We start from the raw sequence: 57,671 nt of genomic DNA, 5'->3' as shown, positions 1-57,671 counted from the left end.
CGTCTCTCATTCACCTTTGCAAACAATGTTTTTGTATCAACACTTACACCAAGCTCTAAAGGTAGCATGGCTATATCACCCTCAAACGAAATTCGTTTTTTTAAAGTGTAATCCACTGGATAATTACTTATTGGTAAAGTGCCCTGCTCTGTCATGGTGGTTGCAGTAGAGAATTCTTCAGACCATGTTTTAGTTTTATTAAATTCAAAACGGAATCGAAGTTGAGGGTTTGGATGATATAAAAATTCACCTTCATTATTCATAAGGTAAATCTGCGTCCCTTGTGGAGATTCAACTGTTAAATCTTCAAGTAATTTATCCGCAAAGTAATTAGTAACTAATATTGCAAATATTTTATTATTTTCATCAAAAACAGGCTTAGCAACACGAAAAGTGCTTATATAAGGTTCTTGTATCTGTCCATTTTCACGGTTGTAGTTAATTGGAGAAATATAGACACTTTTCTTATCAAGCATGCTTGCTTTAATTATGTAATCGCGTTGGCCTTTTTTTTGTAATTGCAGACCTTGCAGTCGATTAATCTCTCCAAGTTGATTTCGGTCAACTCTAACAATCTCTTGCCCACCATCTTCGAGCATAATATAGCGAGCTTGCAAAATACTGTCATCGGTCTGCATAAAACCAGTAAAAATACTTGCTAAGCGCTCTTGCCAAACATCTATTGGCGTACCAAGAACGGGATCAATTAGTTTATTTTCTTTTGCGCGGGTAATGCCTTGTATTGGTGGTGTAGCATCTAAAAAGCGAATGGCGGTAACACTGTCTTTAAGATGTTTTTTTAATGAATAGCTCTTTGTTTCAAGTTCACGCTTTAATTCTATTTGAGCTGAATGGTAAACATCACTTCTTACTTTTTGATCGAACATATATAGAGAAGGCAAAGCTATAAGAACAAATATTATTGTTGCAACGAGCATTAATTTATTATTTTTTGTTACATTCAACAAAATATTTCTTTTTAGCATTTACCTTCACCATAAATTTTTATTGTTATTAGTATAGAGCATTATAGAAATAATTGGACCATCTAACTAATCAGTTATCCTTATTAATTCTAATTTTTTACATATTTAAGTACTAATGTACTACCTAAAAAGCTGTATTTGCAAAAGGTTAATTCAAATTAACAAACGTTGGACCTAAAGGACTATTTAGGAATGCTCTGATTGTTCAGACCTTCTTTCACAACAAATATGACTATAACCATGCAGAAAATAAACCCTCCTCCTATACAGATATAGTTGATTATTGGATTAGACTCAGTATCAAGAGTCATTGCTAAGAGCCCATAACTCAAAAGCATTAAACCAATAAGTGACGCAGCCATTAATCTAATGTGTTTTTTTGTGGTTTTTTTCATTCTATTACTCCTTGTTCCCTAGCAATACTTTCTAAATTCTTCAAAAATTGAATCGATTCATGCGTTATGTCTTTAATCATAAACTTAGGGTCTATTTTAAGTTCACCTTCATCTATTTCACTGTTACTAACAGTCTTTAAAAAAACAGCTTTGCCTTCATCATGCAGTGATATTTCTGTCGGTATTTGATTTGTTTCATATTTAAATTTACGCATAAAGTCTATTAAAGGCACATCTAAAAAACCAACAAACGTTTTTCCAAAATAAGTATCTTCTCGTGCTCGTTTTAAAAGCCAAGTATATTCAGCAGATGATAGAAATTGGCTTGGGAATGAGCTCGTTTTTACTGTTTGGACTTTTTCATCATCAAAATACCCTATAAATAAATTTTCGCCCTCCTTTTCGTAGGCGATATAATTATTAGGGTCGTTTTTAGGATCTAAGCTCATTTCATAAATTTGTTCTTTAGTAAATCCTGGCGCATATTTCATCATATCAGTAAGAGCTTTATCACTATTTTCTTTATTTAAAGCATAATCTAATCTGTATGCGATATTTTTTTGATGATCTAAAATATATTGTCCATCATCTTTAATAGTCATTTCTGTAAAGGTTTTATTTGGCAAAACATAGTCTGTACGAAGGTATTTATCGGTGACTTTTATTTTAATGTATGCAAAATGAGTTAACTCTTTAGTGACTTGATAATTGAGTGAAAGGTTATTTTGTGCGTGTGCATAACCACACAAACTTGCGGTAAGAACGACTATAAATTTAAATATATTTTTCAAAACTTTATCCTTAAAAGTTAGCAACCTAAAAACGGCGTGACCACGCTGCATTGAACTGTAATCAGCGCCTATACAAAAGTACCTATCATTAAGTAGATATAATTTTTGGCAGGCTCATAACAAGTATAATGAGTATAAACAAAAAAACGAATAGCCCTACGTGAAGTTTAAATGGGTAAACCATTTGGCTTGTTCTGTCTAACGATACTGGATATTTATATTTTAATAATGAAAACACAAGTGTTTTACTATCAACACTCCAATGAGACAGTGGGATACTCTGCCCCTTTGTTGTACTAAATACTAGTGAGATTAAATGCGACCTTTTAGTTGTTCTTCCAATTGCTCCTTCAACTGAGTCGTAATCGTAATTCCACTTAGCCTCAATGCTAATAATATCCTGCTTAGTTAATGTACGCGGTTTTTGATCGGTAAATAATAATGCAGGTAAATAAAGCTCATCATCGTTTATGATAATGGAGCTTAAGGGCGCTGTTTTTATAAAATAGTATTTATTACAAACAATAACCCTAGCGAAGTAATAACTTGCATAAGTTATTACTAAAAATGCAAAAGAAGGTTTCCAGTTTTGTGATGAGAACGCAATAAATAGCGAAAGCAAAGCAAAACACACAACAATGAAATGAACTAAGTTTTTCTTACTATCAGGGAGTGGTAGCGCGCATCTAAGTATAGGAATATTATTTTTAGCCTCAGCATTACCTAAAATAGTATTTTGTGGGAATATTTTTGAAAATTTGTTTACTGTTGCTGAGTTTGTTTTTTCAGCCTCGGCCTCTTCACGTTTAGCAGTATAAACGCGCTCAACGGTTGAGAGTTTACTCACTACTAGCTGTGCTTGTTTGTCTTGCTTGAAACACCTAAACGTATAAGTGCTCAATTTGCCTTGTGCTGAGGTGTAATTAATATCTATGATATTTACAGCTTTATCTGCTCTAAACGATATTGTGTTTATACTGTTTGTATCAATGGAGTGGTGACTATACGTGAAGATTTCTTTCTTAAAAAAATAAGCCCCCAACTTTATATCTATTTGATTATTGTGTTCATCAAACTTTAACCGGTGTTGAAACATCAAAAGCACAATAATTAATAAAACGTCAAGCCCATCGCTTGTATCAAAAATAAAGCCTTGACTTAAAACACCTAGCACAAGCCCTGCTACCGTTAGCCAAATGAAAAGCCATTTAATCGTTTCTAATAGTGATTTTAATATAATTGAATTAGCCAAAATTCCCTCTTTAAACAAAAAGAGTATGCTTAGTTACATACTCTAATAACATATAAATACTTAAAGTAGTCAAAAGCTAATTAACTAGACGCAATAATGATTATCCAACCATCTTCTTTGGTAAGTTCAAATACACAGCCGTCAGACACGAATTTTTTTTCACCATACTGGGCTCTTATATCAACCTGTGCATAATTAGATTTCGATTCAGTTGATAATTTTTGAGATAAAACCTCGAATTCAGGGCTTGTTACATACTTTTGAAACTTTTCTGCCTTTTTACTCAAGTATGCGATAGCGCGTTTTTTTTCGTCCTCAGTATCTTTGAAATGCTTTGGTACAAAAGACATCAAGGTATCAATGTCTTTATCAGCTTTTGCTTTTCTAAACTCTTCGCACTTCTTTATAAATAATGGATCTTGATTATCCTTAGCAGGAAAATTCACATTTGATTCATCTGCAAAAGCTGATGTGCTTAAAAACATAATGCTAGAAAAGGCTATTAATTGTGATTTCATTTTAAATCCTTTGTGAACGGAACAAATAAGGGGGACGTTGTGTAAACATTAAGCTTTTCCTCATCTACACTGATTGCTGTGGCATCCATAGTAAAATTAAATCCACCATCAGCCTCTGTCCAAGTAAAACTACTAACGTCAGGTGCTTGAGCAAATAACTTTCGCTTATTATTAAAACAAGAAACTCCCTGTAACATTTTTTGTTGATCTTCTACATGCCAAAAGTCATTATCTGGTTTAGAGAGGTATATATAACAACCACGCTCTAGACCTTCAACACTCACTTTATAATTTAACAGTCCAATATCGGGCTTTAGTTCGACAGAACCTTCAATAACATCATTAACTGAATATGAGTCTACACACCCTTGCAAAACTAATGAACCAAGCAATACACACATGGTTTTTTTTAACATAACGTTCCTTTTATATACTCTTAATTATTATTTTTACGTTCACTTTTTAGTTTTTTATAAAGATCATCGGCTACTGCTGTGGCTTTACCAATAATGCTATAAGAGTCATCTTTTAAAAATGCGTCAATCGACTCTTGCCTTAAATTTTCTTCATACCAGTATTTAAACTCTTTGTATGATACTAAATCACTTATTTTATTTTTTAACTGTTGGACATTCTCAACTTTGTTTTGATATGCAAAAGCACGTAAAACAAAAGATTTAAGCGTACTATCAACACTTAGCTCTATTTGGCTATCATCGGCTATGTAACTTTGGAATAATCGAATGCCGTTTTTGTAATAAAGAGAAATATAATCAGTGGTTGAGCTTATTTGTACCTGTTCGTTATTAAAAGCATTAATGCCATAAAACTCTCCGTCTAAATTATCTACATAAAAAGGTCCCTTAATATGTAAGTAATCAGGCATGACAACCTTTAGGGATATAACGTGTTCTTTTTTGATACTTGAGTAGTTACTTTCACCATATACATTTTGTAAGCTAAACCAGCCTGTACCAACATCACTAGGCACGATAAAATTAGCATTAGTATCGTCTATATAATCCAACTGAATTGTTGGGCCATCTGCAAAAACTAATGCAGTACCACTTTCTAAATTTGCACCAGTTATTGATACTTTATCGCCTTCAACTACATTTTTAATCGGAATGCCTGTAACAACTGGTGTTTTTGGATGCAGTAATGTGGCATCAATACTGTTGGTTTTATAGCCATCTATAGCTAGAAAAAATGTAATGGGTTCTCCGCCCAACGCTACCTTTGGATAATTAGGTATAACAAATTCAATTTTATTCTCTGATGTAATCGTCACTGGTAAATTAACGACTGGCTGTTTGTCATCCCCTTTTAACATTACCAAATGTGCCGCATCACCTTTTAGGTTTTCTGCATTTAAATTAGCAGGGAAAAACGGCCTAACTTTGTTAATAAATACTGCTTCGTCACTATGAGAATATGTTGCAGAGCTAATGACTGGGGTATTTGATGGGTATAAGTTATTTATACCAATTAGTTTTTCTAGTGGCTGCGGATCATTTTCATCAAACAAAAAGTCGCCATCGTCGTCAGTATCTAAAAAATTAGGGATGCCATCACCATCAAAGTCATAACGGATAAATTCAACTAAGTTTAATTCATCTGAATCTAAAACTGCATTATTGTCACTATCTGAGTCAATAAAGGCTGGTTTTTTATCACCATCTAAATCGTAGGTTTGTTCTATAGCATCAGTAATGCCATCATCATCACTGTCTAAATCAAGCCAGTTTGGAGTACCATCATTGTCGACATCATGACTAAAGATAAAGTTAGCTGTATAAATATGGTACTCATTTCCATCGGGTATTTTATCAGCATCTGTATGTTGCCCAAGGTGGTTCATTCCCAAAGCAAGCTCTTTGTTTGTGGGAACTGCGTCTTTATCTATATCAATAAACGCATGTACCGTATATGTAAAGCTATCTGCACCTAAGTTGTTTCTATCAGTAATACTTAAATTATATTCACCCGCTTGCTTAGGCGAGAAGGTAATAACCTGACCGACTTTACCAATGTGTTCAATGTTTGTTGGTATAGAAGAAATAACATCGCCATTATTATTAATAATCGTTAAAGACGGTGTAAAACGTGAATCATCTTTAAAAAGTATAAACGTCACTGATAAGTCTTCAAATAGCATTGAGCTGGGGATATTAAATTTAAAATCATCTATATCTACATTTTTAGCAATAACCCCCGCCGCTTTAAAAGGTATATTCCCAACTGGGTTTGCTTGGCCAACGTTATTATTAAACTCTTGTTCTTGAACAACCGACATTGTAGTTTTAGCAGCATCAAACGGATAGTCATCCTGCTCATCAGGCACACCATCGCCATCTTCATCTTTGTTTTGCCAAGTTCCTAACTGAGAAGTTGGTTGAATGGTTTTTGCTTGTAATGGTGTTGTGTAGGTTAGCGAGCTAAAAGCACAGCTAACACTCAATAGCGAGAGGCAAAATAGTGGTGTTTTCAAGAATCCATCCTTGTTTTATAATCCATAGTTCAGCCAATAAATTTAAACTATTTAATCACCGAATACAAACCACTTTAAAAATTGGCTTCAAAAACAAAAAAGCATCACTAAAGTGATGCTTTTTATTACCAATAAATTCTTACCTAAATAATACATCTTCTCGGTTAAACCACTTAACACAAAATGCCAATAGTCCAGCAGCAATGATTGCAGTGGCTAAAAATATTAAGCCTACAAATGTGTAATCAACAGTCCCTTTTACTATTTCTTTAATTGCTAATGCTACGTTTGTAACAGGAATGAATGCTGTTTTAGCAGTGAGTTCCATATTTGGCATTATTGAAATAATAATCGGGAAAAATACGCCCATACTAAGTGGTGCCATATAATTTTGCGCTTCTTTAAACGTGCGAGCATAGATAGATATAGCCAGAGCTAAGGCCGAAAATATAGCTGCAACAGGTAACAATAGTACAAATATCATTAGTAAATCGGTAACTGCTAATGTACTAAACGCGGCTTTAATAAAATCAAGATCGGCAAATGCGAGCGCCAATGCTATCCAACAGCCCATACTTAAGACGGTTATGGTTGTGGAGGCAATGGATGTAGTTAACAAGGTTATAAATTTACCAAGCACCAGCTCTGTACGCGTAATAGGTGTAAGTAGGAGTGTTTCTAGTGTGCCGCGTTCTTTTTCGCCAGCGCCTAAATCAATAGCGGGATAAGTTGCCCCCATCAATACTAATGGAATAAGTAGGTAAGGTAAAAAACCGCCAATTTTTTCGCCAAGGTTTTCACGTTTATCGGCGGTATCTACTTTTATGACTTCAATTGGATTAAGAATAGATTTTTGAACAGACTCTTCAATACCAAAACTGATTAGCTTTTGAGTTTGCAGCACGTCACTGTATTCTTTTGCGAGCTCTTTAACGCGTTCGAATAAAAAGTTGATAGATTTTGAATCGTTAAAAACAACCTGCCACTGGCTTTGTTTTCCATCGTCCAATGTTTGCACAGCATGACTTGGTAAATAAATACCCATATCAATATCGCCAGCGATTACACCTGCTTTAAGCTCATCTATATTGTTAAAGGTTTTATCCCCTTTATAAAGCTCAAAACTTTTGTGATAAAACACTTTATCTGTAAACTCTTGTGCGTATTCACCGTTGATTATCGCGTAAGTATTTACTTTTTGCTCAGCGTCCATTGCAGCTTGCGAGCTTATAAATGCCATTACGGCAAACAATAACGGAAATATAGCAACAGGAAGCGCGACAACAAATAATAGCGTTTTTTTATCGCGTAATAACTCTCTTAATTCCTTTTTAAATACCTCAAACATCATGTTTCTCCGTTAATATATTCATAAACGCTTGATTAAGCTCATCACTATTACCTGCTTGTTTAAACTCTTCTACTGTCCCGTCAAAACAGCTAATTCCTTCGTTAATTACAGCGACACGGTCACATAAAAGGGCTACTTCATCTAGATGATGGGTTGAGAAAATAACAGGCGTCCCTTGCGCCTTTAAACCTTTGATAAATTTAATAACGGTTTGTGTGGTCATAATATCTAGGCCCGTTGTTGGCTCATCAAGTACCACAACTGCTGGGCGATGAACAACTGCACGCGCTATATTTGCTTTTTGCTTCATCCCCGTTGAAAGGTTTTCTGCCCGTTTATCTACAAATTTGTGCATGTCTAGCAATGTAAATAGCTCATCACAACGCGATGCAATATCGCTTTTGTTCATGCCATGAAGCTTTGCAAAATACTCTATGTTTTCTTTTACAGTTAAGCGGCCATACAACCCCGTAGAGCCTGATAAAAATCCAATAGACTTACGGCCCAGTAGCGGTTTTTTTACAATATCGTTTCCGGCAATCGTTATTGAGCCTTCATCGGGCTTTAACGCGGTTGAAATCATTCTCAGTGTCGTCGTTTTACCCGCACCATTTGGGCCGAGCAATCCAAGTACCTCACCTTTAGCGCAACTAAAACTAACGTCTCGTACTGAGTGAAAGTAGTCTTTATCTTCACGAGGATCGATGTCATCTATTTTATTTTTTTTGTGATCTTTAGTTAGCTTAAATTTCTTTTTAAGCCCAGCAACTTCTATCATGTTCGCATCCTTCGTTTCGCTCTAAAATAATCTGTATTGTTGTAAAAAGAGTCATCTTTGTTTTCGTCATGCCAGCCTGGCACACCTAATAAAGGCAGCGGTGAAAGCTTTTTGTTATCGGCTAAGCAGTTATCTGTATTAATCATCTCATAAAGGGCTTGGTCAAGGTACTGGTATTGAGTTACTAAATCTTTACAAAATATTTCATTCGGTACACAAACAAATAACGCTTTACCCGTTAAACCTATATAAGGCTTTGTTAGCATTTCATAATTAGCATGACCAAACATAAAAGGTTTTATTGTTTTACCCCACTCATGTTTGTGTTCAACGAATGCAGTTTTCCATTGGTGATCGCAAAGCCACTGCTGCCATTTACTCTCACTTATAGCTAATACAACACCACACTCATCAAAAAGCGTTAGTGCATTACGATGCTTAGTACGCTGTTGCAGTCCATGCTCAGCTATATCTTGCACATGTCTATGGTTTATTAACGCTTTGGTTTTTGGAAATAAACACCATATAAACCCACCAAATAAGTCATGCCAATTTTCACTTCGTGTAGGTACAACACCCGTTTCAAAAATTACTTGCTCGTAATACCGCTCGCCAAAGTCTACCTTTGCATCATCTTCAAAAGTAATAGGAATATTATTCTCATTAATAGCAGTTAAAAATGGAGAAAACCACTGCGGCGCCGGCCAATCTGTTAGTTCGTTAACTTTAAATAGCTCACGTAAATGCGCAAATGCACCTGTTTCTAAACTACTGATTTGCCACTGCTCGGGGGGAGTAAAACGCTTCATTTAAACCTTTAACAATTTATGCCTATAATTTACGAGAAGTTTACCGCAAAAACTGGTTCTACTTAATAGAAGTTAATATACTAATCACAACTTAAAACAAAAAAAGAGCTGACATGAAACATTATTTCTCTCTCACACTCCTCGCTACTGCTGTTTTAGCAGGTTGCGCAACAACAAGTATTACACCTACTGATGTAACAAATGGTTATAACAGTATTCAAGCTGATGAATTGGCTAAACATGTAAAAGTACTCGCATCGGATGAGTTTGGTGGCCGTGCTCCTTCATCACCTGGCGAAAAGCTAACGCTTGATTATTTAACTGCGCAGTTTAAAGCCCTAGGTTTAGAGCCAGGTAATGGCGACAGCTACTTACAAGAAGTTCCACTTGTGTCGCTTGAGGCTGATGCAAACATGGTATTAAGTATTGGTGGTAAAGACTATCAATACAAAAAAGACATGGTTATGGGTAGCAGCCGCATAAGCGCACAAGAAGGCATAGAAAATTCTGAACTTGTATTTGTGGGCTACGGCGTTAACGCACCTGAATACAATTGGAATGATTACGAAGGATTAGACATTAAAGGTAAAACGGTTGTAATGCTGGTTAACGATCCGGGCTTTGCAACAAAAGACCCTACTTTATTTACTGGCGACGCGATGACTTATTACGGTCGTTGGACATACAAATATGAAGAAGCAAGTCGACAAGGTGCAGCTGGAGCAATTATTATTCATGAAACAGCACCTGCGTCATACCCATGGTCAGTAGTTGAAAACTCGTGGAGCGGTGAGCAGTTTGGTTTTCAAAAAGAAAACAACAATATGGACCGCGTAGCCGTTGAAGGCTGGATTACAACTGACGTAGCAAAAGAGCTTTTTACTAAAGCAGGTCTAGATTTTGATACCGTTAAAACAAATGCTGCTAAAGGTGCTTACCATGTTGATATGGGCGATTTAACTGCTTCTGTTAATGTTAAAAATACGATTAAAAAATCAGTGTCGTATAACTTTATCGCTACGTTACCAGGAAGCGAGCAACCAGATGAGCATGTTATTTACTCGGCGCATTGGGATCACTTAGGTACAGATAAAACACGTAAAGGCGATCAAATTTATAACGGTGCTCACGACAATGCAACGGGTACCGCTGGGCTAATTGAAGTAGCTGAAGCCTTTACTAAATTACCAAAGCACCCTAGCCGCTCAATGACATTTTTAGCAGTAACTGCTGAAGAGCAAGGCTTACTAGGTTCTAAATACTATGCAGCTAATCCAGTGATTGCAGCTAATAAAACAGTCGCTAACATAAACATGGATAGCTTAAATTTATTAGGCAAAGTAAAAGACATGAATGTGGTCGGTATTGGTAAGTCACAAATGGATGAGTTTTTAGCAACTGCAGCAAAAGAGCAAATCAGAACAATATCTGGCGATCCTAAACCATCATCGGGTGGTTACTACCGCTCTGATCACTTTGCATTTGCAAATATGGGTATTCCGGCAATGTATGCAGGCGGTGGTACTGTGGCTGCTGATGAAGAAACAGCTAATTACCGTAAACGCATGAGTTTAGTACTTCGCGGTTGTTATCATCAACCGTGTGATCGTTACCGTGACGAATGGGATTTATCGGGTGCTGTGCAAGACTTACAATTGTTTTATAAAGTAGGTTTTGATATTTCGGAGCAAGAGCAATGGCCAACGTGGAATGCAAGCTCAGAATTTCAACGTAAGTAGCATTGGTTTAACATCGAAAAACTCAAAGAGAGTAATCGATTTAAATGGATGTAAATGATATTGATTATCATTTAATTAAAATATACAGTGTTACTAAGTTTATTTAATTGGTAACACTGTATGATTTTACTCTCTCAAATAGGATTTATTACGCCCGCTTCTAAACGCTTTGTTAGCCAAAATAAACGTTTATTATTACCACTTTTTTTACTGGTATGCTTAGCTGTGCCATCACTTCGTGAAATTACAATAACAGCACTAAGTGATGCTTTTTTTCAAGTTAGCGTATTTGTTGCTGCTACATTATTAATTTATTACTACGCCATAGAGCATTTACCTCAATTAGAGCTTAGTTATTTAAGTGCTAAATCGCCGGTATTAGAAATATTTTTTGCTGCCGTTTTAGGTGCCCTTCCTGGATGTGGTGGTGCAATAATAGTGGTTACCCAGTTTACAAAAGGCCAAGCAAGTTTTGGGGCTATTGTTGCTGTTTTAACAGCTACAATGGGAGATGCCGCATTTTTACTCCTTGCCACTCGCCCTACTGAAGGTTTAACCATAATGGCCATTGGCTTAGTAGTAGGCACGCTTTGTGGTGTTATAGTAAACGCCCTTCATGCAAAAGACTTTTTACGCCCAACAAAGCAAGAACAAAAACACCAAGTTAAAGTATTGCCAACTAGTATAATTAAAATAAGCAAACCCGTTTGGATGTTCGCTATTATTCCAAGCCTCATTATTGCTTTTTTAATTGCATTTAATGTCAACTTTGATCAATTTGGAAAATACACAGGCACAAGTATTAGTATTTTTGGTGCTGCAATGGCGTTATTTACTGTAACTATATGGGCGTATTCTTCTAAAGGTGAAAGCTATAAAGAAGTAACCTCAGAAGACGATGAATGTAATCCACCTTCTAAAATTATTAAAGTACTTCAAGACACACACTTTGTGACCGCATGGGTAGTGGCATCGTTTATGTTGTTTGAGATTTTAGTAAATATTGCAGGGCTTGATTTAAAAAACTGGTTTGCACATTATGCTTATTTAGCGCCACTTATTGCTGTGGTGATTGGTTTTTTACCCGGTTGTGGTCCGCAAATAATTGTTACTACGTTATATATTCAGGGGATCATTCCATTTAGTGCATTAACTGCTAATGCAATATCTAACGATGGTGATGCGTTATTTCCTGCAATTGCAATGGCACCTAAAGCGGCTGTAATTGCGACTGTGTATACATCTATTCCTGCTTTGGCCGTTGGCTATGGCCTTTACTTTTTAAGTTAAAATTGCCATAAACAAAAAAGCTCAGCTATTGCTGAGCTTTTAGGATGTTAACTTATTTTATTTATACGGCTGCTGGCTCTGCAGCTAGTTCTTTTGGATTTGGGCCATAATCGTTCTCACCTTCATGTGAGTCTTGTGCAAGAAAAACAATTAAAACAATCCAACCAATTACTGGCACTAACCAAAGTAACTGCCACCAGCCTGAACGACCAGTATCATGAAGGCGACGTGCACCAGCACTTAAGCCAGGAATTAATAGCGCTAAGCTATAAATAGAGCCAATGAACATTGTACCTAGTACACCATCAATCGCATTACAAACTACCGAAAAAATGAAGTTAAATAATACAAACATCCAATATGCTTTACGACGATTACGGCCTGAAAAATCCGCGTAGCTGCGAAGCGCGTTCATATAATGTTCCATGAAATTTCCTTAGTGTTATTTTTTTATATTCCCTAACGGGGTTAACTTTATTACTTTTTAGTAACACATGTATCTTAAATAAAAACAGACTCATTTAAAACAAAAAACCAGCAAATTGCTGGTTTTTTTATTAGGGCGTGTTGACCTTTGCGGATTGTAATTTGTTCAATCTAGGGGCGATTTAATCGCGGCGCGAGGTTTGTAACCTAGTCGGCTAAGTAAAAACCGAGCAACAAAGAGTTTCGCCCCTAGGCAGAACCCGAAGGGCAGCGCATGTTTGGCTTTTATGCTGCGTAATCGCCTACTTATGGGGAGTAACCACACTTCATAGGCTCTGCCTTGCCTAAAAACCAAACATACTGCTGCAAATTCAATCATCAAAGAACAACACGCCCTAGGTTTAAACAATTATATTATTAACTCATAGCCATCATCATTGCCGAAGGATTTTCTAAGTACGATTTCCATAGGTTATTAAAGCGTGCAATAGTGCCGCCATCAATAACACGATGATCGCCAGACCAACTTACTTGCATTATCGCTTTACTCACAACCTGCCCACTTTCGTCAAAACGCGGTAGATGCTGTAGTTTACCAAGCGCAACAATAGCTACTTCTGGTTTATTAATTATAGGCGTCGCAATAGTGCCGCCAATCGCACCAATGTTAGAGATACTAATTGTCCCACCTTTTAAATCATCAGGTGCAACACGCCCTTCTCGCGCAGAATGAGTTAAGCGGGTTAAATCATTAGCCACATCAACAATGCTCTTACTCTGGCACGACTTAATATTAGGCACTAACAAGCCAATTTTTGAATCAACTGCTATACCAATATTATGATCGTTATAATAGGAAAGCTCTGAGCAATCATCATTCACTTTTGAATTAAGTACAGGGTACTCTTTCATTGCTAGCGAGAGTGCTTTTACAAAAAATGGCATCATGGTGAGCTTTACGCCTTGTGCTTTGTACTGCTCTTTTAAGGAGCTGCGCAAAGCTATAAGCTGTGTTAAGTCTATTTCATCACTAAACGTAAAGTGCGGAATAGTTGAAACCGATGCCACCATTTGCTTGGCCATGGCCGCTTTAATGCCTTTAATTTGCTCTACTCGTACACCACCGCTTTGATTCTGTGTTTGGTTTTGTACTGCACTTTGAGAAGCATCGCTATTAAGCGGTGAAGTATCAATAGTATTTGGCACTTCGCCTTTTACAAACTCTTCAATATCTTGCTTGTAAATACGTCCATTTTTTCCACTACCTGGTACGCACGTTAAATCAACATCTAGCTCACGTGCTTTACGACGAACTGCAGGCGACGCCACCGCTTTTTGATTGATAACCTTTGCAGTTTGCTGCGTTTTAACAGAGGCAACTTTTTCTGCGACGGCATTAGTTTGAGCCTTTACGACCGCTTGGTTTATATCAACATTTGGCTTTACTGCACTGCCTGCAATTGTCATTTGAAACAACGGGCTATGTACTTTTGCTATTTCACCTTTTTGGTAATATAGTTTTTTTACTGTGCCTGTATATTTTGCCGGAATTTGTACTAATGCTTTGTCGGTCATTACGTCACAAACCGCTTGGTCTTCTTCTATTTCATCGCCTTCTGCGACTAACCAATCAACAATCTCACACTCAACAATACCTTCACCAATATCTGGTAGTATAAAGTCTTCAACTACATCAGATGCATTGTTATTAGTTTGATTTTCAGCTTGAACAGGCTCTTCTACTACTTCATTACTCGTACTATCACCAGTTACATCCATAGCAAATAAAGGAGCATGTACTTTAGCAATTTCACCTTTTTGATAATATAGCTTTGAAATAATGCCATCATGCACTGCTGGAATTTGTACTAATGCTTTGTCTGTCATCACATCACAAATTGGCTGGTCCTCAGATACGGTATCGCCTTCTTGAACTAGCCACTCAACAACTTCGCATTCAACAATGCCTTCACCAATATCGGGTAATATAAAATCTTTCGCCATGGTAACCCCTAAAAATCCATTGATTGTTTAATTGCAGCCAACACTTTTAGTGCGTCCGGTACGTATTCTTTTTCAAGTGCCAACGGGTATGGTGTATCTAGACCACATACACGTAAAATTGGCGACTCTAAATGCAAGAAACACTCTTGTTGTATTGTTGCTGCTATCTCGGCACCAAAGCCATTAGTTATAGGCGCTTCATGGCTCACGATTAAACGGCCGGTTTTAATAACCGATTTAGCAATCGTTTCAACATCCCATGGTAAAATACTACGAAGATCTATTACTTCACAGCTTATACCTTGCTCGCTTGCTTGCTGTGCTGCCTCTTCAATAATCTCCATTTGAGCACCCCACGCTAAAAGCGTAATATCGGTACCCTCTTGTACTACTTCAGCCGTGCCTAATTCAATACTATAATCTTCTTCTGGCACTTCGCCTGTTGATGCACGATATAAACGCTTAGGCTCAAAAAATATGACAGGGTTATCATCTTTAATAGAGGCACGTAATAAACCCTTAGCTTGATAAGGGTTACGCGGTACAACCACTTTTAAGCCCGGTGTATGTGCAAAATAAGCTTCGGGTGATTGCGAGTGATATAAGCCACCAGCAATACCACCGCCATAAGGCGTACGAATAGTTAAGTTACCTACATTAAATTCATTACCACTGCGATAACGAAATTTAGCGGCTTCATTTACTATTTGATCAAACGCTGGGAAAATATAATCAGCAAATTGAATTTCTGCCAATGCAGGCGCACCAAATGCCGCTAAACCATTAGCAAAGCCTAAAATACCTTGTTCGGTTAAAGGCGTATTAAAAACGCGATGCTTACCGTACTTTTCTTGCAAACCTGATGTTGCTCTAAATACACCACCGAAGTAACCAACATCTTCGCCAAAAATACAGGCTTGAGGGTGTTCGTTCATCGTAATATCGAGGGCAGAGTTAATTGCGTGGAGCATGTTCATTTTAGCCATTACTTAATTCTCCCTGCAGTTACTGGGTAAGCATCTGGATGCTGTTTTATATGTTCTTTTAATTGCTCGTACTGACGTTGCAATAATGGAATTGCTGTATCGTAAACGTCAGATACCAATTCTTCTAAAGCGGGCTTGTCAACAACTTCAGCACGCTTAAGCGCTGCTAAAATTTCTTCACGAATCGACTCTTTTGCTTTTATATCGTCTTCTTCGTTTAACCAATCTTGCTTGACCAACCATTTTCTAAATTTATCAATAGGACAGATTTGATTATTTGCCTCTTCATCTTTAGAGCGATAACCACTGGGATCGTCTGATGTAGAATGCGCGCCTAATCGATAAGCAATCGATTCAATAAGCACAGGCTCACCTTGTGTTGAGGCTATTTCGCGTGCTTTTTTGGTCGCTGCATACACAGCAAGTGCATCTGTGCCATCAACACGAATTGTTTTAATACCATAACCTACACCACGCGACGCAATACCATCGCCTTTAAACTGTTCATCAGCAGGGGTAGATATGGCATAGCCGTTATTACGTGCAAAAAATATAACCGGCGCTTTGTGAACAGCCGCCATATTTAAGCCCGCATGAAAGTCACCTTCTGATGCAGCACCTTCACCAAAGTAACAAATAGTCACGTTATCAATTGTGCTTGCAAGCTCACCCGTATTAGCGTCGATATGCTTTATTTTTTGACCATATGCATAACCTGTTGCCTGTGGTATTTGCGTACCCAGTGGCGATGAAATCGTCATGTAGTTTAGCGCTTTAGAGCCATAATGGATTGGCATTTGGCGACCTTTACCTAAATCCAATTCATTTGAGAACATTTGGTTCATAAATTGATCGAGTGTAAAACCACGATAATGTAGTGCAGCTTGTTCACGATATTGAGCCATGATCATATCATCTTGATCAAGTGCAGCAGCAGAGGCTGTAACTGCGGCTTCTTCGCCTAGGCATTGCATATAAAAACTAACACGACCTTGGCGCTGCGCGCCTTGCATACGTTCATCTAACAAACGTATAAAACGCATTGTTTCATATAACTTAATAGCGGTATGTTTTGAAATATCAGGTGCGGTTGCACTAGGATGAATGTCGCCGTCCTCAGTTAAAATACTAAGGGTTGGAATATTAAGTGCTTGGCCATCAATAAATTCAAGCTCGTGGTTAATATTCAGCGATACGTTATTTGGATTACTCATAACCTACCTTCTTTTGTTGTCGGTAAAACAGTGCCCCTTTAAATTATTATTGTGGGTGATTGTTGCTGGTTAAACTTTGCAACATCTGCACTATCTTTAATTAAAGCTGCCAACACTTTACGTTAACGTAAAGTGTTATTCAATACATCTGGGACGAAACAAAAGCAAATACAGGTTAAATAAGTGGCAAGTTAATGATACGGTTACTTTAATTAATAGTAATCAAATAGTTAACTTGAAGCCAGTAGTGGTCTGATGAGTTTAATTAAACGAAATTGCTATCTATATCCATTGGAATAACAGTAAGCAGTGCTCTTTGCCCTAATGCTACGCTCGCATTTGGAAATATAATAGCCTCACCTTCAACGTCAGCGTAAATCGCTGTATCACCGTCGGTTGCAAGTAGTTCACCTTTCGCAAAGCCACTAAAGTTCTCAGCATCATCAGAAAAAGGGAAACTAAAATCATCCTGCGTTCTATTGATTGTGCGGTGCACTGCAAATAACTCAAACTCACTTGCATTAAAATCAGGGTATTTAACTTCATTTTGGCTAATTAATGCAGTTAATGTTTGCTTTGTTTTTTCAAAGCGGGCCATATCATTTTGGCCAAATGGCTTAACCTGACCCAGCTCTACCGTAAACGAGTCTGCACCATGAACAAACGACGAATAATAGCTAAACGTTGTTGCGGGTGATTTCATCATAAGTACGGTATTTACACCACAGCTCAATAAAAATTGTAACTGTGACTTTTTCCATGGCTTACCATGTAAAAATGGATACACAGCAAATTTTTCGTTTTTAGAGCCTCTAATTGCAGTGTGTAAGTCGTAATGACATCGGCTACTGCCTTGCTGGCCACGGGCATAAAAGTCACTTACGTATTGCTCAAGCTTTGCAGCGCGGTTTCGTTCATTATTCATTGGTACACCTTCAACTGTATGGTGACCATTAAATAATCTATTTAAGTTTTCTTCTACAAAACGCAGGCCAATATTAATTGATTGTGGATTACCATAAATAAATAAAACATGCTGCTTAAGGACTAGCTCACCTTTTATAATTTGTTTAATGAGCGTATCACAAATTTCAATTGGCGCAGTTTCGTTACCGTGTACAGCGCTTGAATAAATTACATCTTTGCTTGTTTTAACAGCAGGTTGAAACTCAATTACACCGGTATCGTGTATATTTACACGAGTTCCATTATCTAAAACAAATTCACCTGCATCTAAATGCCATTCGTTGTCACGACTAAGCGTTAAAAAATCGCCCGTTTGTTTTAATTCATTTAAGTAAGATGGATTGGCTGACATGTAATAAGCCCTTTAAAAATAATGTGAGAGTAAACTCTTATGCATATATATGCACAAGGTAGAGGTATAGAAACAAAAACGGCTGAATAAATCAGCCGTTTTAAAATTATTAGATTAAGTTAGCTTATAACTGAATCTACAAGCTTTTTAGCTTCTTTTTCAAGTAACGCTAAATGCTCTTCACCTTTAAATGATTCAAGGTATATTTTATAAATATCTTCAGTACCTGATGGACGCGCTGCAAACCAGCCATTTTCAGTGACCACTTTTAAACCACCAATTGCCGCATCGTTACCTGGTGCATGAGTCAGTTTTTGCAAAATAGGTTCGCCAGCAAGTGTATCTGCTTTAACATCAGAAGCACTCAATGCTTTTAAACGTGACTTTTGGCCGCTTGAGGCCGGTGCATCAAGGCGTTTATAAATTGGAGAACCAAACTCTTGTTCTAGTTCTTTATAAAGCGCTGATGGAGTTTTACCTGTTACTGCAAGTATTTCTGCAGCAAGTAGTCCCATAATAAAGCCGTCTTTATCTGTACACCATACAGAGCCATCAAAACGTAAGAATGCAGCACCTGCGCTTTCTTCGCCACCAAAAGCAAGCTTGCCTTTGCTTAAGCCTTCAACAAACCATTTAAAGCCTACGGGTACTTCTTTTACTTTACGATTATTGCGCGCTGCTACTTTATCGATCATAGAGCTAGAAACCAGTGTTTTACCAATCTCTACTGTTTCATTCCAATCACGGTGTTTAAGTAAGTAATCAATTGCCACTGCTAAAAAGTGGTTTGGATTCATTAAACCATCTGGCGTTACAATACCGTGGCGATCGTAGTCAGGGTCGTTACCAATAGACACATCAAAATCATCTTTTAATGCAATAAGGTTCGCCATTGAATAAGGTGATGAACAATCCATACGAATTTTGCCATCTTTATCAAGTGGCATAAAAGCAAAACGTGGATCAACAACATCATTAACGACGGTTAAATCTAAATTATATTTTTTAGCAATAACAGGCCAAAAATTAATACCTGAACCACCTAGTGGATCAATACCAATTTTGATACCTGCATCGCTAATGGCTTTTAAATTAACGATATTTGCTAAATCATCAATATAAGGAGTCATTAAATCTTCGTAGCGAATAAAGCCTGAACGTGAAGCTTTAGCGAATGGGAATAACTCAACTTCAACCAAGTCTTCTAATAAAAGTTGATTTGCTCTGTCTTCAATCCATTTAGTAACGTCGGTATCAGCAGGTCCGCCATTAGGTGGGTTGTATTTAAAGCCACCATCTTCAGGAGGGTTATGCGAAGGCGTAACAACAATACCGTCTGCAAGCTCATTTGGGTGTAGCTTGTTATGGCTAACTATGGCGTGGCTGATAACTGGCGTTGGTGTAAAGTCACCGTTTTCTTGCGTTATCACTTGCACTTCGTTAGCAACTAAAACTTCAATAGCTGAATTAAATGCAGCCTCACTCAGTGCGTGTGTGTCTTTACCTAAAAATAACGGACCAAAAATATCATTTTGTTTTCTATAATCACAAATAGCCTGAGTAATTGCTAAAATGTGTGACTCATTAAATTTAACATCGTAAGAACAACCACGGTGGCCTGATGTACCAAAAGCAACACAATGCTCTGGATTTTGTTCAAGATCAGGTTCGTTTAAGTAATACGCAGATACTAATTTAGGTACGTTAACCAGTGCTGATTGTGGAGCAGTTTTGCCTGCGCCTGAGTGAATAGCCATTATATTTCCTTACAGGTAATCGCGAATTTTTTCAGCTTGCTCTGCACTATATCCAAGGCAAAGAGCAACTTCATGAAGCATCATTTTTTTACGCGTTGTATTAGAATTTGTCATAACCCAATATTCACTATCAGTTATGTTTTTAGGGTTCATACTACTACCGCTATTTACTAAGGCTTCTTTACTAGTAGCAAAGTAAACACGGTCACGCCCTTTAATATCTAGTACAGCCGAAAAATCAGTTTTATGTGTGCGGTAAAATGCACTTAAAATAAACAAAAAGCGCCCAACAACACCCTTCTGCATTGCCAGCTCTTCTTTATTTAATACATTAAAAACATTATCGCTTTTTTGCTTCACGGGTGCGTGAGCTACAGGCGTTTGTTTTTTTGCAGTCTCAGCAGCAGGTAGCTCTGAGCTTTTTAATGTGGCGGTAGACGTAGTCGCAGTTTGATTATTTTGAGTTAGTTCTACGTTTGCGGTTTGAATTTTTTCGCCGCTCAGATTTAATAAACGACGTAAAATAGTGGATGCACTTTCACCAATACTTTGCGTATTGCTTGCAATATACTGATATAACTCGTCGTCTATGTCGATTTGTTTCATGTTCTTCCTGTCATTACGGGTCACATTTTTTTCTCCCGTGTGATTATACCCAAACCAATCAGAAATGCGAGTTACAACAAGCACTCCCGTAAACATATTAATATTTACTAGATTGTTGTTGATTTAACAAACAAAAGCCCAATTTAATAAATAGTCGCTGTATTTTTTGCTTTTTAGAGCAATGCTCGGCAAACTATGGCGAAATTTTCAGGAGGCGTGTATGCAGTTAAATTACAAGCAACAAGGGCAAGGCCCTAATGTTATTTTGATCCACGGACTTTTTGGATCATTAGAAAACCTAAATGTAATCGCAAAACCATTAAGTGAACACTTTAATGTTATTAACGTTGATTTACGCAACCACGGGCTTTCTCCTCATAGTGATGAAATGAACTACCCTGCAATGGCTCAAGATATTGTCGAGTTATTAGCACATTTAAACATAGATAAAGCTCATTTAGTTGGTCACTCTATGGGTGGGAAAGTCGCAATGGAATTAGCACTAACACACCCTGAACTGGTAAATAAATTGGTTGTACTTGATATCGCACCTGTTAGTTACCCTGCTCGCCACACAAAAATATTACAAGCATTAAAAGCAGTTTCAACGCAGTCAATAGACGATAGAAAGCAAGCTGATGCAATTATGCAGCCTTATATTGAAGAGCTGGGGGTTCGACAGTTTTTACTTAAAAGCCTCGCTAAAAATGAAGAAGGTCATTTTGCATGGCGATTTAACCTAAATGTGCTTGACGAAAAATATTCGACAATCACGTCCAATGTTAATGAAAACAATTCTTGTTTATGCGATACTCTTTTCATCAAAGGTAATGATTCTGACTATATATTGCCCGAGCATCGTACTGCAATTACAGCACGCTTTAAAAACACCAAGGCTAAAATTATTCATGGTGCAGGTCATTGGCTTCATGCTCAAAAGCCTCTTGCTGTTAATAAAGCGATAAATGACTTTTTAACTGCGGTTTAAAGCAATTTTAATCGCGTGTTTTTAATTCAGCGCACTAAATATATGAATATTTATATGCTATAGTACGCGCCGTTTAATTTAAAGGTTATACGTTGATGGTCAGTCAGTTAATTAACGAATTTGATACCCTAGGGTTGTATTTTGGCTTAGCCGGTATTTTCATATTCATCGGCATGGCAATTAAAGACGTACTAAAAAGTGGCAATGTACCAAAGTTCGGACAATACATTGTTTGGGGCGTGCTCTTTTTAGGTTGTTCAGGCTTTATTGCTAAAGGGCTTATTCAAGTATTTTGGCAAGGCGCAGGTGTAGGTTAAGCATGGCGAAGTCAGAAACAGATAGAACTACACTCGATTTATTTGAATACGAAAAACGCCCAGGCAGACCTAAAACCAATCCCCTTTCTCGGGATATGCAGTTAAAGGTAAATAAACGTAATCAAATAAAAAGAGATAAAGCACGTGGTTTAAAGCGTGTTGAATTTAAAGTTTCATCGCAGTTATATCAAGCATTGAGTGATATGGCAGATGCACAAAATATTAGCCGTAGTGCGCTGATTGAAACGATTTTACAAGAAAGATTGGCTATTGATACATAAAAGGTTTTAAATCCATGGCAAGTGTAGGCATTTTTTTCGGAAGTGACACAGGTAACACAGAACACGTAGCAAAAATGATCCAAAAAGAATTGGGTAAAAAGCTAGTGGCTGTTCATGATATTGCAAAAAGCTCTAAAGAAGAGATTGCTGAATTTGATTTAATCTTATTCGGTATCCCTACTTGGTACTACGGTGAAGCTCAATGTGACTGGGATGACTTTTTTCCAGAACTTGAGGAAGTAGACTTTGAAGGTAAACTTGTTGCTATTTTTGGTTGTGGTGACCAAGAAGATTACGCTGAGTACTTTTTAGATGCAATGGGCATGATCAACGATATTGTTACTGAACGTGGCGCTATTGTTGTGGGCCATTGGCCAAGTGAAAGCTATGACTTTGAAGCGTCTAAAGGTATGGCTGATGATAAGCACTTTGTAGGTTTGGGTATCGACGAAGACCGTCAACCAGAGCTTACAGAACAACGTGTTAAAGCATGGTCTGCTCAAGTATATGAAGAAATGTGTTTAAGTGAATTAGCTGACTAATTTACTGCATATATCGCTAGCTGTTTAAATAATTATCAAACAGTTAGCGTTTTAAGCTTTAGTGGCAATATATATCAATTGTTCTTTGCACTTAACGCTTAGGCACGTTATCCTGTTTGTTGCTAATGTGTCGTGTACATCTTTGCAAGATGTCTAGTATAACCAAATAAAATTGAGACAGATTTAATGACTGATCATAACTTGGAACTTAAAAAAGCCGGTTTAAAAGTAACTTTACCGCGTATTAAAATATTAGAGATTTTACAATCTCCAGATAACCAACACATCAGTGCTGAAGATGTTTACAAAATTCTTTTGGATCTAGGTGAAGAAATTGGTCTTGCAACTGTATACCGCGTACTTAACCAATTTGATGATGCGGGTATTGTAAGCCGTCATCACTTTGAAGGCGGAAAATCAGTATTTGAACTTTCTGGAAGCACTCACCACGATCATTTAGTATGTTTGAAATGTGGCAAAGTGGTAGAGTTTGAAGATGACATGATTGAGCGTCGTCAACTAGAAATTGCTGAAGAAAATGGTATTACTCTTACAAACCATTCTTTGTATTTATACGGTGAGTGTAATGATAAAGCAGCGTGTAAAGAATTTAGCGACGCTAACAGCTAATATCGCTTTTAAAAGCAATAAAAAAACCTGCTAAGCGCAGGTTTTTTTTGTGCCTAAAAGACAATAGTAATAAATATACCCAGTAAATCCTGGGTATATTTTAAGTATTATACCAATCCGCAATAATACTTAATCATTTCGCGGGGCTAAACGTGTCGCTACCTGCGTTAAAAAATGCTCATTTAGAACAACTAAATAGCGAATTTTTTGCCTAGCTATCAACACGTTTTTCCAGCCTCAAAATAGATCACTTAATTAAGCGAATTGGTATTACTTATTGAGTTTTAGACCATGAATCGCGAAGACCCACGGTTTGATTAAATACAACGTTCTCTGATTTAGAATCACGAGAGAAATAACCTGTACGCTCAAACTGAAAGCCCTGCTCTGCTTGTGAATTAGCAAGCGATGGTTCTAATTTAGCATTAGGTAAAACAACCAGTGACTCCGGGTTTAGCGTAGTTTCAAATTCCTCTGCAGCTGCTGGATTTGGTACGCTAAACAAGCGGTCGTATAAACGAACTTCTGCACTAATAGACTCTGGTGCTGAAACCCAATGAATAACACCTTTTACTTTACGACCATCACTTGGGTTTTTACCAAGTGTTTCGCTGTCGTAAGTACAGAAGATAGTTGTGATTTCGCCATTTTCGTCTTTTTCAACACGCTGCGCTTTAATAACATAAGCACCACGTAAGCGTACTTCTTTATCAAGTACTAAACGTTTGAATTTGTTATTCGCTTCTTCTTTAAAGTCTTCTCGTTCAATATAGATTTCACGAGTAAATGGAACATCACGACGCCCCATTTCTTCTTTATTTGGGTGATTAGCCACTGATAAAGTTTCAACTTTATCTGCATCGTAGTTTTCAATAACGATTTTAACAGGATCGAGTACAGCCATTGCACGTGGTGCATTTTCGTTTAAGTCTTCACGGATACAGGCTTCAAGCATGCCCATTTCAACCATATTCTCTTGTTTTGTTACACCAATACGCAAACAAAATTCACGGATTGAACCTGGTGTATAACCACGACGACGTAAACCTGCAATAGTAGGCATACGAGGGTCATCCCACCCTTCTACATAGTTATTTACTACTAAATCATTTAGCTTACGCTTTGACATAATAGTGTATTCAAGATTTAAGCGCGAAAACTCAATTTGCTGTGGGTGACACTCTAAACTAATGTTATCAAGTACCCAGTCGTATAAACGACGGTTATCTTGAAACTCTAATGTACATAATGAATGTGTAATACCTTCAAGCGCATCAGAAATACAGTGAGTGAAGTCATACATTGGGTAAATGCACCACTTGTCAGCTGTTTGATGATGATGAGCAAAACGTACACGGTAAATAATTGGATCGCGAAGCACCATAAATGAGCTTGCCATATCAATTTTAGCACGCAGTACACATTCACCTTCTTTGAATTCGCCAGCGCGCATTTTTTCAAATAACGCTAGGTTTTCTTCAACTGAAGTATCTCTATAAGGACTGTTTTTACCTGGCTCTTTTAATGTACCGCGGTACTGTCGTGCTTCGTCTGCAGTTAAAAAACAAACGTACGCTAAGCCTTTTTCAATAAGCTCTACTGCGTAACCATATAAAGTATCAAAATAGTTAGAAGAATACTTTATGTCGCCATCCCAATTAAAGCCTAACCACTGTACATCCTCTTTAATAGAGTTAACGTAGTTAATGTCTTCTTTTTCAGGGTTTGTATCGTCAAAACGTAGGTTACATAAACCGTTGTAGTCTTTTGCGATACCAAAATTCAAACAAATTGATTTGGCATGGCCAATATGTAAAAAACCATTTGGTTCAGGTGGAAAACGTGTATGCGTTGTCGCATGTTTGCCACTTGCTAAGTCTTCATCAATTCGGGTTCTAATAAAGTTACTTGGGCGATTCTCAATTTCCGCCATAGGAGTGTGATCCTCTAAATATTACGTAATAACAAAACTAATGCATTATTACAAAAACATACACTAACATACAGCAATAGATTAAGGTTTATTTTAGATATTGATTAACTTTAATCCACTTGTTCAATTGTTTATGAATAAAATTTGTTTTAACGCAACATTTAGGTCATCAAAGCCAATTATAGTAGCTAAATAACCTACTTTATAAGGATTCTAAGATGGCGACACTTAATCAACACCGTGTATATATTCCAACTAATGCACGCGCTAACCACTATTTATTGGCTGAAATAATACCTAATGAAGCATTTTATAATAGCTTTAGCACTATAAACTGTTGCTACGAGCGTATTGCGCGTCAATTATTTGCATGTTGTGATGAGTATGAACTGCATAATGTACATTTATTAGCAAACGATAAACTACCGGTTGTACGCTTTCATGATGAGTCATATCAGCTAGAAACCGACAAGCAGATGTTGTTTTTTTATAACCCTCGTTATCACGAGGCACATAAAATTTATTACTCACCAGATATAAAAAGTAAGAAAATACGTTTCTTGTTTTTAGCCACGGGTGAAGACTTACGTGCAAACTCAGCTTTGTTTCACAATAGAGTGCAAAAAGTATTAAACTTACTCCAAGAACAGTTATTTATAAATCAGCCCCAATTTAAACTTCGCGATCACCAACATCTAACTTACGATTTATTTGCTAAAGATAAGGGAAATAAAGAGAGTTATGGATATAAACTCAGAAGCCTCTACCCTCGTTATCAATCAAGGCAATGTAATATTCCTAGTGACTATGCTGAAATGACTTACGCAACATTTACCATTGCGCTTTCTCGGGCCATCAAAACACAGTTTCAAACAATGGTGAACAATAACGATGTGGAAAAGTTTTATGATTACTTTGCAGATAGTTTTAAACGCGCATGTGAACAAAACAAACTAACACACGGTGCAATGGTAGCTAATGGCGCAATACCCATTGTCCGAAACAGTAAAATAGATAAAAATGAAGGTAATACAGAGTTACAAAAGTTGAGTTTTGATGTTGAATCAAATGAAAATCAAATTAAGTATTTTTATGAAACAACAAAATTAGTAGAAACACTACATTTTGTTATTGTCGCAACGCAGCAGGATAAACATGAAATTGGTTATGGCCGCTTTATGAACCAAGTAGAGAAAACAATTCATGCATTATGTAACGAGCTGGCCATAAATAAGCAACGACAAGATTTGTCTGTACGCTTTTTTCAGCATATTAGTTATCCGTTCTAAATTTACCTCAATAACAAAAAGGCCCGCATAAGCGGGCCTTTTCAGAGGAAACAAGCAATTACCAGCCTGTTTTCTCTTTAAGTGCTTTACCGATTTCAGCAAGTGAACGTACAGTTTTTACGCCCGCAGCTTCTAATGCAGCAAATTTCTCATCAGCAGTACCTTTACCGCCTGCGATGATTGCGCCAGCGTGACCCATACGCTTACCTTCTGGTGCAGTAACACCAGCAATGTAAGATACTACAGGTTTAGTTACGTTAGCTTTGATGTACTCTGCAGCTTCTTCTTCTGCAGTACCACCAATTTCACCAATCATTACGATTGCTTCAGTTTGTGGATCTTTTTCGAACATTTCTAGAACGTCGATAAAGTTAGTACCTGGGATTGGATCACCACCAATACCAACACACGTAGACTGACCAAAACCAGCATCAGTAGTTTGCTTAACCGCTTCGTACGTTAAAGTACCAGAGCGAGAAACAATACCTACTTTACCAGGTTTGTGGATGTGACCAGGCATGATACCAATCTTAGTCTCACCAGGAGTAATAACACCTGGACAGTTAGGACCGATCATACGAGTACCTGTTTGATCTAGTTTAACTTTAACGTCAACCATATCAAGCGTAGGGATACCTTCAGTGATACAAACAATCAGCTCGATGCCAGCATCGATAGCTTCTAAGATTGCATCTTTACAGAAAGGAGCTGGTACGTAGATAACTGAAGCAGTTGCGCCAGTTTCTTGAACAGCATCACGAACTGTGTTGAATACAGGAAGACCAAGGTGCGTTTGACCGCCTTTACCTGGGCTTACACCACCAACCATTTGTGTACCGTACTCAAGCGCTTGCTCTGAGTGGAAAGTACCTTGGCCACCAGTGAAACCTTGACAGATAACTTTTGTATCTTTATTGATTAATACAGACATTATTTGCCCTCCGCAGCAGCAACAACTTTCTCAGCAGCGTCTGTTAGTGATTCAGCAGCAATGATATCTAGACCTGAGTTCTTAAGAACTTCACGACCTAATTCAGCATTAGTACCTTCTAAACGTACAACTACAGGTACATTTACGCCAACTTCTTTAACTGCGCCAATGATACCTTCAGCAATCATGTCACAACGTACGATACCGCCAAAGATGTTTACTAAAACAGCTTTAACATTATCGTCAGAAAGGATGATTTTGAATGCTTCAGAAACACGTTCTTTAGTCGCGCCGCCGCCAACATCTAGGAAGTTAGCCGGTTTGCCGCCGTGTAGGTTTACGATGTCCATAGTACCCATTGCTAGGCCTGCACCGTTAACCATACAACCAACATTGCCATCTAGAGCAACGTAGTTAAGCTCGAAGCTTGCTGCGTGTGCTTCACGTGCATCTTCTTGAGATGGATCGTGGAACTCACGGATTTTAGGTTGACGGTAAAGTGCATTACCATCAATACCGATTTTTCCGTCAAGACAGTGAAGGTTACCTTCGTCTGTAATTACTAACGGGTTGATCTCAAGTAGTGCGAAATCAAAATCAGTAAACATGTTACCAAGACCCATAAAGATCTTAACAAACTGCTTCATTTGTACTGGGTTCAGACCCAATTTAAAGCCTAGTTCACGTGCTTGGTAAGCTTGAGGACCCACTAATGGATCAATTTCAGCTTTGTGGATAAGCTCTGGTGTTTCTTCTGCAACAGTTTCAATTTCAACGCCGCCTTCAGTAGACGCCATGAAAACTACTTTGCGAGATGCACGGTCAACTACTGCACCTAGGTACAATTCGTTAGCAATGTCAGTACAGCTTTCAACTAAAATTTTAGCTACTGGCTGACCTTTCTCGTCTGTTTGGTAAGTAACTAGGTTTTTACCCAACCAGTTAGCTGCAAACGCTTTTACTTCGTCGATAGTTTTTACTAGCTTTACACCGCCAGCTTTACCACGTCCACCTGCGTGAACCTGAGTTTTAACAACCCACATATCACCGCCGATTTTTTCAGCAGCTGCTGCAGCTTCTTCAGGTGTATCGCAAGCGAAACCCTGAGAAACTGGTAAACCATATTCGGCAAAAAGTTGTTTTGCCTGATACTCATGCAAATTCATGATGCTTTATCCAATTTTTTATACTAAAAGAGCTGAATATTTTTTCAAATAAACAACTATCCCAAATTGCGCACCTAGTATAGATCCCAAGGCTTAACATGAAAACCCCAGTAAGACCAAAGGCGCAAAAAAAAAGCTGTGAATGTTCATTCACAGCTTACATTTCATACAACTAGATTAAACATCTAGCAATAAGCGAGTTGGATCTTCAAGTAACTCTTTAATAGTCACTAAGAAACCAACTGATTCTTTACCATCAATGATACGGTGGTCATAAGAAAGAGCTAAATACATCATAGGAAGTATTTCTACTTTACCATTTACAGCCATCGGACGGTCTTGGATTTTATGCATACCCAAAATTGAAGACTGTGGCAAGTTAATGATAGGTGTAGATAGTAATGAACCAAATACGCCGCCATTAGTAATAGTGAAATTACCACCGGTCATATCTGCAAGCGTTAGCTTACCATCACGACCTTTAAGTGCTAATTCGCGAATACCCTTTTCGATTTCAGCAACAGATAGTTTGTCACAATCTTTAAGTACTGGAGTAACTAAACCACGTGGAGTAGATACTGCAATGCTGATATCAAAATAGTTATGGTAAACAATATCGTCACCATCAATTGATGCATTAACATCTGGGAAGCGTTTAAGTGCTTCAGTTACCGCTTTCACGTAGAAAGACATGAAACCTAAACGAATGCCATGACGCTTTTCAAATACTTCTTGGTACTGCTTACGAAGGCTCATGATTGGTTCCATGTTCACTTCGTTGAATGTTGTTAACATTGCAGTTGAATTTTTAGCTTCAAGAAGACGTGTAGCAATCGTTTTACGCAGGCGAGTCATAGGAACACGTTTTTGAGTACGATCGCCCATCGGTGCTGCAGGAGCAGAAGCTTCTGCTTTTTTAGCCGCTGGCGCTGGTGCTTTTAAGAACGTATCAACGTCTTCTTTAGTTACGCGGCCATTTTTACCCGTGCCGTTAATTTTAGAAGCGTCTAAGCCTTTCTCAGCAATTAAACGACGAACTGATGGTGTTAACACATCTGAACTTTCGCTAGAATCTGCTGCTGGCGTTTCGTCTGCTTTTGCAGCTGGAGCCGCTGGTGCACCGCCTGCTTTAACCGAACCAATTACTTGCTCGCCTAGTACAGTATCGCCTTCGTTGTGAATGATATCACCCATGATGCCATCTTCTTGAGCTACTACTTCAAGAACAACTTTATCTGTTTCAATATCTACCAAGTTTTGGTCGCGTGTTACTGCGTCACCTGGTTGTACATGCCATGTAGCAATTGTTGCGTCTGCAACTGATTCTGGAAGTACAGGTACTTTAATGTCCACTTCTTTACCTTCTGATGCTGGTGCTGATTGCGCCGCTGGCGCGTCTTCTGATTTAGCTGGTGCTGATTCTTCTTTAGATGAACCTTCACTTGCTGGCGCTGCATCAGCATCACCAAGTAAACCCATAACTTGATCGCCAAGTACGGTTGCACCTTCTTCTTGTGATATTTCTGTAATTACACCGTCATGCTGTGCAACAACTTCTAAAACCACTTTATCTGTTTCAATGTCTACTAAGTTTTGATCGCGAGTTACTTTGTCGCCAACACTTACATGCCATGTAGCAACGGTAGCATCTGCAACCGACTCAGGAAGAACAGGAACTTTAATTTCTGTGCTCATTGCTTATCCTTTATTTTCTATAGTAAGCGCGTCGGCAACGAGCGCTTGTTGTTCTTTAGTATGTACTGACATGTAACCACACGCTGGTGATGCAGACGCTTTACGTCCTGCATATTTTAATTTAGCACCTTGTGGGATTGCATCAATAAAGTGATGTTGTGAACAATACCATGCACCTTGGTTTTGTGGCTCTTCTTGACACCATACAAAATCAGTTACGTGTTGGTAACGCTCCATAATTGTTTGCATTTCGTCATGTGGGAACGGATATAACTGCTCAACACGAACAATAGCAATATTATCTTGCTCTAGCTTACGACGCTCTTGTAATAGTTCGTAATAAACTTTACCACTACAAAATACAACGCGTTCAACTTTCTCAGGGTTAATATCATCAACTTCGTCGATCATATTATGGAAAACACCATGCGATAGCTCTTCAAGCGATGAAGTTGCAAGAGGATGACGAAGCAACGACTTAGGCGTCATAACAATCAACGGACGACGTAGTGGTCGAACTGATTGACGACGAAGCATAGCGTAAACTTGTGCAGGAGTAGATGGAACACATACTTGCATGTTGTGATCAGCACATAGTTGTAGGAAACGCTCTAAACGAGCTGAACTATGTTCTGGACCTTGTCCTTCGTAGCCATGTGGTAACAAAATTGTAAGACCACATAAACGGCCCCATTTTTGCTCACCAGAACTTAGGAATTGGTCAAATACAACTTGTGCACCGTTGGCGAAATCACCAAACTGTGCTTCCCAAAGCACTAATGAAGTAGGCTCTGCAGTTGCATAACCGTATTCAAAAGCAACAACAGCTTCTTCAGATAAAACAGAGTCAAATACTTCAAAAGTACCTTGATCTTCGCTTAAGTGCTGTAGAGGTGTATAAGTAGCGCCGTCTGATTGACTGTGAACAACAGCATGACGATGGAAGAATGTACCACGCCCTGAATCCTGACCAGTTAAACGAATGTCAGTGCCTTCAGTTGCAATTGTTGCATAAGCAAGTGTTTCTGCCATACCCCAATCTAGAGGTTTCTCACCAGAAGCCATTAATTTACGATCATCGTAAATCTTTTTAACGCGTGACTGTGCTTTATATTGCTCTGGGTAAGAAGCGACTTTCTCACCGAGTGCTTTGAGCTCTTCAACAGGTACGCTGGCATCGTAATCAACATTCCATTCATGGCCAACATACTTTGCCCAATCTGAAGAATGCGATGTCTCTGGTTGTATTTCTGAAACAACACAGTTGCCTTCGTCTAATGCATTACGGTACTCATCAGCAAGTGCTTTTATTTCTTGTTCAGAAAAAGAGCCTTCAGCTATAAGTTGATCTGCGTAAATTAAACGTGGAACTGGGTGCTTTTTAATTTTTTGGTACATAACAGGCTGAGTTGCATTAGGCTCATCAGCTTCATTGTGACCATGGCGACGGTAACATACTAAATCGATTACTACGTCACGTTTAAACTGGTTTCTGAAATCAAGTGCAATTTGAGTAACAAATGCAACTGCTTCAGGGTCATCAGAGTTAACATGGAAGATAGGTGACTGAACCATTTTAGCAATGTCAGTACAGTAATCTGTAGAGCGTACATCGTCTTGTTTTGATGTAGTAAAACCAACTTGGTTATTTACAACAATACGAATACTACCACCACAACTAAACGCGTTAGTTTGTGATAAGTTAAACGTTTCTTGTACAACACCTTGGCCTGTAACCGCAGAATCACCATGAATTGTAATTGGTAAAGCTTTAATACCAGAACTGTCACCTAAGCGATCAAGACGAGCACGTACTGAGCCCATAACAACTGGATTTACAATTTCAAGATGAGACGGGTTAAACGCAAGCGCCATATGAACATTGCCACCTTTAGTAGCAAAGTCAGATGAATAACCCATGTGGTATTTAACATCGCCAGAACTTAATGTTTCTTTATGTTTACCAGCAAACTCATCAAATAATTCTGATGGATTTTTACCAAGTACATTTACAAGAACATTTAAACGACCACGGTGAGCCATACCAATAACAGCTTCTTGTTGGCCGCTTTCACCTGCGCGGTGAATAAGCTCTTTTAACATTGGAACTAGCGCATCGCCACCTTCAAGTGAGAAACGCTTAGCACCTGGGAACTTAGCCCCTAAATATTTTTCAAGTCCGTCAGCAGCAGTTAATCCTTTTAGGATACGCAGCTTTTCGTCTTTTTCGAATTTTGGCCTAGACTGGACAGATTCTAAACGCTGTTGTAACCAACGCTTTTCCTCTGTTGATGTGATGTGCATATACTCAGCGCCAATTGAACCACAATATGTAGTTTTTAGTGCTTGGTATAGTTCACCTAAAGGCATAGTATCGCGGCCTACGGCAAACGATCCTACGTTAAACTCGCGGTCAAAATCACTTGAAGATAAGTCGTGGTACTCTAGCTCTAAATCTCGTACACGCTCTCGTTGCCAAATACCTAATGGATCTAGGTTTGCATTTTGGTGTCCACGAAAACGGAAAGCATTAATAAGTTGTAGAACTTTAACCTGTTTAAGGTCACCGCCACTACCCTCTGCTACCACTACTTCTCTATGCTTGTTTTTTGCAAGCTGTGCAAACTGCGTTCGAACTTCTGAATGTTTTACTTCAACATCCACACCATCAACTTTAGGTAATTGTTCGAACACTTCTCGCCATTCATCTGGCACAGAAGTCGCATCGTCTAAATACGCTTCATAAAGCTCTTCTACATAAGCAACGTTGCCGCCGTTTAAATGTGAAGATTCTAGCCATGCCTTCATCACACCTTCGTGCATTTATAAGCCCTTTTCTTTAGCGCAGAAATTAATAGTTATCATAACAAGATGGCTAATAATCTGTATTAGCCATCTTACGTTTACTAAGTAATCAAACCGCTCGGTTTAATAACATAGATTTGATTTGCCCAATTGCTTTAGTCGGGTTAAGACCCTTAGGACAAACGCTAACACAGTTCATGATACTGTGGCAACGGAACACACTGAACGCATCGTCTAAATCCGCTAAACGTTCTTCAGTTGCTGTATCTCGGCTATCAGCTAAGAAACGGTAAGCGTGAAGAAGGCCTGCTGGACCAATGAACTTGTCTGGATTCCACCAGAACGAAGGACACGATGTCGAACAACATGCACACAAAATACACTCATATAGCCCATCTAATTTATCACGTTCTTCAATAGATTGAAGACGCTCGCCTGCTGCAGGCTGATCATTAATTAAATAAGGTTTAACTTTTTCGTACTGAGTGTAGAACTGACTCATGTCAATAACAAGGTCACGAACCACAGGTAAGCCTGGTAATGGACGTACTACAATTTTACCTTTGCCATTTTTTTGTAGCGTAGATAAAGGAGTAATACATGCTAAACCATTTTTACCATTCATGTTAACACCATCAGATCCACACACACCTTCACGGCATGAACGACGAAAAGATAGTGTAGGATCTTGTTCTTTTAAAAGAATAAGTGCATCTAACACCATCATGTCGTGACCTTCCTCTGTTTGCAAGGTGTATTCTTGCATACGAGGAGCGTTGTCAACATCTGGATTATAACGATAAACTGAAAATTGTACTTGTGCCATCGTCTATCTCCTAGTAAACACGTGCTTTAGGTGGGAAAGCTTCACGCGTTTTAGGCGCATAGTTTACATCACGCTTACTCATTTCATCCGTTACAGGATTGAATACTGAGTGACATAACCAGTTTTCGTCATCACGATCTGGGTAGTCAAAGCGAGAATGTGCACCACGGCTTTCTGTACGGAAGTTTGCAGCTACTGCAGTTGAGTAAGCTGTTTCCATTAAGTTATCTAGTTCAAGACATTCGATACGCTGCGTATTGAAGTCTGATGATTTATCATCAAGACGAGCATGTTGCAGACGTTCACGAATTTCTTTAAGTTCTTGAAGACCAGAAGCCATTGAATCGCCTTCACGGAATACCGAGAAGTTAAGCTGCATACATTGCTGTAGGTCTTTTTTGATTTGAACTGGATCTTCACCTTGGCCAGCCGTTGAATTTTCCCAACGGTTGTAACGTGCAAGAGACGCTTCTAAATCTGACTCTGAAGCCGCTTTTGATACTTCAACATCTTTAAGGTACTTACCTAAGAAGTTACCAGCAGCACGGCCAAATACAACTAAATCTAGTAATGAGTTACCACCTAGGCGGTTTGCACCGTGTACAGATACACATGCAATCTCACCAACAGCAAATAAACCTTCAACTACTTTTTCGTTGCCTTGAGCATCGATTTGTAGTGCTTGTCCATTTACGTTAGTAGGAACACCACCCATCATATAATGACAAGTAGGAATTACTGGAATTGGCTCTTTAGCTGGATCAACGTGAGCGAAAGTTTTAGCTAAGTCACATACGCCAGGAAGACGTAGGTTAAGCGTTTCTTCACCTAAATGGTCAAGTTTCAGCTTGATATGAGGACCCCAAGGACCATCACAACCACGACCTTCACGGATTTCAGTCATCATTGAACGCGCAACAACATCACGAGACGCTAAGTCTTTTGCATTTGGTGCGTAACGTTCCATGAAGCGCTCGCCATCTTTATTTAAAAGATAACCGCCTTCACCACGACAACCTTCAGTTACTAGCGTACCAGCACCTGCAATACCCGTTGGGTGGAACTGCCACATTTCCATGTCTTGCATAGAAATACCAGCGCGTGTTGCCATACCAACACCGTCACCGGTGTTAATGTGAGCATTTGTTGTTGATGCGAATATACGACCTGCACCACCAGTGGCTAATACAACTGCTTTAGATTTGAAGAAAGTGATTTCACCTGTTTCAATCTCAATTGCTGTACACCCTACTACATCGCCATTGTCGTTTTTAACTAAGTCAAGTGCATACCACTCAGAGAATACATTTGTTTTGTTTTTAACGTTTTGTTGATATAGAAGATGAAGTAAAGCATGACCAGTACGGTCAGCTGCAGCAGCAGTACGTGCGGCTTGTTCACCACCAAAGTTTTTCGATTGACCACCGAAAGGACGTTGGTAAACACGGCCATTTTCAAAACGAGAAAATGGTAGTCCCATGTTTTCTAATTCAGTAATAGCTTCTGGGCCAGTTTGACACATGTATTCAATAGCGTCTTGGTCACCGATAAAATCGGAACCCTTAACGGTATCGTACATATGCCATTCCCAGTTGTCTTCGTGTGAATTACCAAGCGCTACTGTAATACCACCTTGAGCAGATACAGTGTGTGAGCGCGTTGGAAATACTTTAGATATTAATGCACACGTTTTGCCAGATTCTGTAATTGCTAAAGCAGCGCGCATACCAGCACCACCTGCACCAATTACTACGGCGTCAAATTCACGAACAGAATATTTCACTTAAACACCCCATAATACGATTAGACCAATAGCTACGTAAGCAACGGCCATTAGGTTTAAAACAAAACCTAATACAGCACGCAACTTCGAACACTTAACATAGTCTGTAAGAACTTGCCAAAGGCCAATGCGGGTATGAACCATAATGCAAATAAGGGTAATTAAAGTAAACCCTTTCATTGCTAGGTTAGAGAAGAGGCCTGTCCAGGCTTCGAAAGTGACTTCTGGCGTCGCTAAAAAATAGCCGATAATAAAAATCGCGTACGCGCTGATTATTAATGCCGTGGTACGTAAAGATACGAAATCTTGTACACCATCACGTTTTAGAGTTGCTTGATTTAAAACCATATCCACACCCCTGCCAATACGGCAAACACAACACCAAGAGCCATTGATACTTTAGCGCTGAGGTTACCTGATTCAAGTTCTTCCCAATGTCCCATATCCATAATCATATGACGGATGCCACCAATAAGGTGATAACCTAATACAGAAACAGTGCCCCAAGCTATAAATTTGGCAATGAATCCGTTAAACAGACCCTTGACGAATTCAAAACCTTCAGCTGAAGAGAGAGACTCAGACCAAGCCCAAATGACAAACGTTAAAGCAAAAAACAATGCAACACCGGTGACGCGGTGAAAAATTGAAGCTTTAGCCGTTGCCGGCATAGATATAGTTGTTAGATCTAGATTTACAGGTCTTTGCTTTTTCACAGTTACTTGCCCATCTTTGCTCACAGTGGAGCTCATCTACTTGTTTTTCTAAAAACCCACCAAATATTACTGATGGAACTATCAGAATAAACGTATCAAAATAGTTAAAGTTCACAAAACAGTAAATTTTAAGCTGTTAAGAATATGTTTACCCAAATACAATACGGTTTAAAACCACCGTTAGTATATATACCCACAGGACTTTTTACAATTCTTGTTTATTTAGAGATGTTTGCGAATTAGCCAATAGTATTATATTTAATTAATACCGAATATTTATTATACATATATGCATAATGTTTATAAAAATTGACTTTAACCCCCTCTTTCACGTTAAAATGCGAAGATGTGCTTAAAACAGATTTCAGAACTTTAAAATCTAAAAATCAGAATAGATATCTTAATAGGAGATACATAGCGATGGCAGATAAAAAAGCCACAGTCCATATTGATGGACTAGATCCAATCGAACTTCCAATTTATCAAGGCACTGCTGGCCAAGATGTAATCGACGTACGTACGTTAGGTTCACATGGTCACTTTACTTATGACCCAGGTTTCATGTCGACTGGTTCTTGTGAATCTGCAATCACCTATATTGATGGTGGTAAAGGTGTACTACTTCACCGTGGTTACCCAATTGAGCAATTAGCTGAAGATTCTAACTATATTGAGCTTTGCTACTTACTTTTAAATGGTGAGTTACCTTCTAAAGAACAATACGAAGTTTTTAAGAATGAAATCACTACAAGCACTATGCTTGACGAGAAAATTGCTAACTTTTTCCAAGGTTTCCGCTTTGACGCTCACCCAATGGCAATGCTTTGTGGCGTAGTGGGTGCATTATCATCTTTTTATCATGAAGACCTTGATATTACTGATGCAGAACAACGTAAAACAAGTGCAGTTAAGCTAGTTGCTAAGTTACCAACTATTGCTGCAATGGCTTATAAAACAAACATCGGCCAACCGTTTGTATACCCACGTAACGATTTAAGCTATGCAGAAAACTTCTTACACATGATGTTCTCTGTGCCTGCTGAAGAATATAAAGTTAACCCTGTAACTGCTAAAGCTATGGATAAAATCTTTATGCTTCATGCAGATCATGAGCAAAATGCATCGACTTCAACAGTTCGTCTTGCTGGTTCATCAGGTGCTAACCCGTATGCATGTATTGCAGCTGGTATTGCTTCTTTATGGGGACCTGCTCACGGCGGCGCTAACGAAGCATGTTTAAACATGTTAGAAGAGATTGGCTCTGTGGATCGTATTGATGAATACGTTGCTAAAGCTAAAGACAAAGCTGACCCATTCCGCCTTATGGGCTTTGGTCACCGCGTTTACAAAAACTTCGACCCACGTGCTACAGTAATGCGTCAAACGTGTCATGAAGTTTTAGCTGAGCTAAATATCCAAGATCCACTTCTTGATATTGCTATGAAGCTTGAGCAAATTGCCCTTGAAGACCCGTACTTTGTAGAGAAGAAACTATACCCTAACGTAGATTTCTACTCTGGTATTATCTTAAAAGCGATTGGTATTCCAACAAGCATGTTCACTGTAATTTTTGCAATGGCACGTACTGTTGGTTGGATCACTCACTGGGATGAGATGCTATCTCAACCTGGTCATAAGATCAGCCGTCCTCGCCAAATGTATACTGGTTACACTCAACGTGACTACGTATCAACTGACAAGCGTTAATTAGCGCTGGTTAGTTTAAAAGGCCGCATTTTGCGGCCTTTTTTTATTAACAGCACTTGAGAATTATCATAAACCGATTACAATCCCTGCCTTAAAAACACTATGTAGATGAGCTATGCCTACTTTAAAGTTTGATATAAATAAAATTAGAAAAGACTTCCCGACATTAAATCAAACAATAAACGGCTGCCCGCTTGTTTATTTAGACTCAGCAGCAACCTCACAAAAGCCTCAATCAGTTATAGATACAATTACTGAGTTTTATACGTCTCAAAATGCAAATGTACACCGTGGACGCCATACACTTAGCGAACAGGCCACTTATTCTTATGAACAAGTCCGGGATAAAGCTGCAAGGTTTTTTAATGTCTTAAGTAAAGAGATTGTATGGACTAAAGGTGCTACAGAAGCCATAAATTTGGTCGCTAACGGCTTAAAAAAGCGTTTAGATGAAAGTCATACCATAATAATATCTCCGCTTGAGCATCACGCAAACATAGTGCCTTGGCAACTAGTAAGCCAACAGACGGGAGCTAAATTAGTCTCTCTGCCGCTAAATAATAATGGCACGCTAAACACCCAACAATGCTGTGAATTTATAAAAGAAACAAAACCTGCCTTATTAGCTATTACACAAGCATCGAACACACTGGGTAATATCACTGATTTAAAGCCACTAATTGTAGCTGCAAAAGAGGTGAATTCGCTTGTTTTAGTGGACGGAGCCCAAGGTGCACTGCATTTAAAACCCGATTTACGTGAATTAAACTGTGACTTTTATGTTTGCTCAAGCCATAAAATGCTCGGTCCAACAGGCTTAGGTGTACTTTATGGCCAATATGAAGAGCTAAATACGCTAGATATTTACCAATCCGGCGGTGAAATGATCGATAAAGTTTACTTAACTCATAGCACTTATCGCCCTGCGCCTGCAAAATTTGAAACTGGCACACCAAATATTTCTGGAGTTTTAGGCTTTGGTGCCGCATTAGACTATTTAAATGAATTAGATCACGTGCAAATACAGCAATATGAACAAGAATTGTTTAGTTACGCGGCACAAAAATTGGTAAAGGTGGATGGCATTACCATATTCAGCAACCTATCTGACAATATTGGTACACTCTGTTTTAATTTTAAAGATGAACATCCTTATGATTTGGCAACTTTACTTGACGGATATGGGGTTGCAGTCAGAAGTGGACACCATTGTACGCAACCATTAATGACACATTTAGGGCTTAATGGAACGTTAAGAGCGAGTTTTTCTTTTTATAATACCTACAAAGATGTAGATATATTCATTGATTCACTTAAAAAATGTATCGCTTTATTAGATTGAACGCCAGTTTAATAGAATTAATTAGGATAACTCATGACAAATACGTTTAAAAAAGTCACAGAATCTATAAAAAATGCGACCGCTTGGCAGCAAAAATATCGTGAGATAATGCTTTTAGGAAAAACGTTACCGGCTTTAGCTGATGTTTTGAAAACTGATGATGCACTTGTACCAGGCTGTGAAAGCAAAGTATGGATGTTCGTTGAATTTGACTTAACCGAAAATACACTTGTTGTAATAGGTGACTCTGATACTCGTATAGTAAAAGGATTATTAGCCATTATTTTAGCGCTTTACAACGGGCTTACACCAGAACAGGTAGTGAATAAAAATGCGTATGAAGAATTTGAAAAGCTCGGCCTTATAAGCCACTTAAGCGCATCACGTGGTAATGGTATTAAAGCCATGGTTGATAAGATACAAACCATGGCACAACACAAGCTTAGTTAACTAAAACTAAGCTTGTGAGCGTTGTTTTTTATCTAGATATTTACGCACCGCTTTTGCAGCAACAAAAAAACCAAAGCTTCCTGTGATCATAGTCACAGAGCCAAAACCATTATTACAGTCCATATTCATTGTGCCATCAGCACTTTGCTTAGCATGACATACGCTGCCATCGCTTCCTGGGTAAACCAATTGCTCTGTTGAGTAAACACAATCAATATTAAACTTACGTTTAGGATTATTACTAAAATTATATTGCTTGCGCAAAATATAGCGCACCTTTGCAAGTAATGGGTCTTGCGTAGTTTTAGCTACATCACCAAAAGTTATTTGGCTAGGATCTGTTTGCCCGCCAGCACCACCAGTTGTAATTATAGGTAGTTTATTACGTTTACAGTGAGCAATTAATGCTGCTTTTTCTTTAACTGCATCAATACAATCAATTACATAATCAAAACCTTGAATATGCTCTTGAATATTATCAAGCGTAATAAAGTCATCTATTACACTAATTTGGCATTCTGGGTTAATAAGCTCGCAGCGCGCTTTCATTGCATCGACTTTAGCTTGACCAATAGTGCCCGTTAACGCGTGAATTTGTCTATTGACGTTAGTCGCGCAAATATCATCCAAATCTATAAGTGTTATTTTACCAACACCAGTACGTGCAAGTGCTTCTGCTGTCCAGCTTCCTACACCACCAATACCTACTACACAAAAATGTGCTTCTTGAAGCCAATCAAACTGTTGATGACCATATAAACGTTTAATACCACCAAAACGTATATCTGTAACTTTTTCGCTCATTTACCAATCCAGTTGCCATGGCGATTGCCATGCTTGAAAATCTTGATGTTTAATTAACGCCAAATACTCATCACCACTATCGGGTAATAAAGTTAGCTGTATTTGTTCACCTTGCCATAAAAAGCTTAACGCATATGCATGTAAATAGGTACGATTAGAAGGCGTGCCTGAATACATTGCATCGCCTAAAATAGCTGCGCCCACACTTTTTAGTGCCACTCTTAGTTGATGTGTTTTGCCAGAGTAAGGTTTTAAAATATACCCTCTAAACCCTGGCTTATAACTCAGAGAATAGAATCGGGTAATTGCAGGGTTAAGTGTACTCGTTAGTAACTTAAACGAGCCACGGCGAGACTTAGCCATATCGCCTTTTATCCACCCCTGCTTCTTTTTTGGTTTAGCATCACTAATCGCTAAATAAAATTTATTAATCACATGCTCAGTAAACATAACAGTAAAGGCGGCTGCAGCGGCTTTGTTTCGCGCTAAAATAATCAGCCCTGATGTCACTTTATCTAAACGATGAACGGCATAAAGCTTTTGCAATAATTGTTGTTCGGCTAAAACAACAAAGCCGGGTCCCTCTTCAGAATGAAAATTAAGACCCGCTGGCTTTTCTAAAATATAAAAGTCGTTATGTGTATAAACAACTTTTAATATCTTACTTACTTGCTCACTCACACGTTTTTACTTTTAATATGCGCTATCACTTTAGCTAAGTCATCAGGCGTATCTACACCTGCATGAGGGGCTATTTGAGCTTGTTCTATTTTAATTTTATAACCGTGATACAAAACACGTAACTGCTCAAGTGATTCAAGTAATTCTAGTGGTGATACACTCAGCTCTATGTATTGTTTAATAAAACCCGCTCTGTACGCATAAATACCTACATGGCGTTGAAACGGGGCTAAATTAAGGGCAGTGCTATCACCCATCATCGTATTTCTATCAAACGGTATACTTGCACGAGAGAAATACAGGGCATTTTTATTTATATCGCTAACCACTTTAACGGCATTAGGATTAAATACTTCATCACGTTCTTCAATAGCAACACTTAACGTTGCCATTGGTGCTGTTGAATCACTTAATAGTGCAGCAACTTGAGATACGTTTTCTGGTGCAAGTAATGGCTCATCGCCTTGTACATTAACCACAATTGTATTGCTATCAAGTTTAAGCAAATCAACCACTTCAGCTAATCGTTCAGTACCCGACTGGTGATCTTCACGCGTCATTACTACATCATTAGTAAACATACTTACTGCATCAAATACTTTTTGATGATCGGTTGCTATAACTACTTTACTAGCACCTGATAAACATGCTTTTTCGTAAACGTGTTGAACCATTGGCTTGCCACAAATATCAGCAAGCGGTTTACCTGGTAGTCGGGTCGATGCAAAACGAGCAGGAATTACAACTACGAATTCCACTTTTCAACCTCTTCTAAAGATAACTCACGTGCTTCATTTTCAAGTAATACTGGAATATCATCTTGAACAGGATAAGCAAGCTTAGCTGCTGTGCTAATTAGTTCGTTGTTTTCTCTATCAAAGCGTAATTTTCCCTTACAAACAGGGCACGCAATTATCTCGAGTAATTTTGTATCAAAGGCCATTGAGTATTCCTTTTTCTTTTAATATTGAATTTAATGTGTTTATTACGCTATCGGTAGGTTGTGCATCTACTGGTAAATAATACCAATTAGGCTTTGCAAAGGACTTACATTTAACGGCATCTTTTTCGGTCATTATAATGCAATCATCACCAAATTGGGCAAAATCATCTACTGTATAAGCATAATGATCTCTAAAATGATGAGTCGATAATAACGTAATATCTTGTGCTTCTAATGAGTTTTCAAACCGTTTAGGGTTCCCAATTGCACTTATTGCATGTGCTTCACTTACGTTACTTTTTGCATAATCGCTTGAATTAACCAAGCGAAGATTACTTACTTGTAATGTGTAGCTATTATTAGCCTCACCACCATTTTCAATTACTATATCGACACTTTGCAAACGTTTAGTTGTTTCACGAAGTGGCCCTGCTGGCATAACAAAGCCATTACCAAAACGACGCTCACTATCAACAATACAACACTCAATGCTACGAGGCATTTTATAATGCTGCATTCCATCATCAGAAATAATAACGTCGAGTGTATAATTATTTTCTAATAAATCGATATTGTGTTGTCTATTAGGCCCAACCGCTATTGGGCACTTTAAACGATGGTATAAAAGTACGGGCTCATCTCCAGCCTGCTGAGCATCTACAAGCTCAGTAACTAAAAGCGGGTAATTTTTTGATTGCCCACCATATCCTCTACTAATAATTCCCACTGATAAACCTTGCTGTGTTAAATGACCATACAGCCACAAAACAAAAGGCGTTTTACCATTACCGCCAACACTTATATTGCCAACTACAATTACAGGCGTTTTGCACTCAAAAGGTTTAAGTATTTTTGCGCTGTACAAGAGTTTTCGAAATGACGATACAACCCAAAACAAAGCACTTAATGGTAATAACAATAAAGTAATTAGACCAAATGGTTTATACCAGCTTTGCTCTATTTTGCTCACGCCTGATCACCAAACTGCATTTTGCAAAGTGCTGAATAAGTACCGTCATTAGCTAATAAGCTACTATGATCGCCACTTTCTATCACACGACCGTTATCAATAACATAAATTCGGTCACTGTTTTCGATAGTAGATAAGCGATGCGCAATAACAATTGAGGTTTTATCTTTCATTAGCGTTTCTAATGCTTGCTGAATAAGCTTTTCAGATTCGGTATCAAGTGCTGATGTAGCCTCGTCTAAAATCAAAATAGGTGCGTCTTTTAATATTGCACGTGCTATCGCTATACGCTGGCGTTGACCGCCGGAGAGCATTACACCATTTTCACCTACCATGGTGTTTAATTGCTCTGGCAGGTCTTTAACAAACTCCCAAACATGCGCTTGTTTAGCAACTTGCTCTAATTCTTCCTCAGACACATCATGCTTTATGCCATAACAAATATTGTTAGCAATCGTATCGTTAAATAACACGACCTGCTGAGACACTAAAGCAAATTGGCGACGCAAATCTGTTAATTTATAATCCTGCAGGGCTATACCATCAAGTAATATTTCACTCGGTAACTCTAAGTCATAGTAGCGTGGTAATAAATTAGAAATTGTTGATTTACCCGAGCCTGAGCGCCCAACTAAGGCAATACTTTCACCCGCTTTAATCGTTAGCGACAAATCGTTTAATACGGCTTCATCTTTTGTTGGGTACTTAAAGGTTACATTTTTAACTTCAATTACCCCTTTAACTTTATCGACTGAAACGGTGCCAGTATCTTTTTCCATTTCTTCATCTAACACTAAAAATATACTTTGAGCTGCAGAGATACCACGCTGCATATCGCTATTAACATTGGCGAGTTGTTTTAGCGGTCGCAATAGCATCATCATTGAGGCAATCAATGCCATGAAGTCACCTGAGGTAATCGTATCAATCATTGATGGAAGAGATACAGCCCATAAAATAACAGCCATGGCACTGGCAGCTAGTATTTGAATAATTGATACACTTAAAGCTTTTGTCGCATCCATTTTAATGCGCTGCTGGCGATTATGATTATTAATCTTTGAGAAATGGTTTATTTCTTGGTCTTGTCCGCCAAATCCATGAATAACTTTATGTCCGCTAAGCATTTGTTCAGAGCTACGTGTAACCTGCCCCATAGCTGATTGAATACTTTTAGAAATATGGCGAAAACGTTTCGATACAACCGCTACAATAATGGCAACGAGAGGGATGATGACTAAAAATATAAGTGAGAGCTTCCAACTGGTATAAAACATTACACCAAGTAAAAAGACAACAAAGGCCCCTTCACGTACAACAATAAGTAACGCTTTAGTAATTGCTTGTTGAACTTGCTCTGTATCAAAAGTGATTTTTGAAATTAAATCGCCTGTAGAGTTTTTGTCATGAAAAGAAACGGGTAAATGCAATATGTGCTCAAATAACTCTTGGCGTAAAGAGCGTACAACTTGAGAGCCCACATAACTTAAACAGTACGAAGACATAAAGTTAAAAACACCACGCCCCAGTACTAACGCGATAACTACAAAAGGAGCGTACTTTAAAACTTCTGTATTTCGCTGGTTTAAACCTTGATCAATAAACGGCTTCATTAATTGAATGAATAAAGCATCCATTGCTGAATAGCCTATCATCCCAACAATTGCGATAAAAGCGACGCTTTTGTATGCGCCAACATACGAGACAAGACGTTTATAAATTTGTGCAGTACTTTGATCCATAACACTCTCTAAATACAGTAACTCCCTGTATTGTATCCTTCGATGAGATAAAACTAAACGTCAATCTTTGATAAACCAATAACTTTCCTGCCCTCTTGCTGTTTCTATGACCAAATTGTTTGAGTAGAATTTAATACTAATTTGTCCTTCAACGCCTGTTGTAAATTGCTCGGCGCTTATTGCTTTGTAACGCTCGACAACAACGGGCTTGGGAAATTCCCACTGTCCTTTATAAGCACTTGAATGAATCACAACTTTAGGGCCAACATAACTAATAAAATTAACACTTGAGGATGTATCACTGCCATGATGCGGGCTTAACATGACTGTACTTTTCAACGATGTATTATTAGCTAATAATGAGGCTTCACGGGATTTTGATATATCACCTGTAAATAACACACTATAAGTATTACTCGATACTCTAACAACGCATGAATCGTCGTTTTCATTTCCATACCCTATAGTGCTAAAGCTTTCTACTCTTAAACCGACAAAATCAACACTTTGGACTTCACACACATTAAGTGTATTTTCAGGATGAAATTGCTTTAATGTTTCCCCAAATCCAGCTTCAATAAAATGCTGTATTCCTCCAGCGTGATCGCTGTCTTCATGACTTAGAATCGCTGTTTTTACTGTGAAATTATTTGCTTTTATATAAGGCAATAAAATACTTCGCGTACGGCTAAAACGATTAAAATAACTTGGACCAAAATCATAGATAAGCACTTGGTTATCTTTTTCAATTAATGCCATGAGACCATGCCCAACATCAAACACATGAAGTTGCCAGTTAGGCTTTTCTTTTAGAAGATTATTCAATAAAAGTACTGTTAAAGGAATGAAAGAGAACAATTTATAGGGGAGGAAGTAAATCATCAACATAGTAATATAGGTAAAAATGACGAATATTAACTCGATTCTTCCTGTTGTCAGCCATCTTAACGACTCGGGTATTTCATAAAGTAATTTAAATAACGCATATAACCCTGTATCAAACAAATGTATTAAATTACCTATATCTAAAAAAGTACTCAGTAATGTAAAAACAATCAAAAATGGCAAAATAATGATGGAAAGAAACGGTATCGCAATTAAGTTAATGACTAGGCCCGCAATACTTACGCCATTAAAAAAATAAAGTGAAAGTGGTAATAAACCTATAAACAATGCTACTTGAATAACAAATAACGCAATAATTTTGTTTTTGATTCGTGTATTTAATATTGGTAATTTATTAATAACAGTAAAAATTATAGCGACCGCTAAAAATGAAAAATACAGACCTGGATTAAGTAAATTAAATGGGTTAACAGCAAGCACTATTACCAAGGCAAATAAAATACTCCGCCATCGCAGCGGCTGCTTAGCAAGAAAATAAAGTAACAAATAACAACCCAGCATAATTAGTGCTCGCGTTGCTGATACTAAAAAGTCACTTAAATATACGTAAACTAATGCAGCTATAAAACCGAACGAACTGTAGTAAAGTGTAAGGTTAAATGATTGACCAATTGAAAAGTTTATTTTCGTACAGATAAATCGAATGAATAAATAACCAAAGCTAAAAATCAAACCAATATGTAAACCCGATATAGCCAGTAAATGACTTAACCCAAGTGATTGCATTAATTGTTTATCTGTATAGCTCATTAACGATTTATCACCACTGAGTAATGCATAATAGAGCCACTGCAATCTTGTATTTGTATAGGTATTTTTAATGAAGTTTTGATAATCTAGTACGATGCTTTGTTTATCGCTGTGTATTATATTAAGCTCTTTATTGAGAACTTTGCCTTTAAATAATATTCTATTTATAAATGCATAACGTTCAGTATCAAACACATTAAAATTTTTATTACTGCGAAAATATTTTAAATGGATTAATGCAGAGAATTCATCCCCGACTGTAAAAGGCTGTGCAGAATTAACACTGAGCATTGCTTTGGGTGCTCTAAAATTCGAAAAGCTACTCCCATCTAATGCCACTATTTTGGCTTTGATATACTGAGGTTTTTTATCAGAAATAATCTCTTCAACAACTAATGTAGAATCAAGTGCATACTTTTCGTTCGGTTTTGGTATTTCAAAACTATAAAAAAGGTAAAAATGCATACCAACAAAGCAAATTGCACAAATAAAGCCTAACAATACGTTTAAAAACGGCTTAAAATAAGCGCTCACTATTACAATGAAAATTGTGAAGACTGTAAATTCGAGAGTTTGATAATAAAACACGGTTGCTACACAGCCAATTACAAACCCAAGACTTATCCACACTGATGTAAATGGTTGCTTTAAATGGCTAAAAAAACGATCCAAAGATTTTTACCTGATCCAAATAAAATTAGACATCATAAATCACTAAAAATATTTGGACGACTTTTGCAAGACGCAAATCTTTGGCATTTAAATAGACGTTCAGCTCGAGGGGCCTTCGCGGTCGGGTTATTTTTTGCTTTCATCCCTGTTCCTTTTCAAATGGTTTTAGCCGCAGCAGGTGCTATATTATTTAGGGTTAATTTACCCATATCAGTTGCTTTAGTATGGCTTACGAATCCATTAACCATGCCACCTATCTTTTATGGCTCATACTTAGTGGGTACGTTAATACTTAATCAGCCAGAACAACACTTTGTATTTGAAGCAAGTTGGTCTTGGTTTTTAGAAAGTATAGAAACAATTGGTCCTGCATTTTTATTAGGTTCATTAGTATGTGCTTCTATTGCATCAATTATAGGATATTTTGGTATTGATATAATTTGGCGCCGCTCTGTGAAAAAAGCATGGTTATCACGAAATAATTAGTGGCGTTAAAGCTAAATAATCGCTGCAATTCTAATCTAATAAAATATTATAGACGAAAAAAAACCAACTTTATCAAGTTGGTTTTTTTATAATCAATAAACTTTAAAAGCGAAATACACGCCTTAAGCCAACCAGTGGTAATAACAATAATGTATACCAAGGGAAGCTAGCAGAGTTACGCTCATAAACTTCAGCTTCTACTGGAGCACAGCTTTCTACTTCACCATTTGCAATTGGCGTTAGTTTAACTGCTATTGCAATACTCTCATATTCAATTTCACCATTAATATCAGTTACTACACCGCCTAATGAATCTAGCTTTTCAACTGTTTTAGTCGCAGTACCAAATATTTCATTATTTTCGTTGATAGCAGTCGCTTCAACCATAGTATAAGCGTAATCAGTTTCACCGTCGGTGTCATAACAAGGCAGTAAATCGTTTAGATTAGTGATTTTGTCTTCACCAATTTTGTAAATAAAGGCCTCTTTGAGTCGCGAGCTATCGGAAACACCCACTTCCCCTTCACCTACAATATAACCTTGGTTGTTTATATCGTTACCGTAAGAACTTGAGCTTGAAAAGTAATCAGTAGGGAAAACCGTACTACCCGTTGCTATATCATGGTAAAAGAATTTATTACGAAGAGTGCCTTCAATACGCTTAGTTGCATAACCTGTAATTACATCGTTATCATTAATAGCAATTGATTTACCAGACTGCCAGTCATCTTCTTGATTAATAAAATCAACAACCGCACCGTCTTTAAAATAAACTGGCATTGTAAGAATTGTATCGTCATTTTTGTAATAACGTGTATTCGATGATCCTACAATTGTCCCGTTGTTGTTCACTGCTAAAGCAGTACTTGTAAATGCATCATCTTCCGCTTCACCTTCGTCAGGTGTCAGTGCCATACCAAGCTCTTCAACAGACGTGATATTAAGTGATTCATCAAGTTCCCATTTAACAGCGCGCTTATTAAATAAGCCTCGTGTAATATTTGTATTTAACAAGTTGATACATACTGACGTAGGTTCGTCTTCATTATCACAGTTATCATCAATATTATCTTGTCTGTCATCTGGAATGCTTGTAGACATGTTACCTACAACGGTATAACCACTGTTAGTTTTAATAATATCGTTGGCACGACTTGTACCACCGTATTCATTAAACTCAGGCTCTAACTCAACACTTACACTGCCATCAGCGCTTATTACAATCCCACGCTCTATAAATTCATGAGTAAACCATGTTTCTGCATCATCTTCACCATCAGGTGTAAAAGATACTTTATCGTATGGAGCGCTTCCCCAACCGACTGTAACACCATCTTCAGTTACAGCATTAAAAAGGTTAGTAGTTGAACGTGTTAGTCCGTCATAATCAACAGATGCAATATCAAATAATGGTTGCTCAGTTATTTGTGTATCATTATATTTTATGCCTACTAATGAGCTTAATTTTTGATATTCAAAATTTGTAGAAATTGAAGATAAAAAACTAACCATGAAAGTGTGTGCATCAGCATTAGTAAGTACCGCATCATTATTTTCAATGTCATCAAGTGTGAAGGTAATCTCTTTATCACTTAATTCAAATGCTGCCTCTGTATTGTCATAGCTATTTTCAATAAGGTTTTCAGTAAAATCTATATAGCTTGTATCAATAGGTAAATTGTATAAACCATTTGCGAAACCAATAATATGCCCGCTTTCGCTTACATCTGTTACATAAGAATATTTAGCGTATTCAAGAGTCCCTAATTCACTTAACTGGTACGTCGCACTTGTTGCTGAAGTGCTTAATGTCGCTAAAATACTGGCAGCGAGTAATTTATATTTCATTTTAATCCTTACTACTGATTCTGTAATTCTTCAAGTTCTTCCCAGCGCTCAAGGGCAGCTTCAAGGTCAGACTCAAGTTGTGCTAAATGGTTCAATGCTTTAGTTGTTACATCACTCTCTTGTTTAAAAAAGTTTGCGTCACTCACTACAGCTTGTTGAGCTTCAATTTCAGCTTCTAGTTTTTCCATTTTATTCGGTAGTTGCTCTAATTCAAGTTTTAATTTGTAAGAGAGTTTATTTGTCTTAGCTGCTGGTTTTGCAGCTGGAGCGGCTACTTTTTCAACTTTTTTTACTGGTTGTTGCTGAATTTTTTTTTCTTGTTCAGCTATGTAACCTACATAAGCTTCATAGTCGCTATAACCACCGACGATATCTGTTACTTTACCATTGCCTTCAAATGCCCATACACTAGAACATGTATTATCAATAAATTCTCGGTCATGGCTTACAATCAGCACTGTACCTTGATATTGATTAATAATGTCCTCTAGTAACTCTAACGTTTCAATGTCCAAGTCATTCGTTGGCTCATCGAGAACAAGTATATTAGATGGTTTTAAAAACAGTTTAGCTAATAGCAGTCTATTTTTTTCACCACCAGAGAGTGCTTTAACCGGGGTTCGAGCGCGTGCTGGAGGGAACAAAAAGTCTTGCAGGTAACCTAAAACATGGCGTGAACGACCGCCCATCATCACTTCTTGTTTACCTTCGGCAACGTTATCTTGAACAGTTGCTTCTTCGTCAAGTTTTTCACGGTATTGGTCAAAGTAAGCAAACTCTAAATTAACACCTTGCTTAGTAATACCACTATCAGGTTCTAAATCACCAAACATTAGTTTTAATAGTGTTGTTTTACCAATACCATTTGGGCCTACTAAGCCAATTCTGTCGCCACGCATTACAAGTGTCGAAAAATCATCAGCAATAACTTTGTCTTTAAATGCATGGCAAAGGTTCTTAGCTTCAAATACCAACTTACCTGAGCGATCAGCTGTTTCAATATTAAAGTCAGTTTTTCCAACTTGATCAACACGTTGCTTGCGCTCATTACGTAGCTGTTTTAGCTCTCGAACACGCCCTTCGTTACGCGTTCTTCGCGCTTTAACACCTTGGCGAATCCACGTTTCTTCTTCAGCTAAACGCTTATCAAACAATGCATTTTGCGCTTCTTCTACTTTTAAATCATGCGCTTTTTGCTCTAGATAAGTCGCGTAATCACCTGGGTACGAAATAAGTTTACCGCGATCTAAATCTAAAATACGCGTAGCAACAGCGCGAATAAACGCACGGTCATGCGATATAAATACAATGCCGCCTTTAAATTCTTTTAAAAACTGTTCAAGCCACATTACACTAGCCATATCTAAATGGTTTGTTGGCTCATCTAGTAATAATAAGTCAGGCTCACTTACAAGTGCACGCGCAAGTGCTACTTTACGTAACCAGCCACCAGAAAGGGACTCAAGTTTAGCCTCTGGTGTTAATTCTAATTGTGTCAAAACTAATTGAATTCGGCTATCAAAACGCCAACCATCAGCGGCTTCAAGTTGGTTTGATAAACGTTCAAGTTTATTTAATAACTTATCAGTACATTGTGTTTGCAGTTCGTTGCTAACATGATGAAAATCAATGAGTAGGTTAGCGATTTCCGGCATACCCTGCGCAACGTAATCAAATACTGTTCCGCTTGCACCTTTTGGTGGATCTTGCTCTAAACGAGAAATTCGAATGCCACCAAGCTGATTTATTTCACCGTCATCTAAAACAACTTGTCCATCAAGTACTTTTAATAACGTTGACTTACCCGCGCCATTTCGACCAACTACACACACTCTTTCGCCACTTTCTATAACAGCGTCTGCTTTGTTAAGCAAAGCATGTGTACCAAAAGCAAGTTGTGCTTTTAAAATTCTTATTAAATCCATAGTTCTTATTTGCTCTTATTCTGCTTGTGCTAAAAATTCGCGCACAGAGTGTAAAGTAAAAGGCCAATATAATTTCTCGCCTTTTTCACTTTTTAATACAGGAATAGTAATTTGATACTCAGCAATAAGCTGCTCATCAGTCATAATATCGATTAGTAATAACTCACTGTTGTCATTTAGTACATCAGTGATAAGTTGCTCAGCCTGTTCGCACAAGTGGCAACCATCAGTATGATATAAAATCCATTTAGCCATGCGTAATTAGCCAGCTATTATGGATTTTTTTATTACGTTTGAAGTCTGGTGATAGCGTTTTATCTGAGATATTAACGGCTTTTAAACCTAAACCAATCAGGCCAACTTCATCCATTACAAAACCACGTTTGTTATTAGAGAAAATCAAAGTACCTGATGGACTTAAGATCTTTTTAACCCACGTTAATAATTTAATGTGATCACTTTGCACATCAAACGCGTCTTTCATACGTTTTGAGTTTGAGAACGTTGGAGGGTCTAAAAATATCAAATCATATTGTGCTGTCGCATGCTCTAACCATTTTAAACAATCTGCTTGTTCAAAACGGTAACGTGTATTACTGATATTGTTTAAATCGAAGTTATCTTGGCCCCATTTTAAATAGGTTTTAGATAAATCAACTGTTGTAATTGCTTTAGCGCCACCAAGTGCAGCATGCACAGAGGCAGTACCTGTGTATGCAAACAAGTTTAAAAAGCGCTTATCTTTCGCATTTTCTTGAATATAACGACGCATTAAACGGTGATCTAAAAACAAACCTGTGTCTAAGTAGTCAAATAAATTAACTTTAAACTTAGCACCAAACTCTTCAACTACCATAGTTCGGTTTTGTTTAGACATGGCCGTATACTGCTCTTCGCCCTTTTGCTTTTTACGCACTTTTACAGCAATATTTTCAGGTGAGATATCAAGTTGTTGCGAAGTCAATGTTATTACGTCTTGCAGGCGTTTTTCTGATGTTTTTTCATCAATTTCTTTAGGCGCTGCATATTCAAAAATAACCGCAGAATCACCGTAAATATCTACAGCAACATTGTACTCAGGGATATCCGCTTCATAAACACGATAAGCGTCTACTTTATTTTGTTTAAGCCAGTTTTTTAAGCCTTGCTTATTCTTTTTCAATCTATTTGCGAATGACGTAGAGCCCTCAAAATTAAGCGCTTTTTTATCATCGGTAGTCAAACTTACTTGCTTATCATCTAATTGATATAAGTTAAGTTCAACATCAAGTGGGCCATTTTTAAACTTATAACGCTTAAGGCGCACAAGTTTTAAAAGTTTAAATAAGCTCTCGTCCATACCTAGTAAGGCAAGTTTCCAATGATTAAAGTGCTTTTTAAAGCCAACACCTAAATTACGGTGTAAATCAACAAGCTCAGCCATAGAACCAATACGTTCACCATAAGGTAAGTTTGAAATTACAACACCCGGTAATTTTGCAACAGCAGTAAGTTTAGTTGCATCGCTTTGCTTAAACTTAATAACATCATCAAGCTCAGCACGTTTGGCATTATCAATCGCTTTATTTAAAACTTGTTCATCGTAATCGTGGCCAATTAACCACAATTTAGGATCGGTAATGTTAGCAAGTAACTCTTCTTTAAGTTCTTTAAACTTAGCGGCTCTAAAACTGGGTAAACGCTCAAAAGCAAAGCCTTCACGAAATAATCCCGGTGCTTCGTTTCGTGCCATCCCAGCCGCTTCGATTAAAATAGTACCCGCACCACAACATGGATCGAATAAAGGTTGTTTTACATTATCAAGCCAACCACTTCGTTTAATTAATGCAGCAGCTAAATGTTCTTTAATTGGTGCTTTACCTTGACCTTGACGGTAACCACGTTCAGACAAACGAGGGCCCGAATAATCAATATACATAGAAACGCCGTAACGATTTAATCGTGCAACAACACGCACATTTGCATCTTGCTTATCAACGTTAGGACGCTGCTCGTATAAATCATTAAAGTAGTCAACAATCGCATCTTTTATTACAAGACCCGAAAATTGTGTGTTTTTTAATGAGTCATTGGTACCGTTGAAGTCGACAGCGAATGTTTGAGTTGGTCCAAACCACTCTTGCCAAGGTTGCGAGCGAGCAAAATTATACAGGCTATTCTTGTCATCTACGCCTTCTTTTTCTTCAATAAGCATAAGCACACGCGTTGCAAAACGACTTGATAAACAAACCTTTTGCGCCAGTAATGAGTCAGCCTCAAAACGAACAGAACCAACAGTTTGCTTAGACACAGTTGCGCCAAGTTCTGTTAGTTCATCAACCAATAAATTTTCGATTCCGATAGAAGTAAGTGCGATAAATTGCAAAGTAATAACCCTTAATAGCTAATTGCGCAGGATTATAACATAGGTTGGGCGACAAACACGCCATAAAGACACGCTTAAGACTTAAATTTGGTTAGGCGGTTTGACTTTGATATTGCTGATTTAAGATGGGGTGGACTCGATTATTCAAAATACGGATTACTTCAAATTGTGCTAAAGATAAATTTTCGTCTAATTTAAAGGTTTCGCTTAAATTTAAGCAAATAGATGCATCAGGGCAATGCTCTACAATTAAAAAATCGCCAGTCTGCGATTTAGATATTAATTTTACTATTGCTTCTACACTTGGCTCTGTTCCAGTGTACTCTTCAAAAAACCAGCTTTTTGATAAAACGGGTTTTAAGTGATACTTAACGGCGGTTGCATTTAGCGATATTTGACAAATTTGAGCAGCAGACCACAATTCAAACCCATCTAAATAGTTATAAACTTGTTCATAAAATGCAGCATCTTCTAAACTAAAACGTGGATTTTTAAAAACAGAATCGGTGAGTTGTCTTAACTTATAGGGCGTACATAATTGCATGTCGTCATTTAAATCAAGTAACAAACGATTTTTATTAGGACAAGTAATCCACTGCCATTGCTTTGATGCTTGTAACATTTACTCCTCCTTGGGTATGTTGAATAATTATTGCTCACAGTATAACCGCTTTTGACCACTTTTAAAATGCTTGCTTAGAACATTTATCGAACGATCAAAAGCTTAGATAACTGATCCTTATAAGCCGTTAACGATCGACTTTACCAATTGTGGGCCTTTGTAGATGAACCCAGTATAAACCTGGACTAAATTTGCGCCTGCATCGAACTTTTCTTTTGCTGATTGCGCATCATCTATTCCGCCTACTCCGATGATTGGTAATTTACCTTGTGTTAAGCGTTTCAATTCACTCACTATCTCTGTAGAGCGCATTCTAACAGGGTGACCTGATAAACCGCCGGCTTCTTCTGCATATTGCTGGCCCATAACTGCAGCTCGCTCAAGCGTGGTGTTGGTGGCAATTACACCATCGATTTTATTATTTAAAAGTGACTCACTTACTTGCTCTATTTGAATTTGATCTAGATCCGGTGCAATTTTTACAAGCATAGGTACTTGTTTATTGTGCTTTGCAACTAAATCTAACTGTTCGTTTTTAAGACTTTGCAGTAAATCATCAAGTGCAGCGCCATATTGCAAATCACGCAAGCCAGGTGTATTTGGTGATGAAATATTTACCGTAATATATGAGGCATGTTCAAACACTTTACGCATACAATGAATATAGTCATCTTTACCTTGTTCATTTGGCGTATCTTTATTTTTACCAATATTAATACCGAGTATGCCGCTGTATTTTGCTGCTTTTACATTTGCAACTAAGTTATCAACGCCTTTATTATTAAAACCCATACGGTTAATAATAGCGTTTGATTCTGGCAACCTAAAAATACGAGGTTTATCATTACCAGCTTGAGCACGCGGCGTAATAGTGCCAACTTCAATAAAACCAAAGCCCATTTGGCTAAATGCATCAATACATTCCGCATTTTTATCAAGGCCAGCTGCTAGCCCTACAGGGTTTTTAAATTTCAGACCCAAAAAATCGACTGGCTTATCAGAAATATTTTGCGACCAAGCTAAATTTAAAGGTGTATTGGTAAAACGACGAAGATTATTAAGTGCAAACTCATGCGCCCACTCCGCATCACGGGTAAACATAAAACGGCGAGCTAAATCATAAAACATCAATATAATCCTCTTTTTAAATTTTAGACAAAAAAATACCTCAGACAAGGCTGAGGTATTGTATAACAATTTTAACAATCAGTTATTTATTTACTAAACAATTAACTGATTAAAGCTAAATTATTTTCCTGACGTATCACAATTGTGGCTTAACAACATAAGTTCACGAAGTGCAACCGAGAACTTAGCAAAGTCGTGGCTTTGTGATGTTTTAAACTCAGCCAGCATTTGTTTCCAGCGTTGAAGTAATAAATCTTGGCTATCCATCCACTCGTCTATTTGACTATCAACATCGCTCTCATCACCTTCAAAGCTATTTAATACAACTTCAGATAACGTACGTTGCTGCCAATCAAGCTCTTCTCGATAAGACGAGCGAGCAAGTGCTTGCCAATGATTTGCTACTGGTTGCTTAGTTATTTGCTCTAAGAACCAATGCAGACCCATTCTTGCACCTAGTTTAAAGTAAGTATTGGACACCATCGAAATACTCTTACCTGAACTATTCGCAACTTCTGCTAAATCCATCACAGAGAATAAGCTTGATAAAGAAACAATACGATTAGCTATATCTGTTGGAACGCCCGCGTCAATTAACTTATTGGCCTCAATTACAATACGATCATTTTCTTTTTCAATCATATACGTATTTAAGTTATCGCTTAAATCTTTAAAGGTTGGCGCAAAGAATTCAATTCCTTGTTCAATAGTTTGTGACTTATTACGATGACGTAAGAACCAACGCGTTGCTCGGCGCACAGTACGACGAAGTTGGTAAAGCATTTCAGTTTGAACTGCTGCTGGTATTTTATTATCAAGTGCACTAATAGAAGACCATGTTTCACGCATTTCAAATATTTCGCTAGCAATTGAGTAACACATTGCTATCTCAGCTTCATTAGCACCGGTTTCTTCATGCATACGTACCATGAAGTTTAAACCCATATCGTTAACGATACTGTTAGCAAGTTTAGTTGCAATAATTTCTTTACGAAGTGGGTGGTTGTTCATCGCATCGTTAAACTTCTCACGCAATGGGCGTGGGAATGACTTAACAAGCAATTGGCGATAGTAAGGGTTTTCAGTAATTTCATCACTTACTAAAGACTCTTTTAATACCATTTTTGCGTAAGACACTAGCACTGAAAGCTCAGGACGAGTTAAGTCTTTACCTGCAGCGGCGCGTTCTGCTAATTCTTCATCACTTGGAATAAATTCGATAGCACGGTTTAACTTGCCCTCTTTTTCAAGCGCATGAATAAAGCGAATCTTTTCTTTGAGCGTTGACGTTCCTTTAGACTGCGTAATTGAAATAGTATGTGTTTGACGGTAACAGTCCTTTAATACTAATTCAGAAACTTCATCTGTCATTGAGTAAAGTAGCTCATCACGTTGTTTACGTGTTAGGTCACCTTCAGCAACTAAGCCATTAAGTAAAATCTTAATGTTAACTTCGTTATCTGAACAGGCAACACCCCCTACGTTATCAATAAAGTCTGTATTAACACGACCACCCTTAGCTGCAAATTCAACACGACCTAATTGCGTTGCACCTAAGTTACCGCCCTCACCTATTATTTTAGCGCCTAAATCTCTACCATTGATACGTAGTGCATCGTTTGCACGATCCCCTACATCGGCATCAGTTTCTTTAGAGTGTTTAATGTATGTACCAATACCGCCATTCCACAGTAAATCAAACTCCATCATTAATGAG

General features: G+C 37.9%; 52 protein-coding genes (2 of these 52 cut by a window edge). 12 read left to right on the top strand and 40 right to left on the bottom strand.

Annotated elements, in window-relative coordinates; translation table 11 throughout:
- The 10 genes from H5126_RS09425 to H5126_RS09380 form a co-directional block, all read right to left on the bottom strand.
- Positions 1–986, bottom strand: the start of a protein-coding gene (locus H5126_RS09425) for an ATP-binding protein (RefSeq protein ID WP_182719833.1). 2,074 nt of this gene lie to the left of the window's left edge; only the first 986 of its 3,060 coding nucleotides appear in the window; it begins with the start codon at positions 984–986; its stop codon lies off the left edge, out of view.
- A 182-nt stretch (positions 987–1,168) separates the two neighbouring features.
- Positions 1,169–1,381 carry a hypothetical protein gene (locus H5126_RS09420; RefSeq protein WP_182719832.1) on the bottom strand — a complete coding sequence of 71 codons (213 nt, stop codon included), beginning with the start codon at positions 1,379–1,381 and terminating at the stop codon, positions 1,169–1,171.
- Complete coding sequence (locus tag H5126_RS09415) at positions 1,378–2,172, bottom strand: hypothetical protein (RefSeq protein WP_182719831.1); 795 nt, start codon at positions 2,170–2,172, stop codon at positions 1,378–1,380. The genes H5126_RS09420 and H5126_RS09415 overlap by 4 nt, the downstream gene beginning before the upstream one ends.
- An 88-nt stretch (positions 2,173–2,260) precedes the next feature.
- Entirely contained in the window at positions 2,261–3,424 is a 1,164-nt protein-coding gene (locus H5126_RS09410) for a hypothetical protein (RefSeq protein WP_182719830.1), read from the bottom strand.
- 80 nt (positions 3,425–3,504) lie between these two features.
- Positions 3,505–3,942, bottom strand: a complete 438-nt coding sequence (locus H5126_RS09405) for a hypothetical protein (protein WP_170173886.1) — start codon at positions 3,940–3,942, stop codon at positions 3,505–3,507.
- A complete protein-coding gene (locus H5126_RS09400) occupies positions 3,939–4,358 on the bottom strand; it encodes a hypothetical protein (RefSeq protein WP_182719829.1) in 420 nt (139 codons plus the stop codon). Before H5126_RS09400 ends, H5126_RS09405 begins: the two co-directional genes overlap by 4 nt.
- A 20-nt stretch (positions 4,359–4,378) precedes the next feature.
- On the bottom strand, positions 4,379–6,433 hold the full coding sequence (locus H5126_RS09395) for a hypothetical protein (protein ID WP_182719828.1): 2,055 nt from the start codon (positions 6,431–6,433) through the stop codon (positions 4,379–4,381).
- A gap of 139 nt (positions 6,434–6,572) precedes the next feature.
- Positions 6,573–7,781, bottom strand: coding sequence for an ABC transporter permease (locus H5126_RS09390; RefSeq protein ID WP_039487952.1), 1,209 nt, complete (start codon positions 7,779–7,781; stop codon positions 6,573–6,575).
- Positions 7,774–8,562 (bottom strand): ABC transporter ATP-binding protein, encoded by a 789-nt coding sequence (locus tag H5126_RS09385; protein WP_024596859.1) that lies wholly within the window; start codon positions 8,560–8,562, stop codon positions 7,774–7,776. The genes H5126_RS09390 and H5126_RS09385 overlap by 8 nt, the downstream gene beginning before the upstream one ends.
- Positions 8,559–9,371: a DUF3025 domain-containing protein gene (locus H5126_RS09380; RefSeq protein WP_096793172.1), complete on the bottom strand. Its 813-nt coding sequence runs from the start codon at positions 9,369–9,371 to the stop codon at positions 8,559–8,561. Before H5126_RS09380 ends, H5126_RS09385 begins: the two co-directional genes overlap by 4 nt.
- A 113-nt stretch (positions 9,372–9,484) precedes the next feature.
- Here H5126_RS09380 and H5126_RS09375 point away from each other — a divergent pair, with 113 nt between their 5' ends.
- Positions 9,485–11,110 carry a M28 family metallopeptidase gene (locus H5126_RS09375; protein ID WP_182719827.1) on the top strand — a complete coding sequence of 542 codons (1,626 nt, stop codon included), beginning with the start codon at positions 9,485–9,487 and terminating at the stop codon, positions 11,108–11,110.
- Between the two features lie 120 nt (positions 11,111–11,230).
- Positions 11,231–12,400: a putative manganese transporter gene (locus H5126_RS09370; RefSeq protein WP_039487957.1), complete on the top strand. Its 1,170-nt coding sequence runs from the start codon at positions 11,231–11,233 to the stop codon at positions 12,398–12,400.
- Between the two features lie 61 nt (positions 12,401–12,461).
- On the opposite strand, the gene H5126_RS09365 is transcribed toward H5126_RS09370, so the two are convergent.
- The 7 genes from H5126_RS09365 to seqA form a co-directional block, all read right to left on the bottom strand.
- A complete protein-coding gene (locus H5126_RS09365; protein ID WP_182719826.1) occupies positions 12,462–12,827 on the bottom strand; it encodes a DUF805 domain-containing protein in 366 nt (121 codons plus the stop codon).
- 416 nt (positions 12,828–13,243) lie between these two features.
- Positions 13,244–14,830 carry a dihydrolipoyllysine-residue acetyltransferase gene (locus tag H5126_RS09360; protein ID WP_182719825.1) on the bottom strand — a complete coding sequence of 529 codons (1,587 nt, stop codon included), beginning with the start codon at positions 14,828–14,830 and terminating at the stop codon, positions 13,244–13,246.
- An 8-nt stretch (positions 14,831–14,838) separates the two neighbouring features.
- On the bottom strand, positions 14,839–15,816 hold the full coding sequence (locus H5126_RS09355) for an alpha-ketoacid dehydrogenase subunit beta (protein ID WP_165723475.1): 978 nt from the start codon (positions 15,814–15,816) through the stop codon (positions 14,839–14,841).
- A complete protein-coding gene (locus H5126_RS09350) occupies positions 15,816–17,030 on the bottom strand; it encodes a thiamine pyrophosphate-dependent dehydrogenase E1 component subunit alpha (protein WP_182719824.1) in 1,215 nt (404 codons plus the stop codon). Before H5126_RS09350 ends, H5126_RS09355 begins: the two co-directional genes overlap by 1 nt.
- Positions 17,031–17,295: 265 nt before the next feature.
- Positions 17,296–18,348: a succinylglutamate desuccinylase gene (astE, locus tag H5126_RS09345; RefSeq protein ID WP_182719823.1), complete on the bottom strand. Its 1,053-nt coding sequence runs from the start codon at positions 18,346–18,348 to the stop codon at positions 17,296–17,298.
- A 119-nt stretch (positions 18,349–18,467) separates the two neighbouring features.
- Positions 18,468–20,105, bottom strand: coding sequence for a phosphoglucomutase (alpha-D-glucose-1,6-bisphosphate-dependent) (gene pgm / locus H5126_RS09340; RefSeq protein WP_002962933.1), 1,638 nt, complete (start codon positions 20,103–20,105; stop codon positions 18,468–18,470).
- Positions 20,106–20,114: 9 nt separating this feature from the next.
- A complete protein-coding gene (gene seqA / locus H5126_RS09335) occupies positions 20,115–20,711 on the bottom strand; it encodes a replication initiation negative regulator SeqA (protein ID WP_182711206.1) in 597 nt (198 codons plus the stop codon).
- Positions 20,712–20,931: 220 nt separating this feature from the next.
- Here seqA and H5126_RS09330 point away from each other — a divergent pair, with 220 nt between their 5' ends.
- The 5 genes from H5126_RS09330 (at position 20,932) to fur (ending at position 23,469) form a co-directional block, all read left to right on the top strand.
- Positions 20,932–21,699, top strand: coding sequence for an alpha/beta fold hydrolase (locus H5126_RS09330; RefSeq protein ID WP_002962931.1), 768 nt, complete (start codon positions 20,932–20,934; stop codon positions 21,697–21,699).
- A gap of 95 nt (positions 21,700–21,794) precedes the next feature.
- The gene (locus H5126_RS09325; RefSeq protein WP_002962930.1) at positions 21,795–22,016 is read left to right on the top strand and encodes a DUF2788 domain-containing protein; all 222 of its coding nucleotides are present in this window, start codon (positions 21,795–21,797) and stop codon (positions 22,014–22,016) included.
- Positions 22,017–22,018: 2 nt separating this feature from the next.
- A complete protein-coding gene (gene ybfE / locus H5126_RS09320) occupies positions 22,019–22,297 on the top strand; it encodes a LexA regulated protein (protein WP_002962928.1) in 279 nt (92 codons plus the stop codon).
- Positions 22,298–22,311: 14 nt separating this feature from the next.
- A complete protein-coding gene (gene fldA / locus H5126_RS09315) occupies positions 22,312–22,839 on the top strand; it encodes a flavodoxin FldA (protein WP_007586856.1) in 528 nt (175 codons plus the stop codon).
- A 186-nt stretch (positions 22,840–23,025) separates the two neighbouring features.
- On the top strand, positions 23,026–23,469 hold the full coding sequence (gene fur, locus H5126_RS09310; RefSeq protein ID WP_002962922.1) for a ferric iron uptake transcriptional regulator: 444 nt from the start codon (positions 23,026–23,028) through the stop codon (positions 23,467–23,469).
- 274 nt (positions 23,470–23,743) lie between these two features.
- On the opposite strand, the gene glnS is transcribed toward fur, so the two are convergent.
- A complete protein-coding gene (gene glnS / locus H5126_RS09305) occupies positions 23,744–25,402 on the bottom strand; it encodes a glutamine--tRNA ligase (RefSeq protein WP_024596870.1) in 1,659 nt (552 codons plus the stop codon).
- 218 nt (positions 25,403–25,620) lie between these two features.
- Here glnS and H5126_RS09300 point away from each other — a divergent pair, with 218 nt between their 5' ends.
- Positions 25,621–26,691: a DUF3083 family protein gene (locus tag H5126_RS09300; protein ID WP_182719822.1), complete on the top strand. Its 1,071-nt coding sequence runs from the start codon at positions 25,621–25,623 to the stop codon at positions 26,689–26,691.
- A gap of 58 nt (positions 26,692–26,749) precedes the next feature.
- Here the strand turns inward: H5126_RS09300 and sucD are convergent, their stop codons facing one another.
- The 8 genes from sucD to sdhC all read right to left on the bottom strand — a co-directional run bounded on the left by sucD (position 26,750) and on the right by sdhC (position 36,613).
- On the bottom strand, positions 26,750–27,622 hold the full coding sequence (gene sucD / locus H5126_RS09295; protein ID WP_002961811.1) for a succinate--CoA ligase subunit alpha: 873 nt from the start codon (positions 27,620–27,622) through the stop codon (positions 26,750–26,752).
- Complete coding sequence (gene sucC, locus H5126_RS09290; protein ID WP_002961809.1) at positions 27,622–28,788, bottom strand: ADP-forming succinate--CoA ligase subunit beta; 1,167 nt, start codon at positions 28,786–28,788, stop codon at positions 27,622–27,624. Before sucC ends, sucD begins: the two co-directional genes overlap by 1 nt.
- 177 nt (positions 28,789–28,965) lie before the next feature.
- Positions 28,966–30,483 carry a 2-oxoglutarate dehydrogenase complex dihydrolipoyllysine-residue succinyltransferase gene (gene odhB, locus H5126_RS09285; protein ID WP_039487977.1) on the bottom strand — a complete coding sequence of 506 codons (1,518 nt, stop codon included), beginning with the start codon at positions 30,481–30,483 and terminating at the stop codon, positions 28,966–28,968.
- 3 nt (positions 30,484–30,486) lie between these two features.
- Positions 30,487–33,306 carry a 2-oxoglutarate dehydrogenase E1 component gene (sucA, locus tag H5126_RS09280; protein ID WP_182719821.1) on the bottom strand — a complete coding sequence of 940 codons (2,820 nt, stop codon included), beginning with the start codon at positions 33,304–33,306 and terminating at the stop codon, positions 30,487–30,489.
- A 91-nt stretch (positions 33,307–33,397) separates the two neighbouring features.
- Positions 33,398–34,114, bottom strand: coding sequence for a succinate dehydrogenase iron-sulfur subunit (locus H5126_RS09275; protein WP_002961804.1), 717 nt, complete (start codon positions 34,112–34,114; stop codon positions 33,398–33,400).
- Between the two features lie 10 nt (positions 34,115–34,124).
- On the bottom strand, positions 34,125–35,897 hold the full coding sequence (gene sdhA / locus H5126_RS09270; RefSeq protein ID WP_002961801.1) for a succinate dehydrogenase flavoprotein subunit: 1,773 nt from the start codon (positions 35,895–35,897) through the stop codon (positions 34,125–34,127).
- The gene (gene sdhD / locus H5126_RS09265) at positions 35,898–36,245 is read right to left on the bottom strand and encodes a succinate dehydrogenase, hydrophobic membrane anchor protein (protein ID WP_002961798.1); all 348 of its coding nucleotides are present in this window, start codon (positions 36,243–36,245) and stop codon (positions 35,898–35,900) included. It lies immediately after the preceding gene.
- Positions 36,236–36,613 (bottom strand): succinate dehydrogenase, cytochrome b556 subunit, encoded by a 378-nt coding sequence (sdhC, locus tag H5126_RS09260; RefSeq protein WP_122975019.1) that lies wholly within the window; start codon positions 36,611–36,613, stop codon positions 36,236–36,238. The genes sdhD and sdhC overlap by 10 nt, the downstream gene beginning before the upstream one ends.
- A 420-nt stretch (positions 36,614–37,033) precedes the next feature.
- Here sdhC and H5126_RS09255 point away from each other — a divergent pair, with 420 nt between their 5' ends.
- From H5126_RS09255 to H5126_RS09245, 3 genes are all read left to right on the top strand, one after another.
- Positions 37,034–38,320, top strand: coding sequence for a citrate synthase (locus H5126_RS09255; protein ID WP_002961796.1), 1,287 nt, complete (start codon positions 37,034–37,036; stop codon positions 38,318–38,320).
- Between the two features lie 115 nt (positions 38,321–38,435).
- Positions 38,436–39,662 (top strand): SufS family cysteine desulfurase, encoded by a 1,227-nt coding sequence (locus H5126_RS09250; protein ID WP_182693765.1) that lies wholly within the window; start codon positions 38,436–38,438, stop codon positions 39,660–39,662.
- 33 nt (positions 39,663–39,695) lie between these two features.
- A complete protein-coding gene (locus tag H5126_RS09245) occupies positions 39,696–40,112 on the top strand; it encodes a SufE family protein (protein ID WP_165723481.1) in 417 nt (138 codons plus the stop codon).
- A gap of 6 nt (positions 40,113–40,118) precedes the next feature.
- Here the strand turns inward: H5126_RS09245 and tcdA are convergent, their stop codons facing one another.
- Genes tcdA through H5126_RS09210 form a run of 7 tightly spaced genes read right to left on the bottom strand, consistent with a single transcriptional unit; the run spans position 40,119 to position 47,580 of the window.
- Positions 40,119–40,916, bottom strand: coding sequence for a tRNA cyclic N6-threonylcarbamoyladenosine(37) synthase TcdA (gene tcdA / locus H5126_RS09240; protein WP_002961793.1), 798 nt, complete (start codon positions 40,914–40,916; stop codon positions 40,119–40,121).
- A complete protein-coding gene (locus H5126_RS09235) occupies positions 40,917–41,597 on the bottom strand; it encodes a TIGR01621 family pseudouridine synthase (RefSeq protein ID WP_182719820.1) in 681 nt (226 codons plus the stop codon).
- On the bottom strand, positions 41,594–42,355 hold the full coding sequence (kdsB, locus tag H5126_RS09230; RefSeq protein ID WP_002961791.1) for a 3-deoxy-manno-octulosonate cytidylyltransferase: 762 nt from the start codon (positions 42,353–42,355) through the stop codon (positions 41,594–41,596). The genes H5126_RS09235 and kdsB overlap by 4 nt, the downstream gene beginning before the upstream one ends.
- Positions 42,343–42,540 (bottom strand): Trm112 family protein, encoded by a 198-nt coding sequence (locus tag H5126_RS09225; RefSeq protein ID WP_002961789.1) that lies wholly within the window; start codon positions 42,538–42,540, stop codon positions 42,343–42,345. Before H5126_RS09225 ends, kdsB begins: the two co-directional genes overlap by 13 nt.
- Positions 42,530–43,510, bottom strand: a complete 981-nt coding sequence (gene lpxK / locus H5126_RS09220; RefSeq protein ID WP_182719819.1) for a tetraacyldisaccharide 4'-kinase — start codon at positions 43,508–43,510, stop codon at positions 42,530–42,532. Before lpxK ends, H5126_RS09225 begins: the two co-directional genes overlap by 11 nt.
- Positions 43,507–45,252 carry a lipid A export permease/ATP-binding protein MsbA gene (gene msbA, locus H5126_RS09215; RefSeq protein ID WP_182719818.1) on the bottom strand — a complete coding sequence of 582 codons (1,746 nt, stop codon included), beginning with the start codon at positions 45,250–45,252 and terminating at the stop codon, positions 43,507–43,509. Before msbA ends, lpxK begins: the two co-directional genes overlap by 4 nt.
- 60 nt (positions 45,253–45,312) lie before the next feature.
- A complete protein-coding gene (locus tag H5126_RS09210; protein WP_182719817.1) occupies positions 45,313–47,580 on the bottom strand; it encodes a DNA internalization-related competence protein ComEC/Rec2 in 2,268 nt (755 codons plus the stop codon).
- Here H5126_RS09210 and H5126_RS09205 point away from each other — a divergent pair.
- A complete protein-coding gene (locus H5126_RS09205) occupies positions 47,560–48,066 on the top strand; it encodes a DUF2062 domain-containing protein (protein ID WP_024595571.1) in 507 nt (168 codons plus the stop codon). The two genes, H5126_RS09210 and H5126_RS09205, sit on opposite strands and share 21 nt — an antisense overlap.
- A gap of 102 nt (positions 48,067–48,168) precedes the next feature.
- Here H5126_RS09205 and H5126_RS09200 read toward each other — a convergent pair whose 3' ends face one another.
- The 7 genes from H5126_RS09200 to H5126_RS09170 all read right to left on the bottom strand — a co-directional run.
- Positions 48,169–49,914, bottom strand: coding sequence for a DUF3466 family protein (locus tag H5126_RS09200; protein ID WP_182719816.1), 1,746 nt, complete (start codon positions 49,912–49,914; stop codon positions 48,169–48,171).
- A gap of 11 nt (positions 49,915–49,925) precedes the next feature.
- On the bottom strand, positions 49,926–51,839 hold the full coding sequence (locus tag H5126_RS09195; RefSeq protein ID WP_182719815.1) for an ABC transporter ATP-binding protein: 1,914 nt from the start codon (positions 51,837–51,839) through the stop codon (positions 49,926–49,928).
- A 15-nt stretch (positions 51,840–51,854) separates the two neighbouring features.
- The gene (locus H5126_RS09190; RefSeq protein ID WP_002961779.1) at positions 51,855–52,094 is read right to left on the bottom strand and encodes a glutaredoxin family protein; all 240 of its coding nucleotides are present in this window, start codon (positions 52,092–52,094) and stop codon (positions 51,855–51,857) included.
- Positions 52,087–54,204, bottom strand: coding sequence for a bifunctional 23S rRNA (guanine(2069)-N(7))-methyltransferase RlmK/23S rRNA (guanine(2445)-N(2))-methyltransferase RlmL (gene rlmKL / locus H5126_RS09185; RefSeq protein ID WP_138489126.1), 2,118 nt, complete (start codon positions 54,202–54,204; stop codon positions 52,087–52,089). The genes H5126_RS09190 and rlmKL overlap by 8 nt, the downstream gene beginning before the upstream one ends.
- A gap of 91 nt (positions 54,205–54,295) precedes the next feature.
- A complete protein-coding gene (locus tag H5126_RS09180; protein WP_182695653.1) occupies positions 54,296–54,826 on the bottom strand; it encodes a cell division protein ZapC domain-containing protein in 531 nt (176 codons plus the stop codon).
- Between the two features lie 117 nt (positions 54,827–54,943).
- The gene (gene pyrD / locus H5126_RS09175) at positions 54,944–55,954 is read right to left on the bottom strand and encodes a quinone-dependent dihydroorotate dehydrogenase (protein WP_182719814.1); all 1,011 of its coding nucleotides are present in this window, start codon (positions 55,952–55,954) and stop codon (positions 54,944–54,946) included.
- 120 nt (positions 55,955–56,074) lie between these two features.
- Positions 56,075–57,671, bottom strand: the end of a protein-coding gene (locus H5126_RS09170) for an NAD-glutamate dehydrogenase (protein WP_182719813.1). It continues 3,245 nt past the right edge of the window; 1,597 of the gene's 4,842 nt are visible here — the last part of the coding sequence; its start codon lies beyond the right edge, outside the window; the stop codon is at positions 56,075–56,077.

Origin of the sequence: Pseudoalteromonas sp. SG45-3 (genome assembly GCF_014164075.1) — a bacterium.
GTDB lineage: Bacteria > Pseudomonadota > Gammaproteobacteria > Enterobacterales > Alteromonadaceae > Pseudoalteromonas > Pseudoalteromonas distincta.
This window is presented reverse-complemented; position numbering and strand designations above follow the sequence as displayed.

What these genes read in the sequence shown, in the direction of transcription:
- H5126_RS09405 (WP_170173886.1), bottom strand. Translation starts at nt 3,942, where the DNA reads ATGAAATCACAATTAATAGCCTTTTCTAGCATTATGTTTTTAAGCACA.
- H5126_RS09205 (WP_024595571.1), top strand. Translation starts at nt 47,560, where the DNA reads ATGGCTAAAAAAACGATCCAAAGATTTTTACCTGATCCAAATAAAATT.
- sucA (WP_182719821.1), bottom strand. Translation starts at nt 33,306, where the DNA reads ATGCACGAAGGTGTGATGAAGGCATGGCTAGAATCTTCACATTTAAAC.
- odhB (WP_039487977.1), bottom strand. Translation starts at nt 30,483, where the DNA reads ATGAGCACAGAAATTAAAGTTCCTGTTCTTCCTGAGTCGGTTGCAGAT.
- sdhD (WP_002961798.1), bottom strand. Translation starts at nt 36,245, where the DNA reads ATGGTTTTAAATCAAGCAACTCTAAAACGTGATGGTGTACAAGATTTC.
- seqA (WP_182711206.1), bottom strand. Translation starts at nt 20,711, where the DNA reads ATGAAACAAATCGACATAGACGACGAGTTATATCAGTATATTGCAAGC.
- pyrD (WP_182719814.1), bottom strand. Translation starts at nt 55,954, where the DNA reads ATGTTTTATGATTTAGCTCGCCGTTTTATGTTTACCCGTGATGCGGAG.
- H5126_RS09190 (WP_002961779.1), bottom strand. Translation starts at nt 52,094, where the DNA reads ATGGCTAAATGGATTTTATATCATACTGATGGTTGCCACTTGTGCGAA.
- H5126_RS09330 (WP_002962931.1), top strand. Translation starts at nt 20,932, where the DNA reads ATGCAGTTAAATTACAAGCAACAAGGGCAAGGCCCTAATGTTATTTTG.
- H5126_RS09300 (WP_182719822.1), top strand. Translation starts at nt 25,621, where the DNA reads ATGGCGACACTTAATCAACACCGTGTATATATTCCAACTAATGCACGC.
- H5126_RS09365 (WP_182719826.1), bottom strand. Translation starts at nt 12,827, where the DNA reads ATGGAACATTATATGAACGCGCTTCGCAGCTACGCGGATTTTTCAGGC.
- sucD (WP_002961811.1), bottom strand. Translation starts at nt 27,622, where the DNA reads ATGTCTGTATTAATCAATAAAGATACAAAAGTTATCTGTCAAGGTTTC.
- H5126_RS09255 (WP_002961796.1), top strand. Translation starts at nt 37,034, where the DNA reads ATGGCAGATAAAAAAGCCACAGTCCATATTGATGGACTAGATCCAATC.
- tcdA (WP_002961793.1), bottom strand. Translation starts at nt 40,916, where the DNA reads ATGAGCGAAAAAGTTACAGATATACGTTTTGGTGGTATTAAACGTTTA.
- H5126_RS09275 (WP_002961804.1), bottom strand. Translation starts at nt 34,114, where the DNA reads ATGGCACAAGTACAATTTTCAGTTTATCGTTATAATCCAGATGTTGAC.
- H5126_RS09420 (WP_182719832.1), bottom strand. Translation starts at nt 1,381, where the DNA reads ATGAAAAAAACCACAAAAAAACACATTAGATTAATGGCTGCGTCACTT.
- H5126_RS09385 (WP_024596859.1), bottom strand. Translation starts at nt 8,562, where the DNA reads ATGATAGAAGTTGCTGGGCTTAAAAAGAAATTTAAGCTAACTAAAGAT.
- H5126_RS09180 (WP_182695653.1), bottom strand. Translation starts at nt 54,826, where the DNA reads ATGTTACAAGCATCAAAGCAATGGCAGTGGATTACTTGTCCTAATAAA.
- H5126_RS09325 (WP_002962930.1), top strand. Translation starts at nt 21,795, where the DNA reads ATGGTCAGTCAGTTAATTAACGAATTTGATACCCTAGGGTTGTATTTT.
- H5126_RS09350 (WP_182719824.1), bottom strand. Translation starts at nt 17,030, where the DNA reads ATGAGTAATCCAAATAACGTATCGCTGAATATTAACCACGAGCTTGAA.
- H5126_RS09200 (WP_182719816.1), bottom strand. Translation starts at nt 49,914, where the DNA reads ATGAAATATAAATTACTCGCTGCCAGTATTTTAGCGACATTAAGCACT.
- H5126_RS09225 (WP_002961789.1), bottom strand. Translation starts at nt 42,540, where the DNA reads ATGGCCTTTGATACAAAATTACTCGAGATAATTGCGTGCCCTGTTTGT.
- glnS (WP_024596870.1), bottom strand. Translation starts at nt 25,402, where the DNA reads ATGGCGGAAATTGAGAATCGCCCAAGTAACTTTATTAGAACCCGAATT.
- fldA (WP_007586856.1), top strand. Translation starts at nt 22,312, where the DNA reads ATGGCAAGTGTAGGCATTTTTTTCGGAAGTGACACAGGTAACACAGAA.
- H5126_RS09355 (WP_165723475.1), bottom strand. Translation starts at nt 15,816, where the DNA reads ATGGCTAAAATGAACATGCTCCACGCAATTAACTCTGCCCTCGATATT.
- H5126_RS09390 (WP_039487952.1), bottom strand. Translation starts at nt 7,781, where the DNA reads ATGTTTGAGGTATTTAAAAAGGAATTAAGAGAGTTATTACGCGATAAA.
- fur (WP_002962922.1), top strand. Translation starts at nt 23,026, where the DNA reads ATGACTGATCATAACTTGGAACTTAAAAAAGCCGGTTTAAAAGTAACT.
- H5126_RS09375 (WP_182719827.1), top strand. Translation starts at nt 9,485, where the DNA reads ATGAAACATTATTTCTCTCTCACACTCCTCGCTACTGCTGTTTTAGCA.
- H5126_RS09370 (WP_039487957.1), top strand. Translation starts at nt 11,231, where the DNA reads ATGATTTTACTCTCTCAAATAGGATTTATTACGCCCGCTTCTAAACGC.
- ybfE (WP_002962928.1), top strand. Translation starts at nt 22,019, where the DNA reads ATGGCGAAGTCAGAAACAGATAGAACTACACTCGATTTATTTGAATAC.
- H5126_RS09245 (WP_165723481.1), top strand. Translation starts at nt 39,696, where the DNA reads ATGACAAATACGTTTAAAAAAGTCACAGAATCTATAAAAAATGCGACC.
- H5126_RS09250 (WP_182693765.1), top strand. Translation starts at nt 38,436, where the DNA reads ATGCCTACTTTAAAGTTTGATATAAATAAAATTAGAAAAGACTTCCCG.
- H5126_RS09360 (WP_182719825.1), bottom strand. Translation starts at nt 14,830, where the DNA reads ATGGCGAAAGATTTTATATTACCCGATATTGGTGAAGGCATTGTTGAA.
- msbA (WP_182719818.1), bottom strand. Translation starts at nt 45,252, where the DNA reads ATGGATCAAAGTACTGCACAAATTTATAAACGTCTTGTCTCGTATGTT.
- H5126_RS09400 (WP_182719829.1), bottom strand. Translation starts at nt 4,358, where the DNA reads ATGTTAAAAAAAACCATGTGTGTATTGCTTGGTTCATTAGTTTTGCAA.
- sucC (WP_002961809.1), bottom strand. Translation starts at nt 28,788, where the DNA reads ATGAATTTGCATGAGTATCAGGCAAAACAACTTTTTGCCGAATATGGT.
- H5126_RS09195 (WP_182719815.1), bottom strand. Translation starts at nt 51,839, where the DNA reads ATGGATTTAATAAGAATTTTAAAAGCACAACTTGCTTTTGGTACACAT.
- H5126_RS09380 (WP_096793172.1), bottom strand. Translation starts at nt 9,371, where the DNA reads ATGAAGCGTTTTACTCCCCCCGAGCAGTGGCAAATCAGTAGTTTAGAA.
- pgm (WP_002962933.1), bottom strand. Translation starts at nt 20,105, where the DNA reads ATGGCTATTCACTCAGGCGCAGGCAAAACTGCTCCACAATCAGCACTG.
- astE (WP_182719823.1), bottom strand. Translation starts at nt 18,348, where the DNA reads ATGTCAGCCAATCCATCTTACTTAAATGAATTAAAACAAACGGGCGAT.